The sequence below is a fragment of the Streptomyces sp. CNX435 genome, assembly GCF_059570575.1.
The window spans coordinates 113,384-169,576 of the sequence record NZ_JCANTA010000012.1 but is presented as its reverse complement, the minus strand read 5'-3'; the positions used below and the strand labels follow the sequence as shown (position 1 = coordinate 169,576).

Annotated in this window: 53 protein-coding genes and 1 tRNA gene (1 of these 54 running past the window's edge); 27 read left to right on the top strand and 27 right to left on the bottom strand. The window is 72.0% G+C overall.

All coding sequences use genetic code 11. The features are described from left to right. Positions 1-16: 16 nt before the first annotated feature. Together T328_RS21035 and T328_RS21030 are read right to left on the bottom strand one after the other, a co-directional pair. Positions 17-238, bottom strand: a complete 222-nt coding sequence (locus T328_RS21035; protein WP_496497660.1) for a hypothetical protein — start codon at positions 236-238, stop codon at positions 17-19. Positions 239-318: 80 nt separating this feature from the next. Then, complete coding sequence (locus T328_RS21030) at positions 319-3,756, bottom strand: S41 family peptidase (protein ID WP_496497659.1); 3,438 nt, start codon at positions 3,754-3,756, stop codon at positions 319-321. A 190-nt stretch (positions 3,757-3,946) separates the two neighbouring features. Here T328_RS21030 and T328_RS21025 point away from each other — a divergent pair, with 190 nt between their 5' ends. The 4 genes from T328_RS21025 to T328_RS21010 are packed head-to-tail and all read left to right on the top strand — an operon-like array spanning position 3,947 to position 8,200. Then, positions 3,947-5,857 carry an energy-coupling factor ABC transporter permease gene (locus T328_RS21025; protein WP_496497658.1) on the top strand — a complete coding sequence of 637 codons (1,911 nt, stop codon included), beginning with the start codon at positions 3,947-3,949 and terminating at the stop codon, positions 5,855-5,857. A gap of 3 nt (positions 5,858-5,860) precedes the next feature. Then, on the top strand, positions 5,861-6,625 hold the full coding sequence (gene cbiQ, locus T328_RS21020) for a cobalt ECF transporter T component CbiQ (RefSeq protein WP_496497657.1): 765 nt from the start codon (positions 5,861-5,863) through the stop codon (positions 6,623-6,625). Beyond that, on the top strand, positions 6,622-7,368 hold the full coding sequence (locus T328_RS21015; protein WP_496497656.1) for an energy-coupling factor ABC transporter ATP-binding protein: 747 nt from the start codon (positions 6,622-6,624) through the stop codon (positions 7,366-7,368). The genes cbiQ and T328_RS21015 overlap by 4 nt, the downstream gene beginning before the upstream one ends. 10 nt (positions 7,369-7,378) lie before the next feature. Continuing rightward, positions 7,379-8,200: an MOSC domain-containing protein gene (locus T328_RS21010; protein ID WP_496497655.1), complete on the top strand. Its 822-nt coding sequence runs from the start codon at positions 7,379-7,381 to the stop codon at positions 8,198-8,200. 92 nt (positions 8,201-8,292) lie between these two features. Here T328_RS21010 and T328_RS21005 read toward each other — a convergent pair whose 3' ends face one another. Beyond that, complete coding sequence (locus T328_RS21005) at positions 8,293-9,465, bottom strand: hypothetical protein (RefSeq protein WP_496497654.1); 1,173 nt, start codon at positions 9,463-9,465, stop codon at positions 8,293-8,295. Positions 9,466-9,811: 346 nt separating this feature from the next. Here T328_RS21005 and T328_RS21000 point away from each other — a divergent pair, with 346 nt between their 5' ends. Beyond that, positions 9,812-10,984 (top strand): PQQ-dependent sugar dehydrogenase, encoded by a 1,173-nt coding sequence (locus tag T328_RS21000; RefSeq protein ID WP_496497653.1) that lies wholly within the window; start codon positions 9,812-9,814, stop codon positions 10,982-10,984. 130 nt (positions 10,985-11,114) lie between these two features. On the opposite strand, the gene T328_RS20995 is transcribed toward T328_RS21000, so the two are convergent. From T328_RS20995 to T328_RS20970, 6 genes are all read right to left on the bottom strand, one after another. Further along, positions 11,115-11,966 (bottom strand): EamA family transporter, encoded by an 852-nt coding sequence (locus tag T328_RS20995; protein WP_496497652.1) that lies wholly within the window; start codon positions 11,964-11,966, stop codon positions 11,115-11,117. Next, entirely contained in the window at positions 11,963-12,466 is a 504-nt protein-coding gene (locus T328_RS20990) for a YbaK/EbsC family protein (RefSeq protein ID WP_496497651.1), read from the bottom strand. Before T328_RS20990 ends, T328_RS20995 begins: the two co-directional genes overlap by 4 nt. A 159-nt stretch (positions 12,467-12,625) precedes the next feature. Then, the gene (locus T328_RS20985; protein WP_496497650.1) at positions 12,626-14,359 is read right to left on the bottom strand and encodes a penicillin-binding transpeptidase domain-containing protein; all 1,734 of its coding nucleotides are present in this window, start codon (positions 14,357-14,359) and stop codon (positions 12,626-12,628) included. A gap of 98 nt (positions 14,360-14,457) precedes the next feature. Continuing rightward, entirely contained in the window at positions 14,458-16,227 is a 1,770-nt protein-coding gene (locus T328_RS20980) for a dolichyl-phosphate-mannose--protein mannosyltransferase (protein WP_496497649.1), read from the bottom strand. A 224-nt stretch (positions 16,228-16,451) separates the two neighbouring features. Next, entirely contained in the window at positions 16,452-17,255 is an 804-nt protein-coding gene (locus tag T328_RS20975; RefSeq protein WP_496497648.1) for a hypothetical protein, read from the bottom strand. Positions 17,256-17,452: 197 nt separating this feature from the next. Beyond that, the gene (locus tag T328_RS20970) at positions 17,453-18,103 is read right to left on the bottom strand and encodes a hypothetical protein (protein ID WP_496497647.1); all 651 of its coding nucleotides are present in this window, start codon (positions 18,101-18,103) and stop codon (positions 17,453-17,455) included. A 436-nt stretch (positions 18,104-18,539) separates the two neighbouring features. On the opposite strand from T328_RS20970, the gene T328_RS20965 reads away from it, so the two are divergent. From T328_RS20965 to T328_RS20930, 8 genes are all read left to right on the top strand, one after another. Next, positions 18,540-18,941: a hypothetical protein gene (locus T328_RS20965; protein ID WP_496497646.1), complete on the top strand. Its 402-nt coding sequence runs from the start codon at positions 18,540-18,542 to the stop codon at positions 18,939-18,941. After that, positions 18,938-19,801, top strand: a complete 864-nt coding sequence (rsmI, locus tag T328_RS20960; RefSeq protein WP_496497645.1) for a 16S rRNA (cytidine(1402)-2'-O)-methyltransferase — start codon at positions 18,938-18,940, stop codon at positions 19,799-19,801. Before T328_RS20965 ends, rsmI begins: the two co-directional genes overlap by 4 nt. A 120-nt stretch (positions 19,802-19,921) precedes the next feature. Beyond that, positions 19,922-20,185 carry a hypothetical protein gene (locus T328_RS20955; protein ID WP_496497644.1) on the top strand — a complete coding sequence of 88 codons (264 nt, stop codon included), beginning with the start codon at positions 19,922-19,924 and terminating at the stop codon, positions 20,183-20,185. Positions 20,186-20,251: 66 nt separating this feature from the next. Beyond that, positions 20,252-21,154, top strand: coding sequence for a TatD family hydrolase (locus T328_RS20950; protein WP_496497643.1), 903 nt, complete (start codon positions 20,252-20,254; stop codon positions 21,152-21,154). Beyond that, positions 21,151-22,044 carry a 16S rRNA (adenine(1518)-N(6)/adenine(1519)-N(6))-dimethyltransferase RsmA gene (rsmA, locus tag T328_RS20945; protein WP_496497642.1) on the top strand — a complete coding sequence of 298 codons (894 nt, stop codon included), beginning with the start codon at positions 21,151-21,153 and terminating at the stop codon, positions 22,042-22,044. Before T328_RS20950 ends, rsmA begins: the two co-directional genes overlap by 4 nt. Further along, a complete protein-coding gene (locus tag T328_RS20940) occupies positions 22,041-23,015 on the top strand; it encodes a 4-(cytidine 5'-diphospho)-2-C-methyl-D-erythritol kinase (RefSeq protein ID WP_496497641.1) in 975 nt (324 codons plus the stop codon). Before rsmA ends, T328_RS20940 begins: the two co-directional genes overlap by 4 nt. Before the next feature lie 281 nt (positions 23,016-23,296). Continuing rightward, positions 23,297-25,141 (top strand): ABC-F family ATP-binding cassette domain-containing protein, encoded by a 1,845-nt coding sequence (locus T328_RS20935; RefSeq protein ID WP_496497640.1) that lies wholly within the window; start codon positions 23,297-23,299, stop codon positions 25,139-25,141. Positions 25,142-25,258: 117 nt separating this feature from the next. Beyond that, a complete protein-coding gene (locus tag T328_RS20930) occupies positions 25,259-26,998 on the top strand; it encodes an outer membrane protein assembly factor BamB family protein (RefSeq protein ID WP_496497639.1) in 1,740 nt (579 codons plus the stop codon). A 57-nt stretch (positions 26,999-27,055) separates the two neighbouring features. On the opposite strand, the gene T328_RS20925 is transcribed toward T328_RS20930, so the two are convergent. After that, positions 27,056-27,664 (bottom strand): helix-turn-helix domain-containing protein, encoded by a 609-nt coding sequence (locus T328_RS20925; RefSeq protein WP_496497638.1) that lies wholly within the window; start codon positions 27,662-27,664, stop codon positions 27,056-27,058. A 115-nt stretch (positions 27,665-27,779) separates the two neighbouring features. Between T328_RS20925 and T328_RS20920 the strand changes: the two genes are divergently transcribed. Then, positions 27,780-28,598 carry an MBL fold metallo-hydrolase gene (locus tag T328_RS20920; protein ID WP_496497637.1) on the top strand — a complete coding sequence of 273 codons (819 nt, stop codon included), beginning with the start codon at positions 27,780-27,782 and terminating at the stop codon, positions 28,596-28,598. A gap of 553 nt (positions 28,599-29,151) precedes the next feature. On the opposite strand, the gene T328_RS20915 is transcribed toward T328_RS20920, so the two are convergent. Beyond that, positions 29,152-29,328, bottom strand: a complete 177-nt coding sequence (locus tag T328_RS20915; RefSeq protein ID WP_496497636.1) for a hypothetical protein — start codon at positions 29,326-29,328, stop codon at positions 29,152-29,154. 27 nt (positions 29,329-29,355) lie between these two features. Continuing rightward, the gene (locus T328_RS20910) at positions 29,356-29,562 is read right to left on the bottom strand and encodes a hypothetical protein (RefSeq protein WP_496497635.1); all 207 of its coding nucleotides are present in this window, start codon (positions 29,560-29,562) and stop codon (positions 29,356-29,358) included. A gap of 500 nt (positions 29,563-30,062) precedes the next feature. Here T328_RS20910 and T328_RS20905 point away from each other — a divergent pair, with 500 nt between their 5' ends. Beyond that, a complete protein-coding gene (locus T328_RS20905; protein WP_496497634.1) occupies positions 30,063-31,127 on the top strand; it encodes a hypothetical protein in 1,065 nt (354 codons plus the stop codon). A 9-nt stretch (positions 31,128-31,136) separates the two neighbouring features. Next, positions 31,137-31,580, top strand: a complete 444-nt coding sequence (locus tag T328_RS20900) for a hypothetical protein (protein WP_496497633.1) — start codon at positions 31,137-31,139, stop codon at positions 31,578-31,580. 44 nt (positions 31,581-31,624) lie between these two features. Here the strand turns inward: T328_RS20900 and T328_RS20895 are convergent, their stop codons facing one another. Continuing rightward, on the bottom strand, positions 31,625-31,774 hold the full coding sequence (locus T328_RS20895; RefSeq protein WP_496497632.1) for a hypothetical protein: 150 nt from the start codon (positions 31,772-31,774) through the stop codon (positions 31,625-31,627). Positions 31,775-32,038: 264 nt separating this feature from the next. Continuing rightward, positions 32,039-32,479 carry an ATP-binding protein gene (locus T328_RS20890; protein WP_496497631.1) on the bottom strand — a complete coding sequence of 147 codons (441 nt, stop codon included), beginning with the start codon at positions 32,477-32,479 and terminating at the stop codon, positions 32,039-32,041. 248 nt (positions 32,480-32,727) lie between these two features. Here T328_RS20890 and T328_RS20885 point away from each other — a divergent pair, with 248 nt between their 5' ends. The 3 genes from T328_RS20885 to T328_RS20875 are packed head-to-tail and all read left to right on the top strand — an operon-like array spanning position 32,728 to position 34,026. Beyond that, the gene (locus T328_RS20885) at positions 32,728-33,615 is read left to right on the top strand and encodes a helix-turn-helix domain-containing protein (RefSeq protein ID WP_496497630.1); all 888 of its coding nucleotides are present in this window, start codon (positions 32,728-32,730) and stop codon (positions 33,613-33,615) included. Beyond that, entirely contained in the window at positions 33,602-33,835 is a 234-nt protein-coding gene (locus tag T328_RS20880; RefSeq protein ID WP_496497629.1) for a DUF397 domain-containing protein, read from the top strand. Before T328_RS20885 ends, T328_RS20880 begins: the two co-directional genes overlap by 14 nt. Then, complete coding sequence (locus T328_RS20875; RefSeq protein ID WP_496497628.1) at positions 33,832-34,026, top strand: DUF397 domain-containing protein; 195 nt, start codon at positions 33,832-33,834, stop codon at positions 34,024-34,026. Before T328_RS20880 ends, T328_RS20875 begins: the two co-directional genes overlap by 4 nt. A 54-nt stretch (positions 34,027-34,080) precedes the next feature. Here T328_RS20875 and galK read toward each other — a convergent pair whose 3' ends face one another. Genes galK through galT form a run of 3 tightly spaced genes read right to left on the bottom strand, consistent with a single transcriptional unit; the run spans position 34,081 to position 37,477 of the window. After that, the gene (galK, locus tag T328_RS20870; protein WP_496497627.1) at positions 34,081-35,355 is read right to left on the bottom strand and encodes a galactokinase; all 1,275 of its coding nucleotides are present in this window, start codon (positions 35,353-35,355) and stop codon (positions 34,081-34,083) included. Then, complete coding sequence (gene galE / locus T328_RS20865; protein ID WP_496497626.1) at positions 35,352-36,392, bottom strand: UDP-glucose 4-epimerase GalE; 1,041 nt, start codon at positions 36,390-36,392, stop codon at positions 35,352-35,354. Before galE ends, galK begins: the two co-directional genes overlap by 4 nt. After that, entirely contained in the window at positions 36,389-37,477 is a 1,089-nt protein-coding gene (gene galT, locus T328_RS20860; protein ID WP_496497625.1) for a galactose-1-phosphate uridylyltransferase, read from the bottom strand. The genes galE and galT overlap by 4 nt, the downstream gene beginning before the upstream one ends. 265 nt (positions 37,478-37,742) lie before the next feature. On the opposite strand from galT, the gene T328_RS20855 reads away from it, so the two are divergent. Then, on the top strand, positions 37,743-39,413 hold the full coding sequence (locus tag T328_RS20855) for a sodium:solute symporter family protein (protein ID WP_496497624.1): 1,671 nt from the start codon (positions 37,743-37,745) through the stop codon (positions 39,411-39,413). A gap of 9 nt (positions 39,414-39,422) precedes the next feature. Continuing rightward, positions 39,423-39,764, top strand: coding sequence for a hypothetical protein (locus T328_RS20850; RefSeq protein WP_496497623.1), 342 nt, complete (start codon positions 39,423-39,425; stop codon positions 39,762-39,764). A 68-nt stretch (positions 39,765-39,832) separates the two neighbouring features. Here the strand turns inward: T328_RS20850 and T328_RS20845 are convergent, their stop codons facing one another. Next, entirely contained in the window at positions 39,833-40,528 is a 696-nt protein-coding gene (locus tag T328_RS20845; protein WP_496497622.1) for a response regulator transcription factor, read from the bottom strand. Between the two features lie 352 nt (positions 40,529-40,880). On the opposite strand from T328_RS20845, the gene T328_RS20840 reads away from it, so the two are divergent. Then, positions 40,881-41,678, top strand: a complete 798-nt coding sequence (locus T328_RS20840) for a response regulator transcription factor (protein ID WP_496497621.1) — start codon at positions 40,881-40,883, stop codon at positions 41,676-41,678. 498 nt (positions 41,679-42,176) lie between these two features. On the opposite strand, the gene T328_RS20835 is transcribed toward T328_RS20840, so the two are convergent. Further along, positions 42,177-42,671 (bottom strand): MarR family winged helix-turn-helix transcriptional regulator, encoded by a 495-nt coding sequence (locus T328_RS20835; protein WP_496497620.1) that lies wholly within the window; start codon positions 42,669-42,671, stop codon positions 42,177-42,179. Positions 42,672-42,742: 71 nt separating this feature from the next. Between T328_RS20835 and T328_RS20830 the strand changes: the two genes are divergently transcribed. From T328_RS20830 to T328_RS20820, 3 genes are all read left to right on the top strand, one after another. Next, complete coding sequence (locus T328_RS20830; RefSeq protein WP_496497619.1) at positions 42,743-43,540, top strand: trans-aconitate 2-methyltransferase; 798 nt, start codon at positions 42,743-42,745, stop codon at positions 43,538-43,540. Then, entirely contained in the window at positions 43,537-43,896 is a 360-nt protein-coding gene (locus T328_RS20825) for a VOC family protein (protein ID WP_496497618.1), read from the top strand. The genes T328_RS20830 and T328_RS20825 overlap by 4 nt, the downstream gene beginning before the upstream one ends. A 168-nt stretch (positions 43,897-44,064) precedes the next feature. Then, positions 44,065-44,697, top strand: a complete 633-nt coding sequence (locus T328_RS20820; protein WP_496497617.1) for a Uma2 family endonuclease — start codon at positions 44,065-44,067, stop codon at positions 44,695-44,697. A 39-nt stretch (positions 44,698-44,736) separates the two neighbouring features. Here the strand turns inward: T328_RS20820 and T328_RS20815 are convergent, their stop codons facing one another. Together T328_RS20815 and T328_RS20810 are read right to left on the bottom strand one after the other, a co-directional pair. Continuing rightward, entirely contained in the window at positions 44,737-45,339 is a 603-nt protein-coding gene (locus tag T328_RS20815) for a TetR family transcriptional regulator (RefSeq protein ID WP_496497701.1), read from the bottom strand. A gap of 88 nt (positions 45,340-45,427) precedes the next feature. Then, entirely contained in the window at positions 45,428-46,507 is a 1,080-nt protein-coding gene (locus T328_RS20810) for an acyl-CoA desaturase (protein ID WP_496497700.1), read from the bottom strand. 347 nt (positions 46,508-46,854) lie between these two features. On the opposite strand from T328_RS20810, the gene ppc reads away from it, so the two are divergent. Next, a complete protein-coding gene (ppc, locus tag T328_RS20805) occupies positions 46,855-49,647 on the top strand; it encodes a phosphoenolpyruvate carboxylase (RefSeq protein ID WP_496497616.1) in 2,793 nt (930 codons plus the stop codon). Between the two features lie 373 nt (positions 49,648-50,020). Here ppc and pth read toward each other — a convergent pair whose 3' ends face one another. The 6 genes from pth to T328_RS20775 form a co-directional block, all read right to left on the bottom strand. Beyond that, positions 50,021-50,611, bottom strand: coding sequence for an aminoacyl-tRNA hydrolase (pth, locus tag T328_RS20800; protein WP_496497615.1), 591 nt, complete (start codon positions 50,609-50,611; stop codon positions 50,021-50,023). A 186-nt stretch (positions 50,612-50,797) separates the two neighbouring features. Further along, a complete protein-coding gene (locus T328_RS20795) occupies positions 50,798-51,418 on the bottom strand; it encodes a 50S ribosomal protein L25/general stress protein Ctc (protein ID WP_496497614.1) in 621 nt (206 codons plus the stop codon). Positions 51,419-51,624: 206 nt separating this feature from the next. Beyond that, positions 51,625-52,602 (bottom strand): ribose-phosphate diphosphokinase, encoded by a 978-nt coding sequence (locus tag T328_RS20790; RefSeq protein ID WP_496497613.1) that lies wholly within the window; start codon positions 52,600-52,602, stop codon positions 51,625-51,627. A gap of 96 nt (positions 52,603-52,698) precedes the next feature. After that, complete coding sequence (gene glmU / locus T328_RS20785; RefSeq protein ID WP_496497612.1) at positions 52,699-54,204, bottom strand: bifunctional UDP-N-acetylglucosamine diphosphorylase/glucosamine-1-phosphate N-acetyltransferase GlmU; 1,506 nt, start codon at positions 54,202-54,204, stop codon at positions 52,699-52,701. 102 nt (positions 54,205-54,306) lie between these two features. Continuing rightward, positions 54,307-54,379: transfer RNA gene (locus T328_RS20780), tRNA-Gln, on the bottom strand. 9 nt (positions 54,380-54,388) lie between these two features. Beyond that, entirely contained in the window at positions 54,389-55,303 is a 915-nt protein-coding gene (locus T328_RS20775; RefSeq protein ID WP_496497611.1) for a hypothetical protein, read from the bottom strand. Between the two features lie 157 nt (positions 55,304-55,460). Between T328_RS20775 and T328_RS20770 the strand changes: the two genes are divergently transcribed. Beyond that, positions 55,461-56,193, top strand: the 5' portion of a protein-coding gene (locus T328_RS20770) for a sensor histidine kinase (RefSeq protein ID WP_496497610.1). Its footprint extends 710 nt past the window's final position; only the first 733 of its 1,443 coding nucleotides appear in the window; its start codon is at positions 55,461-55,463; the stop codon falls past the right edge of the window.

Sequence of the window (56,193 nt, the reverse complement as noted above, 5' to 3'; positions counted from 1 at the left end):
GTTCAACCGCGCCGTGTCAGGGCTGGTCCTGTATGTCCTCACGGTCCAGCCGCGTGCGCTCACGGTCCTGCTCGACGCCCTCCCGGGTGCGCTGCGAAGCGTCCTGGCCGGACTCCTGGCCGGGCTCCCGGCCGCGCTCACGGTCCTGCCGGGACTGCTTGCGCCCCTTCTGTGTGGCTTCCTTGGCCTTGTCGGCCGCGTCGCCGGCCATGTCCTTCGCCTTGTCGAAAGCGCCCATTCTGTTCATCACTCCTAGTGGGAGAGGGTGTTCGGGCCCTTCCTCAGGTTTACACATATGGCTCAATGCCGCATTTCGGGCTACGGCGAGCGCGGCGGCAGCGGCGGCCGGCTCCGGTCCGGCACGTCGCTGTAGTCCGGCGGCACCGCCGCCGGGTGCTCGCGCAGCAACTCCAGTGCGGTGGCGACCGCGACGTCCAGCTCAGAGGTCCGGCCCTCCGCCCAGTCCAGCGGGGTGCGCTCGGCGATGACGTCGGGCGGGACGCCGGCGTTCTCCACGCCCCAGCCGTACTCGTCGAACCAGGCCGCGTTCATCGGCACCGTGATCACCGTGCCGTCGCCCAGCCGGTGCCGGCCCGTCGTCCCGACCACCCCGCCCCACGTCCGCAGGCCCACCACCGGGCCGAGGCCCAGCAGTTTGAACGCCGCCGTGATCATGTCCCCGTCCGACGACGTGGCCTCGTCGGCCAGCGCCACCATCGGGCCGCGCGGCGCGGTCGAGGTGTACGAGACGGGCTGCGCGTTGCGCGTCAGGTCCCAGCCCATGATCGGGCGGGTCAGCTTCTCCAGCACCAGCTCGCTGATGTGCCCGCCCGCGTTGCCCCGTACGTCCACGATCAGCGACTCGCGGTTCATCTCCATCCGCACGTCCCGGTTGAACTGCGCCCAGCCGCTGGCGACCAGATCCGGGATGTGCAGGTAACCGCAGCGCCCCCCGCTCAGCTCGTGCACCACCGCGCGCCGCGCCGCCACCCAGTCCTGGTAGCGCAGCGGCCGGTCGTCCACCAGCGGCACCACGGCCACGCGGCGCAGCCGCCCCTGACTGCCCTCGATCGCGAACGTCAGCTCCACCGTCGTGCCCCCGGCCCCCGCCAGCAGCGGGTACGGGCCCGTGACCGGGTCGACGGCGCGGCCGTCGACGTGGGTGAGCACCGAGCCGTCCGGGATGCCGGTGCCGGCGAGCGGGGAGCGGGCGCGGGTGTCGGAGGAGTCGCCGGGCAGGATGCGGGCCAGCGCCCAGCCGAGGCCGTCGCGGGTGCGGACGAAGTTCACGCCGAGGAAGCCGATGGGCCGCTGGTAGTGCGGCGGGCCCTCGTTGCGGCGGGCGGCCGTGACGTACGCATGCGACGTGCCCAGCTCGCCCAGCACCTCGCGCAGCAGGTCCGCGAACTCGTCCGGCGAGGCCACCCGGTCCAGCAGCGGGCGGTACTGCGCCAGCACCGCGTCCCAGTCGACGCCGCACAGGTGCGGCTCCCAGAAGTACGCCCGGATGATCCGGCCGGCCTCGGCGTACGCCTGGTGCCACTCGGCGACCGGGTCCGCGGTGTGCAGCACGCGCCGCAGGTCGATGGAGACGGTGGAGTCCGGGTCCGCCCGGTCGCTCACCGGCATCGCGCGCAGCGAACCGCCGTCGTTGACCACCAGCCTGGTGCCGTCGCCGCTCACCGCGATCTCCGTCACCAGCGACGTCATCTCGGTGAGCCGGGCGGTGGAGATGTCGAAGTGCTCCAGCGTCGGCCTGCCCGAGGTGTCCGCCGGGTTGGCGAACGTCTCGCCCAGCGCGCCCGAGATCGGCCAGCGCAGCCACACCAGCCCGCCGCCCGCCACCGGCACCAGCGAGGAGTACTTCGACGCCGGCACCGGAAACGGCGTCACCCGGCTCTCCAGCCCCTCCGGCTCCACCAGCACCATGGAGGTCCCACCGGCCGGGTCCGGCGCCGGCGGCCCGGCCGGGTCCATCCCGCCGGCCGCCGGCCGGCCCTCGGCGGACAGCGCGAACGGCGAGGGCGTCGCGGGATGCAGCGGTACGAGGTACGGGCGGGAGCCCAGCGGGAACGACAGGTCGCCGGTGTGCACGTCGTACACCGGGTCGAAGCCGCGCCAGGAGAGGAACGCCAGGTAGCGCCCGTCGCGCGTGAACACCGGCTCCTCGTCCTCGAACCGGCCGTCCGTTACGTCCACGATCATCCGGTCCGCGATCCGGGCGATCTTGATCTGCCGCAGCGAGCGGCCGATGCCCGGGTGCGCCCAGGCCATCCACCGCGAGTCGGGCGAGAACGCCAGGTCGCGTACGGGCCCGTTGGCCGACCGGATCAGCTCGGTGACCTGGCAGTCGCCCGCCGCCTCCGCGGGCTCCAGCTCCTCCGCGGCCCGTACCGCCTCCGCGAACTGCTCCGCCACCTCCGCCGACATCGGCTCGTCCGCGTCCATCCGCTCCGGCACCCGTACCAGCAGCAGCCGCCCGTCGTGCGAGGCGATGGCGATGTGCCGGCCGTCCGGCGACGGCACCAGCGCCAGCACCCGGCCCAGCTTCCCGGCCGCGAGCCGCTGCGGCTCGCCGACGGCGCCGGTGCGCGGCAGGTCGGCGATCTCGACGGTGTCGTCGCCGTACGCGTCCGTGACGTACGCGACGCGGTTGGTGGCGCCCAGCATCTCCGGCAGCCTGATCCGCACCCCCGGGGTGTCGGTGATCGTGCGTGCCGGGCCGTCCCGGTGGGTCAGCCAGTACAGCGCGCCGCGCACCGCGACCGCGCTGGCCCGCCCGGTGGTGTCGACGGTCAGCGCCTGGACGTTGTTCTGCGCGGCCACCTGGTACGGCCGCCGCCCGGCCCGCGGGCTGCCGAGCCGGACGTCGAGGCGGCGCGGCTGCCCGGCGGGGCCGAAGTCCTCGGCGAGCCACAGCTCGCCGGCGCACTGGTAGACCACCCGCTGGCCGTCGGTGGCGGCGTTGCGGGCGTAGAACTCGGCGTGGTCGCTGTGCCGGCGCAGATCCGTGCCGTCGGGCAGGCAGGAGTAGAGGTTGCCGGTGCCCTCGTGGTCGGAGAGGAACGCGATCCGCGTGGCGGGGGGCGTACCGACGAACATCGCGCACTCCACGTGCCCGCCGATATCCGCGAGCAGCCGCTCGCCGTGCAGGTAGATGCGGCCGGTGGCGCCGCCGCGGTAGCGCTTCCAGGCGGCGGGCTCATGCGGCGGGCGGCCGGTCAGCAGCAGCGTCTTGCGGCAGCCGGACAGCTCGGCGACGGCGATGTCGTCGACCGGGCCCCAGGGCAGCCGGCGGCCCGGGGAGCCGTCGGTCGACACCAGGTAGGACCAGGTCTGGTACGAGAGCGGCTGGCCGTGCGAAGACACCGCGAGGATCTGCGGCGCCCCGTCCTCGCCGCCGCCCGGCGGCGTCCAGCCGCACACCCGGGTATCCGGGCTGCCCCAGTACGTCAGCCGGCGGGCCCCGCCGCCCTCCGCGGACACGACGTGGACCTCGGCGTCGAGGCTGTGCCAGCTGGTGAACGCGATGGACCTGCCGTCCGGCGAGAAGCGCGGGTGGCCGACGCGGGTGCGGTCGACGGTCAGCCGCCAGCCCCGCTCGGGCTTGGCGCCGGGGGCGGGCAGCGGGGCGAGCCACAGGTCGTCCTCGGCGGTGAAGCAGAGGAGGTCGCCGTGCAGGTGGGGGAAGCGGAGGTAGGGCAGGCCGGGGTCGGTCACGGCGGTGCTGTCGGAGCCGGCTGTCACAATCTCCATGTTTCGGGGCGTAAGGGGGTGCGGCAAGTCGGGCGAGAATTTTCGCGGGCCGGGTGCTGTTGCACTCTCTTTGCAATTGGTTTGTATGACCAGGTGCCTTCTTGTCGATACATATGGGCGAGCCGGGTATCGACGGGCTGGTATCGACGGGCTGGTATCGACGGGCTGGTTTCGACGGAGGGACGCCACCATGCATGTGCCCGACGGATTCATCGACGCCCCCGTGTCGATCGCCGCCGGTGCGGTCGCCGCGGGTGCCGTGGCCGTCGGCCTGCGCGGCGCGCGGCACGAACTGGCCGAGCGCACGGCACCCCTGGCGGGGCTCGTCGCGGCGTTCGTCTTCGCCGTGCAGATGCTGAACTTCCCGGTCGCGGCGGGCACGAGCGGGCACCTGCTGGGAGGCGCGCTGGCGGCGATACTCGTGGGGCCGTGGACGGCGGTGCTGTGTATATCCGTGGTGCTGCTGATGCAGGGGCTGCTGTTCGCGGACGGCGGGCTGACGGCGCTGGGCGTGAACATCACGCTGATGGGCGTGGTGACGGTGGTGGTGTCGTACGCCGTCTTCCGGGGGCTGCTCGGCGTGCTGCCGCGGGGCGGGGTCGGGAAGGGCGGAGTCGGGAAGGGCGGGGGCGGCCGGGGCGGACTGGGGGTGGCGACGTTCGTGGCGGCGGCGCTGTCGGTGCCGGCCTCCGCGCTCGCGTTCACGGGGCTGTACGCGCTGGGCGGCACGGCGGACGTGTCGCTGACGAAGGTGGCCACGGCGATGGTCGGCGTCCACCTCCTCATCGGCCTCGGCGAGGCGGCCATCACGACGGCGACGGTCGCGTCGGTGGCGGCGGTCCGGCCGGACCTGATCCACGGCGCACGGGGGCTGCGGCGCCCGCTGGAGCTGCGCACGGCGGTGGTGGCGCGGCCGGGCGCGGGTCCGGCTGCGCCGGGCACGGCGGGCGCGGATACGGCGGTACGGGGCACGGTGGCGTCCGCCGACGCAGGGAGCGGGAGCGGGGACGGTGGCGTGGGGGGCACGGGATCGGCGGCGGACTCGGCGGCGGGTGCGGGTGCGGCTGGGCCGGGTGCGGTAGCGGCGGAGGGTGTGGACGCGGCGGTACGGGGGGCGGCGGCTGCCGACGACGCGAGCCTGCCCGGCGAGGTGCCCGCGGCGTCGGCCGCGCGGACCGCGCCGGGCGCGACCGCCGACGGTGCTGCCGGCGGCCACGGCGGCCACGGCGGCCCGGAGGGCGCGCCGTCCGCCGCGGGCGCGCCCCGGGCGCGGTCGAATCGACGGGTCTGGGCCGGCGGTCTCGCCGCGTCGCTGATCCTCGCCGGGATCGTCAGCTTCTACGCCTCCGCCGACCCCGACGGACTGGAGAAGGTCGCGGGCGACGAGGGCATCGCCGAGGAGGAGAAGGAGCACGCGCTGTCCGACTCCCCGCTCGCCGACTACGGCGTCGAGGACGTCACCAATACCCGTGTCTCCGGCGGCCTCGCGGGCGTCATCGGCGTCACGGCGACGCTGGCGGTGGGCAGCGGGGTCTTCGTCGCGATCCGCCGCCGCGGCGGCTCCGCCGCGAGCCCACCCGCCGCCGGCGCAGCCGCCCCGGCGGAGGTGGCCGGCGGTGGGACACGTACGGCTACGCGCCCGGGGCGGGTGCCCGCCCCGGGAACCACCGAGGAATCCCTCGCCGCCGCGGCCACCACGACCAGGACGGCCACCGCCGGGACCACCGCGGGTGGATCCACCACCGCGGGCGGATCCACCACCGCCGGAACCACCGCTCGGCCCGAGGCCGGCGCTGGCGCGAGCGCGCGTCCGGGCCCGGCCGCCGCGCGCGGTGCCGTCGGCTCCACAGCGGCGGGGGCCGGTTCGTCCGGCGACCGGGGCCCCGGCCGGGGGCCGGACGCCGACCTGGGCCGTGGCCCGGACAGCGGCAGGGCTCCGGACGCTGGCGGGGCATCCGTCCGGCCCCCGGCCGGTTCGTCCGGCGACCGGGACCCCGGCCAGGGGCCGGACGCCGACCCGGGCCGTGGCCCGGACAGCGACGCGGACCCGGGTGCCGGCGGGACCGCCGACCAGTCCCCGGCCGCCCGCCGGGAGGGCTGACCGTTGTCAGCGGGGTACGCGCACAAGCTGTACCGGCACGGGGTCTCGCCCGTGCACCGGCTGCCCGCGCACGTGAAGCTCGTCGCCGCCTTCTGCTTCGTCCTCGTCGTCGTCGCCACCCCCCGCGAAGCCGTCTGGGCCTTCGGCGCGTACGCCCTGCTGCTCGCCGGCGTCGTCGCGGCCGCCCGCGTCCCGCCGGGGTTCGTGCTGGTGCGGCTCGCCTTCGAGGTGCCCTTCGTCGCCTTCGCCGTGCTCCTGCCCTTCGTCGCCGAGGGCCCGCACACCGACGTCCTCGGGCTCTCCCTCAGCGAGTCCGGCCTCTGGGGCGCGTGGAACATCCTCGCCAAGGGCACCCTCGGCGTCGCCGCCTCCGTGCTGCTCGCCGCCACCACCGAGCTGCGCGAACTGCTCCTCGGGCTGCAACGGCTGCGCATGCCCCCGCTGCTCGTGCAGATCGCGTCGTTCATGGTCCGCTACGGCGACGTGATCGCCGACGAGCTGCGCCGGATGCGCATCGCCCGCGAATCCCGCGGGTTCACCGCCCGCGGCCCCCGCCACTGGGGCGTGCTCGCCCGCACCGCCGGGGCCCTGTTCATCCGCTCCTACGAGCGCGGCGAGCGCGTCCACCTCGCCATGGTCAGCCGCGGCTACACCGGCACCATCCCCCTCACCGACCGGGCCGGGGCCACCCGCGCCCAGTGGTCGTCCGCCGCCGCGCTGCCCCTCGCCGCCCTCGCCGTGTGCCTGCTGGGATGGAGTCTCGTATGACACCACCGCCCCCCTCGCTGGAAGTCACCGGCCTCGCCTACGCCTACCCCGACGGCCACCAGGCCCTCTTCGGCATCGACCTCACCGTCGAACGCGGCGAGCGCGTCGCTGTCCTGGGCCCCAACGGCGCCGGCAAGACGACCCTCGTCCTCCACCTCAACGGCATCCTCGGCGGCGGCGCCGGCACCGTGCGCGTCGCCGGACTGCCCGTGGAGAAGCGGAACTTCGCCGAGATCCGCCGCCGCGTCGGCATCGTCTTCCAGGACCCCGACGACCAGCTGTTCATGCCCACCGTCCGCGACGACGTCGCCTTCGGCCCGGCCGCCGGCGGCATGCGCGGGCCGGAGCTGGAGGCGTGCGTCATGCGCGCGCTGGAGCGGGTCGGTATGGCGGAGTACGCCGACCGGCCGCCGCACCACCTGTCCTTCGGCCAGCGCCGCCGGGTGGCGGTCGCCACCGTGCTGGCCATGGAGCCGGAGGTGCTCGTGCTGGACGAGCCGTCCGCCAACCTCGACCCCGCGGCGCGCCGCGAACTGGCCGAGATCGTACGCTCCCTCGACGTCACCGTGCTGATGGTCACCCACGACCTCCCCTACGCCCTTGAGCTGTGCCCCCGCTCCGTCGTCCTCGGCGGCGGGCTGATCGTCGCGGACGGCGCGACCAAGGACCTCCTCCTCGACGAGGACCTGCTGGCAGCGCACCGCCTGGAAATACCCTTCGGCTTCGACCCGGGGCGGGCATAGGGTCCGGAGCATGCCCGAACTCCCGCCCGCGATACTGGCTCCGACGCCCTACCCCGTCCCGTCCGACGCCACCGTCGCCACGCTCCGACGCTTCCCGGTCAAGTCCATGCTCGGCGAACGGCTGCCGGAGCTCGTCATCGACGAGCGCGGCACGGTCGGCGACCGCCTCTGGGCCGTGACGTACGCCGACGGCAAGCTCGGCAGCGGCAAGAACTCCCGCCGCTTCCGCCGCACCGAGGGCCTGCTCCACTTCTCCGCGTCCTACGCCTTGCCCGCTTCCCCCGCTTCCCCCGCTTCCCCCGCTTCCCCCGCTTCCCCCGCTTCCCCCGCCTCCCCCGCTTCCTCCGCCGACGGCGCGGACCGTCCGCGCGTCGTCACCCCGGACGGCTCCGACCTGCGCGATGATGCCCACCTCGCCGAACTCCTCGGCGTGGACGTGCGGCTGGCCCGCGAGGACGCCGTCCCGCACTTCGACGCCTGCGGCGTGACGCTCATCGGCACCGCCTCCCTGCACGCGCTCGGCGACATCCTCGGCGACACCGAACCCGCCGACGCCCTCCGCTTCCGCAAGAACATCCTGCTGGACACCGACGAGCCCTGGATCGAGGAGGACTGGGTGGGCCGGGAGGTCGCCGTCGGCGACGGGGTGCGGCTGCGGGTCACCAAGCGCGTGAAGCGCTGCGTGATGACCACGATGGTGCAGCGCGACCTGCCGGAGGACCGCCGGGTGCTCAAGACGCTGACCGCGGACCGCGGGATGTGCATCGGCGTGGGCGCCGACGTCCTGGTCCCCGGCACCGTACGCCTCGGCGACCCGGTACGCCCGGTCTGAGACGGCTCCGCCCGGCCCCGTTCTGCCCCCTGCCCACCCCGGGCCTCAGCCCGGCCGCCTCCTCGCCCAGCCGTCTCCTCAGCCTGCCGTCCTCAGAACGCCGGCCCCGGGCCCGACGGCCCCATGCTCGTCGGCGGCGGCGGGTTCGCCGGGGGCGGCGGCATCTGCACGGCTATCGGCGACGGCGGCGCGTCGTGCCGCGGCGGCACGTAACCGCCCGGCGAAGGCGGCACGTACTCCCCGGCCTCCGCCTCCGGCGCGCGCAGCATCATCGCGATCACCGCGATTGATATCAGCGAGCCGCCGACGTAGGTGGCCAGGGCGAGCCAGCCCTCCAGGTCCTCGGTGTACGCGTCCCAGCCGAGAACGGGGATGGTCCGCTCGTCCGGGGCGACGTCCGGGTAGTCGGTGATCGTCATGCCGATCATGCGGCGGACGTTGATGTAGAGGTAGACCCCGAGGACCGTGATCGCCGCGCCGCGGACGACCGGCCGGCGCATCAGCGCCAGCGCGCCCACCACCATCAGCGACACCGCGAACACCGCTTCCCAGAACTCCGTGGAGCCGGCGAGCGCCGGGTAGTACGACTCGCCGGCGTTCACGAGCCCCTTGAAGTATGTACCGGCGTCGATCGAGTTCTCGCGGGTCAGCATGCGTACGATCCAGCCGACGAGCGCGAGGCCGAGCACCAGCATCAGCCCGCCGGAGATGACGTACAGCTGGGACCCGGGAGCCGGCACCCCCGCCGTCCCCGCGGCCGGCCGCTCGCCCGCCCGCAGCATCATCACGACCACCGTCGCCGAGAACAGCAGGGCGATCACCCAGCTGCTGATGATCGCGAACTCCAGGTCGTTGCCGCCGATGTACCACTGGCGGAATCGGTCGCTCGCCGCCAGTCCGATCAACTCGCGCGCGGCTGTGGCGAACATCGCGAACCCGCACATCAGCGCGGCCCCCCGCCCCGCCCGCCGGTTCAGCGCCGCGACCAGCCCCGTCACCAGCAGCGCCACCGTGAACGCCCACACATACGGGCTGAACAGCTCGGGCTCCAGCATGACGCGCGGGTCGTACAGCGCCTTGAGGAAGTCCTCGAACTCGGTGCTCACAGAGTCGAAGTCGTAGTAGATCCAGAAGATCACCGTGCGGCCCAGGGCCATGAGCAGCACCGCCGCGGTCAGATACGCGCCCAGGTGGCGCCGCGGCGCATGCCGGTCCGACGCCTGCGGCTCCGACTGCCATTTCGACCCTTGGTCGACTACTGCCATCGTGATCCCCCGTTGCCTCCCGTTGCGGAGATTCCATCCTGAAGGTGATCGCCCGCGGAAAACACCCCTGTGGATAAGTCCTGTTGCGTACTTGTCACGCCCCGGGGACCCCGTCGTGGAAGTCCGTGCGGGAGTCGTCGAGTTACCTGCTGTGCGGGGACACACGCCCGAGACGTACGGTGCTACCGTTTCCGTAGTGGGGCATTCCGCAGGCTTGGATCTTGCCTGCAGGGGCCTGGGTCCCGCGCCAGATCAAAGGATCTCGGTACGTGGTATGACCGCCCCCCCCACATGTGGAAGGAGGTTGGGGACGGGACCTCCCACGGGCACCCGCCCCCGGCTACCCATGAGTCGTGGAAAGTTATCGGCAATCGTCGCTCTGGGACTCGCGCTGACGACGTCCGCGGGCATTGCGCCGGCGACCGCCTCCGCGTCACCCGCCGCATCACAGCAGGTCCAGGTGGCGCTCACGCAGGTCGCCACCGCGTCCGCCCCCACCGCCGGCGCCGCCGGGCCGGACGGCACGGTCTGGATCGGCGAACGCGCCGGTGCCGTGCGGGTACTCGATGACCAGGGGCTGAGCGACCCGGTCATCGACATCACCGGCGAGACCACCACCGACGGTGAGCGCGGGATCGCGGACATCGAGTTCAACCCCGACTTCACCCGCTTCTACCTCTCCTACACCGACATCGACGGCCACAGCACGGTCGACGAGTTCGAGGTGGTCGACGGCGAGGTGCAGGCGGACACCCGGCGCACCGTCTTCTTCCAGGAACAGCCGGGCCCCGCGCACAACTCCGGTCACATCGCGTTCGGCCCGGACGGGATGTTCTACATCTCCCTCGGAGACGGCGACTACTCACCGGAAGGCGACCCGTACGACAATGCCCAGAACCTCGGCACCCTGCTGGGCAAGGTGCTGCGGATCGACCTGAGCGCCGGCGACCCGTACGGGATTCCGCCCGACAACCCGTTCGTCGACGTCCCGGGTGCCCGCGGTGAAATCTGGGCCTACGGCCTGCGCAACCCGTGGCACTTCTCCTTCGACGCCGAAAACGGCGACATGTGGATCGGCGACGTGGGCCACCTGGAGCGTGAAGAGATCAACCTCGCGCCCGCCGGAGCCGGCGGCCAGAACTACGGCTGGCCCCTCATGGAGGCCACCCGGCCGCACCGGGGCACAGAACCGCCCGATCACGCACCGCCGGTGCACGAGTGGCAGCACGGTCTCACCGGCTTCTGCGACTCGGTCACCGCCGGCTATGCCTACCGGGGCGAGGAGATCCCGGATCTGCAGGGCTCTTTCGTCTTCGCCGACTACTGCAGCGGTGATCTGCAGGCCCTCCAGGTGCAGAACGGCCAGGTGACCGAGGTGCTCGACCTCGGAGCCAACGCCGGCTGGGTGAGCACGTTCGTGCAGACGCGCGACAACGAGCTGTACGTGATCGACATGGGCGGCTTCGGCGGCGGCGGTGGCACTCCCACCGGTGCCGTCTACCGCATCGGTCCCGCCTAGCGGCACACGGGCGCCGCGGTCCGCCGTCGTCGGCGGCGTACCGCGGCGAACCGCGCCGCAACGCAGTGAACCGCGGCGTACCGCGTCGAACCGCGGCGCGAACCTGCGGCCCGGGCCGCCAGGCCCGGGTCTACGCCGGCAACAGCACCAGCGCGATCCCCGCCACCATCAGGCACGCCCCCACGATGCGCGGCCCGCCGAACCGCTCCTTGAAAAACACCGCCCCGATGGCCGCCCCGACCACGATGCTCGACTCCCGCAGCGCCGCTATCGGCGCCAGCGGTGCGCGCGTCTGCGCCCAGAGCACCAGCCCGTACGCCGAGATGGAGATCGCCCCGCCCAGCAGCCCGCGCAGCGCCACCGGCCGCAGCTCGCGTACCATCCCCGGCCCGCGCCGCACCAGCGCCGCCAGCGGGATCCACGGGCCCATCAGCAGCACCAGCCACGCCGTGTAGCCCATCGCGCTGCCGGACGCGCGGACACCGACGCCGTCGACGACCGTGTACGCCGCAATCGACAGCCCCGTCGCGAACGCCGCGGCCAGGGCCGGCCAGTGCGGGCGGGTGTCCGCCCCGCGCAGGCCCCACAGTGCGATGCCGCTCAGCCCGGCGCACGCCACCGCGACGCCCGCCGTCTGCCACAGGCCCAGCCGCTCGTCGAGGAAGAGGTGCGCGACGGCGGCGACGACCAGCGGGGCCGTGCCGCGGGCGATCGGGTAGACCTGCCCGAAGTCGCCCAGCCGGAACGACTGCATGAGCAACGTCATATAGAGGATGTGGATGGCGACCGAGGCCAGCAGCCACGGCCAGGCGCCGGCCGCCGGGAACGGCACGAAGAACACCGCGGTCCCCGCGATCAGCACGTCGCCGACGCCGATGAGCGCGAAGATGACCAACTGGTCCCTGACGCCGTGTGCGATGGCGTTCCACGAGGCGTGCATCACGGCCGCCGCGAGGACCGCCGCCGCTATGAGGGGCGTCACACCCCTTGCTCGCGCACCTCGCGCACCTCGGACACGTCGACGACTCTGCCGCCCGCGTGCGCGACGAGGTCCTTCGGCGCCATCGGGAAGACGGTGTGCGGGTCGCCCGCGGCGGCCCAGACCTCGCCGTGGTCGAGGAGCCCGCGGTCGGCGAGCACCGTCATCCGCGTCACGTGCCCGAAGGGCGGCACACCGCCGATGGCGTACCCGGTGGCCTCCCGTACGACGGCCGCGTCCGCCCGCCGGACGGCCCCGGCGCCCAACTCGGCCCGTACCCGCTCGGTGTCCACCCGCGAGGCGCCGTCCATCAGGACGAGCACCGGCGCGCCGTCCGCCGCGAAGACCAGGGACTTGACGATCTGGCTCAGCTCGCAGCCGATGGCCTCCGCCGCCTGCGCCGCGGTGCGGGTGGCGTCGGGGAAGCGGCGTACCGGCACGCTGAGGCCGAGTTCGGCGAGGGCGGCGGCGAAGAGCGGGTGGGCGGCGTCGGCTGTCGTCATGGGGGCGACGTTAACGTCAGATCTACGGGCCACGCGAACGCATTCCGGCCGCCGAGACGACCGTACGGCGACCCGCCCCGACCCGATTCGTACGGCGCCTGCCCGAGGGCGGAGAGCGCGGGACGCGTGCGCCGCGGTCCTCCGGTGCCGCCCCGGGGGCTATCCGTGCGCCGCCAGCACGTCCTTCACCAGCGGCCCCGCGAACTCCCCGCCGTGCCCGCTGTCCGGCACCATGGCCGCCGCCGCCAGGTCCCCGCGGTACCCGGTGAACCAGGCGTTCGTCTCCTCCTGCCCGTCCACCTCCGCCGAGCCCGTCTTCGCGCCCACGTCCCCGGTCAGCCCGCTCATCGCCTCCGCCGCCGTCCCGTACGACGCGGTCGCGGCCATCAGCTCCCGCAGCGACTGCGCGGTCTCCGGCTTCATGTTCTTCGGCGCGGTCGCGAACTGCCGCCCGTCCAGCTCCTGCGGCACCAGATAGGGCTGCTTGAACACGCCGGACTTCACGGTCGCCGACACCGACGCCATCGTCAGCGGGTTCATGCGCACGCCGCCCTGGCCGATCAGCGACGACGCCATCTGCGCGTCGGACTGCACCGGCACCGTGCCGTCGAAGGTGCTCGCGCCCGTCTGCCAGTTGAGCCCGATGCCGAAGACGTCCCGGGCGTGCTTCGTCAGGTCGTCGTCCTCCAGCTTCTCCGCCATCGAGATGAACGCGGTGTTGCAGGAGGCGGTGAACGACTCCGCGAAGGTGCCGCCCTTGATCGTGAACGACTTGTCGCCGACGTTCTCGAACTCCCAGCCGCCGTACGCCTTGTAGCGGGGGCACGGGTGCGGCTCGCTCGGCGCCGCCAGGCCCTTGTCCAAGAGCATCGCGGCCGTGATGACCTTCATCGTGGAGCCGGGCGCCAGCGAGCCCTGCAGCGCGGTGTTGAAGCCGTTGCCGGTCTGGTTGGCGACCGCGAGCACCTCGCCGGTGCTCGGCCTCAGCGCCACCAGCGACGCGCCGCCCTGCTCCGCGACGGCCTCCTCGGCGGTCTTCTGCACCTCGGCGTCCAGCGTCGTCTTCAGCGTGCCGGGCTTGCCCTCGGAGAGCACCAGCAGCGTCTCGGGCGCGCGCGCCTTCTCGTCGTCCTTCTTCCCGCCCTCGTCGTGCGCGCCGGCCGGCTCGGCGCTCTCCGTCCACACCTCGACGCCCGCGGTGCCGCCGGCCTTGGCGCCGTAACGTTCGCGCATGCCGTCGATGACAGGGCCGAGCGAGGGGTACTTCTCCGGGTCGAGCGCGGCGCCGTTGCGGTCCACGGCCTTGATCGGCGGGGCCTCGGCCGGGCCGGTGCGCAGCCGCTCGTCCCCGGCCAGCTTGGGGTGCATGACGGACGGTTCCCAGGCGATCTTCACCTCGCCCGTCTTCACGTCCCGTACGACCTCCAGGGCGGAGCTGTACGCCCAGGGCTTGACGACCTCCTTGAAGGACACCTCGGCGTCGACGCTGAACGGCACCTTCGTGCCTTCCGGCCGACCGGGCGTCAGCTTGACCTTCCCGACGCCCGCGTCCTCGCGGTACGAGGTGAGGCCGGCGAGCGCCGCCTTGCGGTCGTCCGTCATCCCGGCCGCGATCTCGGTCCTGCCGCCGGCCCAGGCGGTCAGGAAGTCGCCGGCCGCCTTGGTCGCCTCCTTGCGGCTAGGCGGCCCGGTCTTCACCGGATCGGGCGAGGCCGGCGCGGACAACGCGTTGCCGCTGTTCTGCGGTTCGTCGTCGCCGAGCAGGCTGTACGCGCCGAAGGCGGCGGCGCCGGCGACCGCGGCGCCCGCGCCGACGATCACCGCGATCCGGGTGCGCGCCGCTCTCGCCGACGCACTTGAGCCGGCATGTCTGCGCCGGTGGCTACCCGCCATCTGCCGTGCTCCCTTTTGCCCGCCCCATGACCATTACGACCCTGTGTCAAGCACACTAAGCCACCCGCCGCGCCCGCGCCCACCCGGCGTGGTCGCGGTCAGACCCAACTCCCCAGCCACATGCGCGCCTCCCACGCGTCGCGCGTGATGGTCCCGCCGGTGTAGATCGGCCAGAAGTAGATGAAGTTCCAGACCACGAGCAGGACGAGGACGCCCGCCGCGACCACGCCCGCCGCCCTGCGCCATTCGGTGGCCGGGGCGAGACCGGGAGCGGGGACCCCCGACGCACCGGACGCGCCTGACGCACCGGTGCCCGTGACGGCGGCGGTGCCGGCGCGCGCCATCGCGCCGAGCATCATCGTCACCGCCAGGCACAGGTACGGCAGGAAGACGACGGCGTAGAAGAGGAAGATCGTGCGCTCCTGGTAGAAGAGCCACGGCACCCAGCCGGCCGCCGCCCCGCACAGGATCGCGCCCGCGCGCCAGTCGCGGCGCAGCCCCCAGCGGTAGAGGGCGTAGACGACGGCCGCGATGCCCAGCCACCACAGCAGCGGGGTGCCCAGCGCGAGGACTTCGCGGGCGCAGTTCTCCGTCGCGTCGGCGGGGCAGCCGTCCTGGCCGGGCGGCGGGTCCTCCCAGAAGTACGACACGGGCCGGCCCACCACGGGCCAGCTCCACGCGTTGGAGTCGTAGGTGTGGCCGGAGTCGAGGTTGACGTGGAACCTGTAGACCACCGCGTGGTAGTGCCACAGGCTGCGCACCGCGTCGGGGATGAACGGGAACGCGGTGTCGCGGTCCTCGGCCCAGCCGCGGAAGTACCCGTTGTCGGAGGCGAACCAGCCGGTCCAGGAGGCGACGTAGACCGCCACGGCCACCGGCACCGTCGAGAAGAACGCCGGCACGACGTCGAGGCGCAGTGCGCGTGCGTACGGGCGACGGGATCCGGCCGTACGGCGGGCGCCCGCGTCCCACAACACGGTCAGCAGGCCGAACGCGGCGAGGATGAACAGCGCGTTCCACTTGGTGCCCAGCGCCAGCCCCATGCACACTCCCGCGGCCAGCCGCCACGGTCGCGCCCCCAGCCGCAGCCCGGAGGCCACCGCGTCGTCCGGCCGGCCTTCGGGCAGTGCCCCGGCCAGCCGTTCACGCGCGCGGTCCCGGTCGACGAGCAGGCAGCCGAATGCCGCCAGTACCCAGAACATCAGCACCAGGTCGAGCAGCGCCGTGCGGCTCATCACGAAGTGCAGCCCGTCCACGGCCATCAGCAGCCCCGCCAGACAGCCCAGCAGCGTGGAGCGGAACAGCCGGCGGCCGATGCGGCACAGCATCAGTACAGAGAGCGTGCCGAGCAGGGCGACGACGAAGCGCCAGCCGAAGGGGTCCAGGCCGAACGCCCACTCGCCGAGCCCGATCATCCACTTGCCGACGGGCGGGTGGACGACGTAGCCGGGGTCGTCGCTGAGCGGGATGACCTGCGGGTCGGCGAGGAGCTTGTCGTTCGCGTCCTTGGGCCAACTGCCCTCGTAGCCGAACTGCAGCAGCGACCAGGCGTCCTTCGCGTAGTACGTCTCGTCGAATATCACCGCGCGCGGGCTGCCCAGGTTCACGAACCGCAGCACGCCGGCGAAGAGCGCCACGAGCAGCGGCCCGCCCCACGCGCCCAGCCGCGCCACCCGCGCCGCCGTCGCCGCGGGCACGCCGGCCACCCGCAGCAGCCGCGCCCCGGAGCCCCGGTACGGCGGCACCAGGCGCTCCTTGACGCCGGGTTCGCGCCGGGGCACGTACCCGAACGCGCGGAGCCGCCGCTGCCACGCCGGGGCGGGCGCGGACCGGCTCTGCGCTTGCTGCGTCGCGGTGTCACTGCTCACGGGGGCCCATCCTAGGCGCGCCCGCCCGCGGCACAGACGGCCCGATCCGGACCGGGCCGCCTGTGGCGGGGCAGCCGCCACGGGCCCGCTCCCCGGCCCCGTCCGCACGGCCCGTACCGGCCATCCGCCAGGATGGGAGGCGTGAGCGGACTCCTCGTACGGCTCGGTGCACGAAGGCGTCGGCAAGGGCGGGTGCTCGGTCGGTCGGCCAGCGGCGGTGGGGCTCAGCGGACGACGGTCTGGATCTCTCGAACCTGGACCGGCTGATCGGAGCTCGAGTAACCGTCGGGCATCTCGTCCTCGACCGGGCCGTCCGGGGTGGCGGTCGCCGTCCAGTGGACCTTCCAGGTGATCTGGGCGGAGAGCTCGTAGGAGTCGTCGTCGGTGGCCTTGCGGTAGGTGACGTTGCAGTCGGCGGCGGAGGAGTCGACCTGGTAGCCGCCGTCCGACTGCGTGAACCCGTACTCACACTCCTGCGGATCGGCGTACTCGGTCCCCCCGTTGACGAGCAGGGAGTCGGGTTCAGCGACCACGGTGGCGGCGATGCCCGCCTCCGCCAACTCGGCGGTGACCCAAACCCGCTGCAGCGGGGCGTCGAAGGCGACGTGGGTTTCCAGGTTGACCACCTGCCGGTCGGGGTCCGGCTTCAGCTTCACGTCGCGCGTCGGCAGCTTCGTCGCGCCGTAGGCCACATCCGCGAGCATCTCGGGGGTGATGTACTCCCCGGTCTGGGGCGGATCCCCGGGCTCCACCCACTGCCAAGGCTCGATGTAGTCGCAGCCCGGCTCCGCGCCCGCCGGCAGGTACTCGTTCAGCACCAGCCCCCACCACTTGCCGTCGTCGCCCCTGTGCCAGTTGAGGGCGTTCATCTCGGACTGGACCTGGCTGAGGTAGTTCGTCTCGGTCATCGAACCCCGCTGCCCCGCGGAGTTGTACCTCCGCTCGATGTACGACTCGAGTTGCTGAGGGCTGTAGAACGGCTCGTACCAGCAGGGCGGGGCCACCCAGTCGGCATCAGACGATGCCATGGGCGAGACGTTGCCGGAACCGTCTGTGCTGCCCCTGACGCTCACCTGAGACCGTAATACGCCGTCGTCGTTCTGGACCTCGGTGCCGCTGTCCTCGACCCCATCGCTGCTGCCGGCTAGTGCCGGGGGAGCTACGAGGACACTCCCTGTGAGCAGCACCGCAAGAAGCGGGACCGTGGTCCGTAAGACTCGGCTTATCAGCGCTGGCACTCTTCTGCCCCCGCATCCGCCTCATAGCGCACCATCTGCCAGTCACCCTGGTCGTTTTTCGCCATGAACATCTCCCACTGGCGGTAGAACTCCGAGGAAGGGGCGTTCACGTTCACCTTCCCCGTTTCGGCATCCTTGTCGTATACCTTGTTCTGGTCCTCGCAGTAGGTGACATGCGCCTTGGTCTTGCTGGAGAGTTCGACCTCCGGGAGATAGAAGACGAACTTGCCGGTGTAGCGCTTGCCCGACTGTGTGTACTTGATGATGGTGTCTGTGAGTTCAGCTCCCTCAAGACCTGTGTGGTACCTCTTCATATTGGGCATCTGGGTCGAACTGTCGTTAGTTCCCTGCTCCACCCTTGCCTTGGTGGCGTACTGGAGATCCCGGAGGACTTCGTTCTTCACTGGATCGCTGTCCTCGAAGCCCTCGAAGTTGACCTTCACGTCCGACGGGAGGTCGAACGTGGGCGCCCCTTCCTCGGCCTCTTCGCTCGGCGAAGCCGACGCCGGCGGCTTGTCCTCGCTGTCCGCCCCCTGGATCTTGTCCTCCTTGGGTTCGTCGTCGCCCCCGCACGCCGTCAGCAGAAAGCTCGAGGCCAGTGCCGCTGCAGCCAGGGCCCGGGCGGTGCGCTTGGTCATCGTCGAACAGCTCCGATCGTCATCCAGCGAACAGCTGCCGGGCAACGCTATCGGAGCTGTCGGCGTACGAGCAGCCACAGCCGGTGAACTGACGCCGCACTGTTACTCTCCGGTCACAGAGCTCGCACGACAGCTCTAGTCCGGCCGTGTTCTGGTTCCGCCGCCGCGCTGCCGTGTGCAGGTGGGCGTGCAGCATGCCGGTGTCTGGTGCGTGGTCACTCGCAGCTGTGCAAGGGAGGTCGTCGGGGGTGGCGTCGTACGTGCTGAGTGTCTCTCGGATGGCGCGAGCATCTTCGGCCGCAGGATGTTCCGCATCTGGACGGTCCTGGAGGTGATGTCCTGATGCGGGTTCGCGGCGCCCTCGCCGTAGATCCACAGGAACTCGTCGAGGCAGCCGGGGCCGAAGGTGCGGACGAGTTGGCGGTGGCTTTCCGGGATGACGGGCACCGCTCCGTCCGGCTGCGGCCGGTCGGCCGAGATCGGTTGCCGTGGGGGCGGGCAGAGTGCCGTCATCCCGCCGAAGTCCGAGGGTGCCAAGGCGTGGCAGTATGAGGCGTCGCCGAAGGACGGCTTCCACGTGCTGCGGCACACGTACGCATCGCTTCAGTTGGAGGCCGGGGAATCAGTGGTCACCCTGGCGCAATGGCTCGGCCACGAATCGCCCGACATCACGTTGGAGCACTACGCCCACTTCATGCCGCAGGCCGGCGCGAAGGGGCGGGCTGCGGTGGACAAGCTGCTCGCGGAGCAGCCTGCCGCCGAGACTCCCCATAGACTCCCCAAGCGCCCGAAGCCGCGACGCAATAAGGTAAAGATGCAGGTGAGAAGGGCTCGATGACGGTGAGCGGACTCCTCGTACTGGCAGGCACCCCCATCGGCGACCCCGCGGACGCCCCGCCGCGGCTGGCGGCCGAGCTGGCCGCCGCCGACGTCATCGCCGCCGAGGACACCCGCCGGCTGCGCCGGCTGACGCAGGCGCTCGGCGTGCAGCCGACGGCCCGCGTCGTGTCGTACTTCGAGGGCAACGAGGCGGCCCGCACCCCCGACCTCGTCGAGGAACTGGCCGGCGGCGCCCGCGTGCTGCTGGTCACCGACGCCGGGATGCCCTCCGTCTCCGACCCCGGCTACCGCCTAGTCGCCGCCGCCGTGCGGCGCGGGATCACCGTCACCGCCGCGCCCGGCCCGTCCGCGGTGCTGGCGGCGCTCGCGGTCTCGGCGTTGCCGGTCGACCGGTTCTGCTTCGAGGGCTTCCTGCCGCGCAAGCCGGGGGAGCGGCTGGCGCGGCTGCGCGAGGCGGCGGGCGAGCGGCGCACCCTTGTGTACTTCGAGGCCCCGCACCGGCTCGCCGACAGCCTGGCGGCGATGGCCGGCGTCTTCGGCGAGGGCCGCAGGGCCGCTGTGTGCCGGGAGCTGACCAAGACGTACGAGGAGGTCAGGCGCGGTCCGCTGAAGGAGCTGGCGGACTGGGCGGCCGACGGCGTGCGCGGCGAGATCACTGTGGTGGTGGAGGGTGCGCCCGCGGCGGACGGCGAGCGGCCGGACGCCACGGAGCTGGCCCGCAGGGTCACCGTCCGTGAGGAGGCGGGGGAGGCGCGCAAGGAGGCCATCGCGGCGGTCGCCCGGACCGCCGGGGTACCCAAGCGCGAGGTATTCGATGCGGTGGTGACCGCGAAAAACTCGGCAAACAACTCAGAGTAGCCGCACCAAAACTCCTTCAATTGATGGTATTGGCGGCTGCATACTGCGCCGAATGGGTGTCCACTGGAATAGGGGATGCCTTCCGGCGACTTGTCCCTCCATGGACAAGAGGAGCTGCCCATGTCCGAGCCCGAGCCAGTGACCGAGTCCTACGCCTTCGCCTGCATGAGGTGCGGGCACGGCTGGGAGCAGAGCTACGAGATCCACCACCACGTCGACGCGAAGGGCCGGCCCTTCGTCACATACCACACCGGCGGGGAACGGGTGCCCTCGCCGCTCACCCGGCCGACGTGCCTGAACTGCGGCGAGCACGTCGTACGCATCATGCGCGCCGGCCAGGTCCGGTCCGTCGAGTCGGTGCGCCAGCGCTCGCGCCGGGACTGACGGGGCGGGTGCCCACGGGCGCCGCCCCGCACGGCGGTGTCGTACCGGGCCAGTAGAGTCCCCGGCATGGCTCAGCACACCACCGGCGGCGCGGACGCGAAGTCCGCGCCGCCGCCGCCCGAGCCCCTCGGGCACCCCGCGGCGGACTCGCACACCCACCTCGACATGCAGGACGGCACCGTCGCCGACGCCGTGGCGAAGGCCGCCCGGGTGGGCGTCACCACCCTCATCCAGGTGGGCTGCGACCTGGAGCGCTCCCGCTGGTCCGCGGAGACCGCCGCCGCGCACGACGCCGTGTGGGCCACGGTCGCCCTGCACCCCAACGAGGCCCCGCGGCTCGGCGCCGGCCTGGACGACGCCGTCGACGAGATCGACGCGCTCGCCGCGCTGCCGCAGGTCCTCGGCGTCGGCGAGACCGGCCTCGACTACTACCGGACCGGCCCCGGGGGCGTGGCCGCCCAGCAGCACTCCTTCCGCCGCCATATCGAGATCGCAAAACGCCGGCGAAAAGCCCTCGTCATTCACGACCGGGAGGCGCATGACGACGTGTTGCGCATTCTTGATGAGGAAGGGGCGCCGGAGCGCGTGGTTTTCCACTGCTATTCCGGGGACGCGGCGATGGCCGAAACCTGTGCAGAAAACGGTTACTTCATGTCCTTCGCAGGAAACGTGACCTTCAAGAACGCGGGGCGGTTGCGCGCGGCGGTCGCCGTCGCGCCGGCGGAGCTGCTGCTGGTCGAGACGGACGCGCCGTTCCTGACGCCGATGCCGTACCGGGGCCGCCCCAACGCGCCGTACCTGATCCCCGTCACCCTCCGCGCCATGGCCGAGACGCGCGGCACGGACCCCGACGAGCTGGCGGCGGCGATAGCGGCGAACACCGCGCGCGCCTTCGGCTACGCGCCGGCCACCGCCGTCCCCGCCTCGCCAGGAGCCCGCCAAGACCGAGGGCCTAACCTGGAGCGGTGAGCGCCACCACCGGCGAGCCGGACCCGCTGCTCGGCCCCGCGGACGTCCGCGAGCTGGCGGCGGCCCTCGGCGTACGCCCCACCAAGCAGCGCGGGCAGAACTTCGTCATCGACCCCAACACCGTCCGCCGCATCGTGCGCGCCGCGGGCGTGCGCCCGGACGACGTCGTCGTCGAGATCGGCCCCGGCCTCGGCTCGCTCACCCTCGCCCTGCTGCAGGCCGCCGCCCACGTCACGGCCGTCGAGGTCGACGACGCCCTCGCCGCCGCCCTCCCCGCGACCGTACGGGCCCGGCTGCCGCGGCGCGCGGACCACTTCGCGCTCGTGCACGCCGACGCGCTGCGCGTCACCGAGCTGCCGGGCCCCCCGCCGACGGCGCTGGTGGCCAACCTCCCGTACAACGTCGCCGTGCCCGTGCTGCTGCACATGCTGGCCACCTTCCCCGGCATCGAGCGCACCCTGGTCATGGTGCAGGCCGAGGTCGCCGACCGGCTCGCCGCCGCCCCGGGGTCGAAGGTCTACGGCGTGCCGTCGCTGAAGGCCGCCTGGTACGCGGACGTCCGGCGGGCCGGCGCCATCGGCCGCACCGTCTTCTGGCCCGCGCCGAACGTCGACTCCGGGCTCGTCTCCCTGACCCGCCGCGAGCCGCCCGCGACCGGTGCCACGCGGACCGAGGTATTCGCGGCCGTCGACGCCGCCTTCGCCCAGCGCCGCAAGACCCTGCGCGCCGCGCTCACCGGCTGGGCCGGCTCGGCGCCGGCCGCCGAGGCCGCGCTGCGCGCCGCGGGCGTGTCGCCGCAAGCCCGCGGCGAGTCGCTGACCATCGAGGACTTCGCGCGGATCGCGGAGTCCCGGCACCGGACCGCCACCACGAGGAGCAGCACGCCGTGACATCCGGATCGACCCCGCCCGCCCCCGGCGCCGCCGGCTCCGCCGGTTCCGCCGCCGCGCGGAGCGTCACCGTCCGCGTACCCGCGAAGGTCAACGTGCAGCTCGCCGTCGGCCCGCCGCGCCCCGACGGCTTCCACGACCTCGCCAACGTCTTCCTCGCCGTCGGCCTCTACGACGAGGTCACCGCCACCGAGGCCGACGACCTGCGCGTCACCGTCGCCGGCCGCGACGCCGCCGCCGTACCCACCGACACCTCGAACCTCGCCGCCCGCGCCGCGCAACTGCTCGCCGCGCGGCACGGGCGGGAGCCGCACGTACACCTGCACATCGCCAAGGACATCCCCGTCGCCGGCGGCATGGCCGGCGGCAGCGCGGACGGCGCCGGGGCACTGCTGGCCTGCGACGAGCTGTGGGGCACCCGGACCGGGACCGACGAGTTGCTCCGCATCTGCGCGGAGCTGGGCAGCGACGTGCCGTTCAGCCTGGTCGGCGGGGCGGCGCTGGGGCGCGGACGCGGCGAGCGGCTGACGACGCTGTCGGCGAAGGGCCCGCTGTACTGGGTCTTCGCCGTGGCCGACGGCGGGCTGTCGACGCCGGAGGTCTACGGGGAGTTCGACCGCCTGGCGGCGGACCGGACCGTACCGGAGCCGGACCCGTCCCCCGCGGTGCTGGACGCCCTCGGCTCCGGCGACCCGGCCGCCCTGGCCGCCGCCTTGGCGGCCATCTCCGGCGGCAACGACCTCCAGCCTGCGGCGCTCTCCCTGCGCCCGTCCCTGGCCGACACCCTCAAGGCCGGCACCGCGGCCGGCGCCCTGGCGGCCCTGGTCTCGGGCTCGGGCCCGACGTGCGCGTTCCTGGCGGCAGACGAGACGGCGGCGACGGAGATCGCCGCGGCCCTGGAGACGTCGGGCACGTGCCGCCAGGCCCGCGTAGCCCAGGCCCCGGCCCCGGGCGCGGCGGTGGTGGGCTGACGGACGCCTTGCGCGCGTAGCGCGGCGGGCAGTGCTCCCCGTGCCAGGGGGCGGGCAGGGGCCAGTTTCGTGTTCCGGTGTGGCGGCCGGTGGCTGCTGCGCGGCGTCGGCGCCGGCCAGGCGTCCGCGCGCAAGCGCGGCGGGGGTCCGGGGCGGAGCCCCCGGTTTCGGGGAGGGGCGGGGTGGGGGAAAGCCGCCGCCCACCCGCACCGTGGCGCGAACTACCCTGGAAGCCGCCCGCCGAGGCCCCACCCCGACCCCCCGAGGAGCACCGCACCGCCATGGCCGCCGCCAACCTGGTCAACCTGGAAGCCGTCGACAAGGTCTACGGCACCCGCGCCCTCCTCGACGGCATCTCCCTCGGCGTCGCCGAAGGCGACCGCGTCGGCGTCGTCGGCCGCAACGGCGACGGCAAGACCACCCTCGTCCGCCTCCTCGCCAAGCTGGAGGACCCCGACGCCGGCCGCGTCACCCACACCGGCGGCCTCCGCCTCGGCGTCCTCACCCAGGGCGACACCCTCGACCCCGCCGCCACCGTCCGGCACGAGGTCGTCGGCGACATGGCCGACCACGAGTGGGCCGGCGACGCGCGCGTCCGCGACGTGCTCACCGGCCTCTTCGGCGGCCTCGACCTGCCCGGCTTCGACCACGGCCTGGACACCGTCATCGGCCCGCTCTCCGGCGGCGAGCGCCGCCGCATCGCGCTGGCCAAGCTGCTCATCGGCATCCCCGACCTCCTCATCCTGGACGAGCCGACCAACCACCTCGACGTCGAGGGCATCGCCTGGCTCGCCGAGCACCTGCGCACCCGCCGCGCCGCGCTCGTCGTCGTCACCCACGACCGCTGGTTCCTCGACCAGGTCTGCACCCGCATGTGGGACGTGCAGCGCGGCGCCGTCCACGAGTACGACGGCGGCTACTCCGACTACGTCTTCGCCCGCGCCGAGCGCGCGCGTATCGCCGCCACCGAGGAGGCCAAGCGGCAGAACCTCGTGCGCAAGGAACTGGCCTGGCTGCGCCGCGGGGCCCCGGCCCGTACCAGCAAGCCCCGCTTCCGCATCGAGGCCGCCAACGCGCTCATCGCCGACGTGCCGCCGCCCCGCGACTCCGCCGAGCTGATGAAGTTCGCGAACTCCCGCCTCGGCAAGACGGTGTTCGACCTGGAGGACGTCACCGTACGGGCCGGGGGCGGCCCCGACGGCAGGGTGCTGCTGAAGGGGCTGACCTGGCAACTCGGCCCCGGCGACCGCGTGGGGCTCCTCGGCGTCAACGGCGCCGGCAAGACCTCCCTGCTGCGTACCCTCGCCGACGCCGCCCGCTCGGGCGGCGAGCGGCAGCCGGCCGCCGGGCGGATCGTCGCCGGGCGGACCGTGCGGCTCGCGTACCTCTCGCAGGAGGTCACGGAACTCGACCCGGCGTGGCGGCTGCTGGAGGCGGTCGAGCGGGTGCGGCAGCGCGTCGACCTCGGCAAGGGGCGGGAGATGACCGCCTCGCAGCTGTGCGAGCAGTTCGGCTTCGGGCGGGAGAAGCAGTGGACGCCGGTGGGCGACCTGTCCGGCGGCGAGCGGCGGCGGCTGCAGCTGCTGCGGCTGCTGATGGACGAGCCGAACGTGCTGTTCCTCGACGAGCCCACCAACGACCTGGACATCGAGACCCTCACCCAGCTGGAAGACGTGCTGGACGGCTGGCCGGGGACGCTGGTGGTCATCAGCCACGACCGGTACTTCGTCGAGCGGACGACGGACACGGTGCACGCGCTGCTGGGCGACGGGGCGCTGCGGATGCTGCCGGGCGGGATCGAGGAGTACCTGCGCCGGCGGGCACGTATCCGCGAGACACAGGCGCCGCAGACGCCGCAGGCGACACCGGCGCCACAGGCGACGCAGACCCTGTCGGCGGCGGACGCGCGGGCGGCGAAGAAGGAGCTGCAGCGCATCGAGCGGCAGTTGGACCGGATCGGCGGCAAGGAGAGCGAGCTGCACGCCGCGATCGCCGAGCGCGCGACGGACTTCGAGCGGGTGGCGGAGCTGGACGCGCGGCTGCGTGAGCTGGTGGCCGAGCGCGAGGAGCTGGAGCTGCGCTGGCTGGAGCTGGCGGAGTCGGCGGAGTCGGCGGAGTCGGGCTGAGCGCACGGCGGGCGGCGGGTCACGGTCGTACGACGCCGGCGGCGGCTGTCACCCGCGGGTGGTAGAAATGAGCGACGACCGCAGCTCGTACGCACATCCATCCGGGGGGACAGGGACATGTCGCAGCCGCCACCGCCGCCGGGCCAGCCGCCGTCCGGCGGCTTCGGGCCGCCGCCGTCCGAGGACCCGCAGCAGCCCGGGTACGGATATCCGCAGACCCCGCCGCCGCCCGCACCCGGCGGCGGCTTCGGCGCGCCGCCGGAGCCCGCGCAGCAGCCCCAGTACGGCTACCCGCAGCAGCAGCAGCCGCAGCCCCAGGCCCAGCCCGAACAACCACCGCAGCCGTACGGCCAGCAGCAGTCGCAGCAGCAGTCGCAGTACAGCTACGCGCAGCCGGTCCCGCCGGACTCCGGCGGTTACCCCCAGGCGCAGGTCCCGGGCATGCCCGCCGGGCCCGCGGCGCAGAAGCTCGTCCCGGTGTGGGCGGTCGTCGCGGCCGTGCTGGCGATTCTCGTAGTCGCCAGCGGTACGGGCTGGTTCCTCACCAGCGGCGACGACGACACGCAGGCCGGCGGGGGCGGCGGTGGCGGCGGTGCCAAGAAGTCCGTCAGCGACAGCAAGCCCGCCAGCGCCGACGGCGAGTTGCTGTTCGGCGTCCCGTACCCGGAGGTCGAGGAGGGCGCGACGTGGCCCGCCGCCGGCCAGTGGGCGACGGAGAAGATCTACGCCAAGGGCGAGCTGAACTCGGTGAAGGGCTACAGCACCAAGACCGGCAAGGAGGCGTGGGAAATCCCCACCGACGGCCTGATCTGCGGCGGCTCCCGGGCCGTCACCGACGACGGCAAGGCCGCCATGCTGGTGCAGGACGGCAAGGTCTCCGACCCCGACGACTCGTACGCGCCGTGCTCCGAGGTCGTGGTCTTCGACGTCAACACCGGCGACGAGTTGTGGCAGCAGCACGTGCCGAGCGCCGACGAGAACGTGAAGTTCGACCACATCACCATCGCCGGTGACACGGTCATCGCCTCCGGCCTCTCCGGCTCCGCGGCGTTCCCCCTGTCCGGCGGCGACCCGGTCTGGAAGACCAAGCCCACCACCGAGTGCAAGGACCACGACTACGCCAGCGACGGGACGAACCTCCTCGGCCTGGTCTTCTGCGGCTCGCTCAACGAGGACATGAAGGTCCAGAAGGTCGACCCGGCCACCGGCGGCATCTACTGGTCGTACGACGTGCCGGACGGCGTGCAGAGCGTGCAGGTGCTCTCCGTCGAGCCGCCGATAATCACGATCGGCGCGGGCAAGACCACCGAGACCGACATCTTCGCCATCGACGGGGGTGAGCTGCGCTCGAAGATCTCCCTGGGCACGGAGACGGAGGGCCCGCGCTACAAGCCCGGCTGTGACTACTCCGGCGGCGCCGAGTCCTGCACGACGGTGGCGGTGGACGGCGACACGATGTACCTGCCGTCGCGTGAACACCAGGGCAAGAGCGACTACGGCGACACGAACGAGATCGTCGCCTTCGACCTCGACACGGGTAAGCCGACGAAGAAGTACGACGCCGGCGAGAAGCGGACGATGGTCCCGCTGCGGATGGAGGGCGGCAAGCTCATCGCGTACCGCAAGGGGACGTACGACGCCGGCGGCGAGATCGTCGCGATAGACCCGCGCTCCGCCAAGGAAGAGGTCTGGCTGGAGCTGCCGAACGACACGGCGGAGTCGGAGACGACGATGACCTACAGCGACCAGTTGCCGTACATATTCGAGCACGGCCGGTTCTACCTGGCGCAGGACCTCATCAGCGACCGCGACGACGTGGAGTACTTCGCCCTCGCCTTCGGCAGCAAGGACGAGTAACGACTCTCTCTCCCCCCGGGCGTGCATAGCGTGCATAGGCCCGCAAGCTGCGGCCGATCAGGTTCTGCGCGAGATGACCATGATGTATTCGCAGGGAGCGTTCGTCCGGTTGGCGAAGCCGTGGTCCGCGTCGGCCTGGAAGAACAGGGAGTCGCCTGTGTTCAGGGTCTCGCTGATCCCGCCGATCGCGACGGTGAGGGTGCCTTCGAGCACCACGAGTTGCTTCTCCGTGCCCGGGGGATACGCGGGCAGCAGCCTCGTAGAGACCTGCGCGGGGAGGTAGTGGGCGACCATCTCGGCTCCTCCCGCGCCCGGGGCCGCTGACACCATGTGCCGCTCGAAGCCGGTTTCCGGGTCACGGAAAACGGGGCGCTCGTTCTTGCGCATGACAACGGCCACACCGGACGCGGCAGCAGCCGGCGCACCGATCAGGTCCGAGAGCGACGCGTCGAGCGCGTGGGCGATCCTGGATGCGACGCCGATCGTCGGGCTCTTCTCACCGCGTTCGACCTTGGACAGCATCGCCCGGCTGACCGACGACTGTGTGGACAACTGCTCCAGCGTCAGGCCCGCCTCCTCACGGCGCCGCCGCACGTTACCGCCGAACGCGCCGGCCAGGTCGTCACCGTGCGGTGGTTCGGCCGCGTTTCCGTCTTGCTCGACCACCGTGCTCCTCGATCGATGGGTACCTCGCTGCCCACAGTGTAGGGTTTCTCCTAAAGAAGATTGAGTCTTCTATCGGAGACGCGCGCGGGTGCGTGTCCAACACGACGGAGGTTTCATGCGTTTGATCTCGGGTGGCCAGCACCACGCCACGTTCGAATTCGGCGATCTGCAGGTGATCTCGTTGCGAGACGGGTACATCGACATGCCGCCGACACGGCTCCGCGACGAGGATGGGCGAACGCTCGATGAGCTGCCGGCCGCCGTCCCGCTGACCGGCGACAACTTGCGTCTGTCGGTCAACGCCTTCTTCGTCACCGACGGCACGCGGTCGGTTCTCATCGACACCGGCGCGTCCAACGCCTGGCACGACCCCACCATGGGAGTGATCTACGACGCGCTCGACGAAGCGAGAATCGACCGCGCACATGTCACCGATGTGGCCATCACCCACAAGCACGTAGACCACGTGAGCGGCCTGATCGCGCCGGACGGTTCAGAGGCGTTCACCAATCTTGAGCGCGTGTGGATCGGCGCGGGCGACACCTCGGTGTTCACGGGGCGGCTTGAGCCGATCCGCGACCGGGTCGTACCCGTGTCGGAGAACGTCGCGATCAACGACTGGACCACCGCGATCCCGACACCGGGCCACACACCCGGTCACACCGTCTATGATGTCAGGAGCAGCACCGGCCACCTTCTCGCCTGGGGCGACACCGTTCACGTTCCCACGCTCCAATTCGATCAGCCGAACGTGTCCTGGGAGCTCGACGGCAACCAGTCCCAGGCCCGCGCCGCGCGAGCGGCCCTCCTGGAACAACTGGCCCAACCACACCACTTCGTAGCCGGCGCCCACCTCGACTCACCCGGCATCGCCCGCGTAACCCCCTCCGGCGACGGTTATGCGCTGGAATACCTCGCACCACCGATCGGCTGAGCGAGCCTGCCGGCTCCGGGCCTGGCTCGCGATGGGGCCAAGGAGGACAAGCTCGTCTGGCCCGGCCGGTCCGCCACGAACTCGACCATCCGGACGGCCGCCTCTACACCAGCCGCAAGCGCGACAGCCGTCCGCCACCCGAGCACGCCGAGAACGGGCCGCCGATGTCCTCGCCCCCTCGCGCCATACGAGGGTCCTCCCACCTGGACCGTCTGGGGCGGGCCGGGGGATGACGAGCGGACCCTATATCGGGTTATCGGGTACGCAAACGGGCCCGGGTTGCGCCCAGCCGGGCCTTCGCGGTGGCGATAGCGGTCAACCATGCCTCGTCGCTGGCCCGTTCTGTGATCGAACGGTTGCTTGTGGTGATCTCCTGTACCCCTCTAGCCTCGTGTGTCACTGCGCGGTCGCGCGCAGTGATGCTTGGGGGGTTGTTCGTGACGTTCCTCATGGTGGCCGCGGCGTTGTACGGCGTCCTCCAACTCGGGCTAATCTCCTGGCCGTTGCGGTCGGCCGGCTGGGCCGTCATCCTGGCGTCGTTCGTGGTGGGGATCTACGGCAGTGGGGTTGCGGCGATCGCTGCGGAGTACGCGGCGGTGCGCGGGTACACGGCGGCCTCTGGGGAGCGGACGCTGGACCCGGCGGTGGATGCGCTGTCGTACACGCTGGTGCCGGTGGTGGAGGAGGTGGCGAAGATCGGGCCGCTGCTGATCGCCGGGATCAGTGTCAAGGTCCGCCGCCAGCTCGGCTTGTCCGATTACGTCGTCCTGGGCGCCGGGGCGGGGGCGGGGTTCGGGCTGCTGGAGGTGCTGCTGGCGCGGGTCACCGACGCGCAGAAGGCGGAGGTCTTCCCCGGCGGCGGGTGGATGATCCCCGGCGGCGTCAGCCTGGACCTCACGTACGTGCCCGACTTCAGCGAGGTGTTGACCACCTGGCTGCCCGCCTCGATCGGCACGGTGAGCATCGGTGCTCTCAGTCCGGAACTCGGCGCCTCGCTGCATCTGGTGTGGGGCGCGCTGGCGGGCCTGGGCGCGGGGCTGCTGCTGCGCGGGCCGGGTGCGGGGCTTCGCCTGGCCGGGCTGATACCGCTGGGCCTGGCGGTCGGGCACCACGCGCTGTTCAACTACTCCGGCTACGCCGCTCGCCGCGACGGCGATCCGCCGGGCTGGGCGGCGGAGGTGCTTCAGTGGCTGGGCGATGTGCTGGGGTGGCTGCCGGTGGCCGCGCTGGCGGTGGCGATGACGCTGGACTACCGGCAGGTCCGCCGCGGGCGACGGGCGTTGCCGTACACCCTGCTGACCGCCGAACGCCAAGGCCGTACGGGTGTCATGGCGCTGGCGGGCTTCGCGGCCTGCTGCCCTGCCGTGGACCGGGACGATAGCTGTCCGCTTCGCCCGCGCCCGCCGCGCCCTGTATTACGCCCAACCCCGCGCGACCGACCCGCTGCACCGGGCGGTGGCGGAGGTGGCCCAGCGCATCGACGAGGCAAACCGCGACGAGGCGTGGGACGCCAAGCGCCTCCGCGCCCACTTCAAGGCCGACCCCACGGGCCGGACCGCGCGCCGCCGCCGGTGGCTCTACCTGATCCCCCTGCTCCTCGCCACTCCCGCGGTCCTGGCCCTCGGCGCCGGCTCGTACCCCCAGACCACCGACCTCCAGAACTGGTTCACCTCCGGCACCGGCCACACCCTCCTGCTGTCCTGCGCCACCGCCGGACTGGCCTGGCTCATCCTCCAGATGGTCCTGATGTTGCGTGCTCGCCGCGCGATCGGCGAATTGCCGCAGGGTGAGCCCCTGACGCTGCTGCGCCTGCGGCTGTACGGCACCGGCGGCGCCCTCGTCGTCAGCGCGCTGCTGCTTGCCCTGCGCCTGAAGGGATACGAGGCCGACGACAGAGTCGTCGACCCGTACGTGGCGGCCACCCTGTTCGCGGCGCTGATGGAAGCCCTGATGTGGGCCGGCATCGCCCTCGCCCTCGCTTCGGTGTTCCTCTTCCCACCTGCGGGCGGCGCCCTCGCCTTCGTCACCGTCGGCGGCGCCATGCGCATCGGCACCCTCGCCCTGTCGCCGGGCGCCCGTGCCCTCCTCGGCAGCAGCGCCATCGCCCTCGCCAGCACCACCGGCGGGGGCTCCGCCTCGGACGGCTTGCCGGAAGCGAACCGCGGCGGCTCCGAGGCGCAACCGTCAAAGGGCCGTTTGGCAGAGCAGCGAGGTAAGCAGTACGAGCGGTACCTGCATGAGAAGCTCGGCGGGTCGAGCAACTTCACGCGGGGCGGGCGGGAGTTCGACGGTAGCTATTTTCGGGCGAATGGACGAGAGGTGTGGTACGACGGGAAGGCCGGGGAGTTCTGGCAGAAGCTCAATGCCGACCCAAAACGGCTGGCGAAGTTCAAGGCGACTGCCGGACAGTGCAGGCAGATCGCCACTCAGCACGGAAAAGAATACGAAATAGTCTCACAGAATCCCATACCCAGGAACATCACCCAGTGGCTCGATGGAAAAGGGATTCCGTGGCGAGTGGTTCCATGAGGCGGAAGCATGTCACGCAGCGTCAGTATCGACTTCTCTTTTCGCGGAGCGACGCGGGTCACGGTGCAGGGAATCCTGCGGGTGCTCGAACCCGGCGGGTGGGGCACTATTGAGCCCTTGGGTCTGTCCTTCGCGGTCGAGGACGCCATGGGCGATCTGGACTGGACCGCCACGGTGCCGGAGCAGTTGAACTCCGTGGTCGCCGCGCTCGACGACCCCGGCAGGGTCCACCAGCACGTCGGCATCTGCGTCTACCATCAGGCTGCCGGCACCGGTGGCCAGCTCCTCTTCTTCCCGGGCCGCGAGCAGATCTCGTTTCTGCCGACCATCAACAGGCGAGCACACGTCGTCGGGCCGGAGTTCACCGATATCCCCTGGTACTTGGAGCAGATGCTTCCGGCCTTCTACGAAGCCGGGATGACGGGTTACGAGACGGAGGACGTCGCCGACTGACCCAGTGTGGTTTCAAAGTCTGATTGTTGGCGTGTCTGTGCTGGTCAACGGAGTCCGAGGAGGGGAAGGGGGAGGGGGCGGGTGAACGGCTCGTAGGGCATCTTGCGGAGTCCGGCGGTGGTGTTGTGGCGTACGGTGGTGCGGAGGCGGTTGATCGCGAAGCTGTGCAGGGTGGCCATGTTCTCCCGGGCCATGCGCGGTGCGGATGGTGGAAGCGTCCTCGCGGAAGCCGGTGTCCCGCACGAAGTGGAGCCGGTTCAGGGGAATCGACCGTCACGGTCCCTCCGGTCAGGTCGAACTGGGCCAGCAGGCCGGCGAAGCAGGTGATCTCGTTCGTCCTGTCCGGGACAGGCAGCTGCGTGACGGTGAGCCCACCTCTGGTCATGGCGGCGAGCAGGTGCGCGGCCGGGGTGTCGCCGTGGCGGGAATCACGGGCGCTCTTCGTGCTCCCGTCCCGCTCAGCGGGTCGGGAAGTCGAACTCGGCGTAGACGAGCTTGCCGATTCCGTCGCGTGAACGCATGCCCCAGCGGTCGGAGAGAGCGGCGACGACGAGCAGGCCGCGGCCGGACTCGTCGCCTTCCGCGGCGTTGCGGGGCTGGGGCGCGGCGGAGCCGGCGTCGTGGACCTCGACGACCAGGGCGGTCTCGGACAGCGACAGGCGCAGCAGGAAGAGGTGCCCCGGCCGGCCGCCGTGCAGCAGGGCGTTGGTGCACATTTCGGAGACGCAGGTGCGCACGTCGTCGGCATCGACGGGCACGGACCAGTCTGTGAGGACCCGGGTGGCGAACAGGCGGGCCCGTCCGACCGAGGTCCTGCTGTGCCTGAACGTGGCGGAACGGACGAGCGTGCTGAGTGGGGGGCGGGGCGGCGCCGGGACGGTGTACTTCTTCGAGGGCATGCGTGGGCCCCTTCCGTGGTCGCGAGCTTGGGGGGTGATGGCCAGGAGTCACTGGTGCGCCTCAGCCCTGCTACGCACAGCGACGGACCTTCAGCGTGCTGTGGCGGTGTCGGGGACTGCAAGACTTCACGAAGGAACCCACTCGCGTGAGTCGTCGAACATGTGACTTGTCTTGTGTGGCGGGGACGGCGTTGCTTTCATCGCGGGTATGAGAGCCCGTCAAACAGGGCTCGGAACTGGGGGAGACGATGAGGGAGAAGGTCAACGGCTCGACGGTGCCGCGCCGCCAACTCGGCCGTTACCTACGGGACTTACGGAACCAGGCGCGGCTGACCGTGCGCGCCGCCGCGCGCGAGATGGAGTGGTCAGAGGCGAAGATGTGGCGCATCGAAACAGGGCAAGGTCCGATGCGCAGTCTGGACGTCAAGGCGATGTGCACGGTCTACGGCGCTTCGCAGGAGATGACCGACGCCCTGATGGGCCTGGCCAAGGAGACCAAGGCGCGCGGGTGGTGGCACGCATACGGCGACGTGATCCCGGACGGGTTCGACGTGTACGTAGGCTTGGAGGATGCGGCGTCGAGGGCGTCCACGTACGAGAGTGACCTTGTGCCGGGGCTGCTCCAGACTGCGGAGTACGCGAGTGCCATTATGCGCGCGGATCAGCCGGACATCAGCGAGGAGGACCTCGACGGCCGGGTGCGGCTGCGCATCGACCGGCAGGCGCTGCTGACCCGGGCCACGAGGCCGCTGGAGTTCGAGGTGGCGCTGAGTGAGGCGGTCCTGCGCCGGCCGGTAGGCGGGCGCGAGGTGATGGCGGAGCAACTCGCGCATCTGGTCTATGTCGCCGAGCGGCCGAACGTCGCCATCCGGGTCGTGCCGTTCGCCGCGGGGATGCACCCCGGCGTTCTCACCGGCGCGTTCGTACTGCTGCGCTTTCCGCTCAACGGCGACGGAAGTGAGTCGGAGCCGCCCACGGTCTACGCTGACGGCTACACGGGGGGCCTGTACCTCGACAAGCCGCACGAGATCGAACAGTACGACCGGGCGTTCCGGGGCATCTGGGAAGTAGCACACGATGAGCAGGCGTCGCTGCGTCTGCTGGCTGAAGTGGCAGGGAGTTATGAGAAAGGGTGAGCTGCACAGCGCAGCGTGGTTCAAGTCCAGTTACAGCAACCAGAACGGCAACTGCGTCGAGGTGGCGTTCCGCCCCGGCGCGGTCGCCCTGCGGGACAGTAAGCAGCGCGGCTCTGGTCCGGTTCTGACCGCGACCCCTGAGGCGTGGCGGGCGTTCGTCGCGGGCGTGGCCCGCGGGGAGTTCGACGAGCCGGGGAACGCGGGAAGCGGCACACGATGAGCAGCGCAGCGTGGTTCAAGTCCAGTTACAGCAACGGGAACGGCAACTGCGTCGAGGTGGCGTTCCGCCCCGGCGCGGTCGCCCTGCGGGACAGTAAGCAGGGCGGCACGGGTCCCGTCCTGACCGCCACCCCCGAGGCGTGGCGGGCGTTCGTCGCGGGCGTGGCCCGCGGGGAGTTCGGCGAGCCGTAAGGGCTGTACACCCTGTCCCCGCCCGCCGTGCGCCGACGGGCGGGGACAGCCGTGTTACCGCAGCCGGCGTGCGCCCGCGCCGGGCACGGCGGCGAAGACCCGCGGGGGGCGGTAGTCCGCCGTGGCGAAGGCCGACTCGACGGCCTTGGCGACCGCGTCGGCCGCGTCCGTGTCGACCAGCACGATCGCCGAGCCGCCGAAGCCGCCGCCGGTCATGCGCGCGCCGAGCGCGCCCGCGGCGGCCGACGACTCGACGACCACGTCGAGTTCGGGGCAGGAGACGCGGAAGTCGTCGCGCAGCGAGGCGTGCCCGGCTAGCAGTACGGGACCGATGTCGCGGGTGCGGCCGGCGTCGAGCAGCGTGATGCACTCCTCGACGCGCCGGTCCTCGGTGACGACGTGCCGTACGAGCGGACGCACCGCCGGGTCCGTCAGCCGGGCCAGCGCGGCGTCCAGCTCCGCGTACGGCACGTCCCGCAGGGCAGGTACGCCCAGCTCCCGCGCCGCCGCCTCGCAGCCGGCGCGCCGCTCGGCGTACTCGCCGTCGCCCAGAGCGTGTTTGACCTGCGTGTCGACGACGAGCAGCGTCAGCCCCTCGGCGGCCAGGTCGAAGGGCACGGCGCGCTGCGTGAGGTCGCGGGTGTCGAGGTAGAGCACGTGGCCCGCGGTGCAGCACGCGGACGCCATCTGGTCCATGATCCCGCTGGGCACGCCGACGAAGTCGTTCTCGGCGTGCTGGCTGACCTGCGCCAGCCGTACGGGGTCGAGGCCGAGGCCGTACAGGTCGCTGAGCGCCAGCGCCGTGGAGACCTCCAGGGCCGCCGACGAGGACAGCCCGGCGCCCGTGGGGACCGTGCTCTCGTAGTGGAGGTCGGCGCCGCCGAAGTCCGCGAAGCCGGCGACGGTGCGGCGCAGCGCCCACACCACGCCTGCCGGGTACGCGGCCCAGCCGCCGCGGTCGCCGCCCACGGACACGGGGTCGATGCGGTCGACTTCCAGTTCCACCAGGCGGGAGCCGGCGTCGCCCGAGTGCAGCCGCAGCACGCCGTCGTCGCGGCGTCGGGCGGCGGCGAGGGTGGTGTGCGGGAGGGCGAGCGGCATGACGAAGCCGGCGTTGTAGTCGGTGTGCTCGCCGATGAGGTTGACGCGGCCGGGCGCGGCCCAGATCCCGGCGGGCCGCTCCCCGTACAACTCGGCGAAGGCCGCGGCGGTCGCCTCCACGGCCGTCGCCTCCGCGGCCGGAGCATCAGTGGCCGTCGCCTCCGAGCCCCGGCCGTCCGAGCCCCGGCCGTCCTTCCCCGCCGCCGTCGCCGTCTCTCCAGCCGTCATCGGTCCCCTCCGTCTTTCCCCGCGCCCGCGACCCGCCGTGCGAAGTCCCAGGCGTCCGACACGATTCCCGCCAGCTCCGTACGCGACGGCCGCCAGCCCAACTGCTCCTTCGCCGCCTCCGCCGACGCCACCAGCACCGCCGGGTCTCCCGCCCGCCGCGGCGCGACCACCTCGGGCACGGGGTGCCCCGTCACCCGGCGCACCGTCTCGACGACCTCGCGCACGGAGAAGCCCGCGCCGTTGCCGAGGTTGCAGATGCGGTGCTCGCCGGGGCGCACGGCGTCGAGCGCGAGCAGATGCGCCTCGGCGAGGTCGGCGACGTGGATGTAGTCGCGGACGCAGGTGCCGTCCGGGGTGGGGTAGTCGTCGCCGAAGACGGAGATCGACTCGCGCCGCCCCAGGGCGACCTGGAGCACCAGCGGGATGAGGTGCGACTCGGGGTCGTGGCGCTCGCCGTACGGGCCGCCGCCCTCCGGCGGGAAGTAGGCGCCCGCGACGTTGAAGTAGCGCAGCGACGCGGCGGCCAGCCCGTGGGCGTGGCACTCGCCGCCGATCATCTGGTCGACGGCGAGCTTGGAGGCCCCGTACGGGTTGGTCGGCGCGGTGACGGCGTCCTCGGTGATCGGCACGGACTCCGGCTCGCCGTAGGTGGCGGCGGTGGAGGAGAACACCAGCCGGCGCACGCCCGCGTCGCGCATCGCGGCCAGCAGCTCCAGCGTGCCGCCGACGTTGTTGCGCCAGTACTTCTCGGGGTGCGCGACGGACTCTCCGACCTGCGACGAGGCGGCGAAGTGCAGCACGCCGTCGTACGAGGAGTCCAGCCACTTCGCGGCGTGCTGGATCCGGTCCTCGACGAACTCGGCGCCCTCCGGCACCCCGTCGCGGAACCCGGTCGTCAGGTCGTCGACCACCGTCACCCGGTGCCCGGCGGCCAGCAGATGCGCCGCGACGACGCTCCCCACGTACCCGGCCCCGCCGGTCACCAGATACTTCCGGCCACCCCCGGCACCGTCGCCCCCGCCTGCGTTCCCACTCACGTGCTGGCTACCTCTCGCAGTCGTTCCGCCGCCCGCTCCGGCGGCACATCGGTGACAAAGGCGTCCATCGCGGACTCCGAGCCCGCCAGGTACTTCAATTTGCCCGGGCTGCGCCGGATCGTGAACAGCTCCAGGTGCAGAGCGTAGTCATCGCGCCCCGCCGCCCGCACCGGTGCCTGGTGCCAGGCCGAGATGTACGGCGTCGGCGGCTCGTCCGGGCCGAAGATGCGGTCGAATCTGCGCAGGAGTTCGAGGTAGACCTCCGGGAACTCCGCCCGCGCCGCGTCGCCCAGCGCCGGCAGGTCCGGCACACGCCGCCGCGGGTAGAGGTGCACCTCGTACGGCCAGTGCGCGGCGTACGGCACGAACGCCACCCAGTGCGCCGCCTGCAGCACCACCCGCGTTCCGGCCGCGCTCTCGGCGTCGACGACGGCGTCGAAGAGGTTCTCGCCCGTCTCCGCCCGGTGCCGGGAGACGCACCGCATCATCTGCGCGGTACGCGGCGTGGCGTACGGGTACGCGTAGATCTGGCCGTGCGGGTGGCCGAGGGTGACGCCGATCTCCTCGCCGCGGTTCTCGAAGCAGAAGACCTGCTCGACGCCGGGGAGTTCGGCCAGGTCGGCGGAGCGGTCGGTCCATGCCTCCAGCACCAGCGCGGCCTGGCCGGGGGAGAGGTCGGCGAAGGAGGCGTCGTGGTCGGAGGTGAAGCAGACGACCTCGCAGCGCCCGGCGCCCGGTGCGCTGACGAACGGCGGCTCGCCGGTCACCGGTCCGGGCCCCCCGGTCAGCGAGGGGAAGCGGTTCTCGAAGACGGCGACCTCGTAGTCGTCGGCGGGGATCTCGCTCAACCGCCCGTTTCTGGAGGGGCACAGCGGGCACTCGTCGGCCGGCGGGCGGTACGTACGGCCCTGGCGGTGTGAGGCGATGACCACCCACTCGCCGCGCAGCGGGTCGAAGCGCGCCTCCGAGGCGGTGCGCGTCCGCTCCAGGGGGCGGCGGTCCGCCGCGTCCCGGACGGCGTCGTCACGCGCGTCGAAGTAGATCAGCTCGCGCCCGTCCGCGAGCCGCGTGTGCGTCTTCTTCACTGGAGCCTCTTCCTCGGCCCTGGCCTGCCCTGCCTGCCGGTCGTCACGGTCCGGTTGTTGCTCAAACACAATCGAACACAATGAACCACAAGCCAACAGGCGAGTCAACGCCGGAGCGTCGCTTACTCCGAATTGTCCCTTATCGGACATTCTGGGTGCGAGACCCAACAGGCAAGCAAACAGTCCCCACAGAAGCATTCGGAAACCAACGTCACCGTCTTGCTTCGCCTTCCGAAGGCATCACGCAACGAAGCGGACCTGAACCATGCACCCACAAGCGGCAGAACTGCGGCTGGAGACCAACGCCCTCGACTACGTGATCATGGCCATGTACTTCGCCGTCGTGCTCGGCATCGGGTTCCTGGCCCGGCGAAGCGTCAGGACCAGCCTCGACTTCTTCCTCTCCGGGCGCTCCATGCCCGCCTGGATCACCGGACTGGCGTTCATCTCCGCCAACCTCGGCGCCACCGAGATCCTCGGCATAGCCGCCAACAGCGCCCAGTACGGCGTCTACACCACCCACTGGTACTGGATCGGCGCCATCCCGGCCATGGTCTTCCTCGGCCTGGTGATGATGCCCTTCTACTACGGCTCGAAGGTCCGGTCGGTGCCGGAGTTCCTGCTGTACCGCTACGACCGCGGCGCACACCTGCTCAGCTCGGTGCTCTTCTCGTTCGCCGCCGTGCTCATCGCCGGCGTCAACCTCTACGCCATGGCCATCGTCGTCGAGGCGCTGCTCGGCTGGCCGGAGTGGGTCGCGATCGCCGTCTCCGCCGCCGTCGTGCTCGTCTACATCACCCTCGGCGGACTCTCCTCGGCGGTCTACAACGAGGTACTGCAGTTCTTCGTCATCATCGCGGCCCTGCTGCCGCTGACGATCCTCGCGCTCAAGCGCGTCGGCGGCTGGGACGGCCTCAGCGACACCCTGACCGAGTTCCGCGGCGGCGACTTCGTGACCGCCTGGGGCGGCACCGGCATCGGCAGCGACAACCCGCTCGGCGCCAACTGGCTGACCATCGTCCTCGGCCTCGGCTTCGTCCTCAGCTTCGGCTACTGGACGACCAACTTCGCCGAGGTGCAGCGCGCGCTGTCGGCCAGGAACCTCTCCGCCGCGCAGCGCACGCCGCTCATCGGCGCGTACCCGAAGATCTTCGTCGTCTTTCTGGTGATGATCCCCGGCCTGGTAGCGGCGGCCCTGGTGCCGGAGATCGGCACGTCCGGCTCGGACCTGACGTACAACGACTCGATCCCGTACCTCATGGAGCAACTGCTGCCCAACGGCGTCCTGGGCATCGCCGTCACCGGCCTGCTGGCGGCGTTCATGGCGGGCATGGCGGCGAACGTCTCCTCGTTCAACACCGTGTTCACCACGGACATCTGGGAGCCGTACGTCAGACCGGGCCGGACGGACGCGTACTACCTGCGGTTCGGGCGGATCATCACCGTGATCGGGGTGGCGGCCAGCGTCGGCACGGCGTTCATCGCGTCCAGCTTCAGCAACATCATGAGCTATCTGCAGACGCTGTTCTCCTTCTTCAACGTGCCGATGTTCGTCGTCTTCATCATCGGCATGTTCTGGAAGCGCACGTCCGAGAAGGCCGGCTTCTGGGGGCTGCTCGTCGGCACGGTCGCCGCGATGCTCAACTACTTCTGGATCTACAAGCAGGACGTCATCAGCATCCCCAGCGACCAGGGCGCCAACTTCGTCTCGGCGATCGTCGGCTTCGTCGCCGGCGCGGTCGCGATGCTGATCGTCACCTCGTTCACCCGGCCCAAGTCCCCCGAGCAGCTCGCGGGCCTGGTCTACGGCACCCGCTCCCCGGGCATGTCCGAACCCCCCGCCGAGGGGGACGACGCCTGGTACCGCAGCCCGGCCCTGCTGGGCTGGGGCGCGATCGTCCTGGCCGCCCTGTGCTACGTCCCCTTCTCCTTCTAGGAGCGCACCATGAGCGACCCCCACGAGCCCCCGGACACCGGTGAGCTGGCGCACACGGTCGAGGAGCTGGAGCGGAAGTCGGCGACGGCCAGCAGGCTGTTCGACGTACGGCGGCTCATCGGCGGGCTGTTCGTCGTGTACGGCGTGATCCTCGTGATCGTCGGCGCGTTCGACTCCGCCGCGGAGATCGCGAAGGCGGAGGACGTGCGCATCAACCTGTGGACGGGGCTGGGGATGCTGGCGCTGGGGCTGTTCTTCCTGGCGTGGCAGCTGATGCGGCCGATGCGGCCGCCGTCGGCGGAGGAACTGGCGGAGGCGATGGAGGGAGGGGACCGGCCGGAGGGCCACTGACCCGTACGAGACCGTCGTACGAACGCGCCGTACGAACGCGAACGCGTCGTACGAGTACGCCCCCGCCTCTACGAGCCCCCGCCGCCGTCCACCGCCGGGCGGGCGGCGGCGCGGTCCAGCAGCCCCGTACGGGCCGCCAGCGCCGCCGCTTCAAGCCGTGAACCCACCCCGAGCTTCATCAGCACCCGCTGCACGTGCGTACGGGCCGTGCTCGCCGCGATCCGCATCCCCTCGGCGATCAGCCGCGTGTCCTCGCCCTCCGCCACCCGGACCAGCACCTCGACCTCCCGCGGGGTCAGCAGCTGCAGCAGCCTGGCGCCCTCGTCGTCCGGCTCCGCCGCCGGGTTGAGCAGCTCCGTGAACGCGCTCTGCAGCAGCTGCGGCGCCACCGCCGCCTCCCCGGCCCGCGCCTTGACCAGCGCCCGCTCCACGCCCTCGATGCGCTCGTCGTGCCGTACGTAACCGGAGGCGCCCGCGGCGAACGCGGCCGCTATACCCCGCGGGTTCGGCACCGGGCCGAGCACCACCACCGCTATCTGCGGCCGTTCCCGCTTGATCCGCAGCACCGGGTCGAACGCCCCGGGCGCGGCCGGGGCCGCCGTGCCCAGCAGGCACACCTCAGGTCCTCTGCTCACCACCAGCTCCGCGGCGCCCGCCGTGGGTGCGGCCGCGGCCAGCACTCGGTGCCCGCGCAGCTTGAGCGCGGACGCGAGAGCCTCGGCGAGCAGGCGGTGCTCGTCGACCACGATCAGCCGAACGGCCATCTCGCCCTCCCCCCGGGTCCATTGCCCCGGCAACGTACAGCCTTACCGCCCCCGTGCCCGCCGGAACACCGGAATCCATCCCCAACGGGGCCGTATCCGGCCGGTTTCTACGCCGCGTGGCGAACTCGCCACGGAAAGTTGGCCGTTGGGCTTCCCCTGTCGGTCCCGCGCCCTACGCTGTGGGGGGGGCAGCACCGGTGGGGGCCGGTGCCGTTCAGGGGTCGAGACCGTGGGTACGGCGCCTGGGGCGGGGTAGCTATGGGACGCGGCGGCGGCCGCAGCTCGTGCAGGTGCTCCACGCTCCGTGCGCCGTATCCCGCGAGTTCTGGTTGTCCGCGACATGGGGGTGTCCGTGGTTCGAATCCGGGTCCTGGTGGCCGATGGCCACCGCGTGTTCGCCGAGTCGCTGGCCGCGGCGCTGGCAGCCGAGCCGGATGTCGACGTGCTGCCGGCCGGCAGCGGTCAGGCGGCGCTGCGCTCGCTGGAGCGGGCCGCCGCGGAGGGCCGCCGGTTCGACGTGTTCCTGGTCGACGCCGACCTCGACCGGGACGTGCCCGCGGCGGCCCCGGTGCCCGCACCCGCGCAGGCGGTCGCGGGGAACGGCTCGTCGGCCGGTGCGACCGGTGCGACCGGTGGCGCCGGTGCACCGGGCGGCATATCGCTCACGGCGCGCGTCCGCGCGGCGCACCCGCAGACGCGCACGGTGATGCTCGCGGCCCGCGACGACCCGGCGCGGGCGGCGGCGGCGCTGCAGGCCGGGGCGTTCGGCTGGGTCGCCAAGGACAGCTCGCTGTCCCGGCTGCTGGCAGTGATCCGGGGCGTGCTGCGCGGTGAGACGCATCTGCCGCCCGCGCTGCTCACCGGCGTGCTGCGGGAGCTGACGGCGGCCCGGGAGCACCGTACGGAGAGCGAGCAGCTGGTCGAGTCGCTGACCCCGCGGGAGCACGAGGTGCTGCGCTGCATGGTCGCCGGCCTGGGCCGCAAGGCGGTCGCCGAGCGGCTGTACCTGTCGCCGCACACGGTCCGTACGCACATGCAGAACGTGCTCGGCAAGCTGGGGGTGCACTCGACGCTGGCCGCGGTCGCACTGGCCCGCCGCGCGGGCGTGGGCCCGGTGGACCTGGGCGAACCGGCCCGGGTGGGCGGCTAGCGGGGCGGCACCGGGGGCGGCTGCCGCCGCGGCACCGGGTGGCGGCCACGGGCGTACGGGGCAGCCCGGGGGAACCGAGCCGCACGGGGCGACCCGGGCCCGCGGTGCCGGGGCCGTGCTGCCGCAAGCGCGTGCGGAGCCCACGTCGGGTGGTCGCGTGCGGGAGAGTGCGGACGATTCCGGCTGAGCCGCCCGCGGGGGTTGCCCGCGTGCGGCGTCGGTCTCGGCTGGCGTCGGTGGCGTACGGGGCGGCCCGGGGGACCTGGCCGCACGGGGCGACCCGGGCCCGCGGTGCCGGGCCCACGGTGCCCGAGCGCATGCGGGCGCGTGCGGACGATCCCGGCCGGGTCGCCCGCGGGGCTGCCGCGGGCCGTCAGTCCTGCGCCGGGTCATGGGTCCATCCGGCTGAGCCGCTCGCAGGGCTGTCGCGTGCTCAGCGCTGGTGCCGTGACCGGCCGGCGATTCCGGCCGCGCCGCCCGCAGGGCAACCTGCAGGGCTTACGGCACGTTGTCGAACGGCGCCGTCAGCTGACGCAGCAGTCCCGCCAGCTCCCGGCGCCGCTCTGGCGGCAGCTCCGCGAGGATCGCCCGCTCCTGGGCCAGCAGCGCCGCCAGCGCCGCGTCCGCGCGCTCCCGGCCCTCCGCGGTGAGCCGCACCAGCACCCCGCGCCGGTCGCTGGGGTCCGGCAGCCGCTCGACGAGGTCCTTCTTCGCCAGCCGGTCGATGCGGTTGGTCATGGTCCCGGAGGTCACCAGGGTCTGGGTGAGGAGCTGGCCGGGGGAGAGCTGGTACGGGTCGCCGGCCCGGCGCAGCGCGGTCAGGACGTCGAACTCCCATCCCTCCAGGCCGTGTTCCGCGAACGCCAGCCGTCGCGCCCGGTCCAGGTGGCGGGCCAGCCGGCTCACCCGGCTCAGCACCTCCAGCGGCTCCACGTCGAGGTCGGGGCGCTCCCGGCGCCACGCCGCGACCAGCCGGTCCACCTCGTCCCGCATGCGATCAGTGTAGTCGGTCTGTCGACATGAAGTCTCTTGACATCGAGATACATCGGCGGAACCCTGGTCCCATGACCTCACCCTCCTGGGACCCGCAGCAGTACCTGCGCCACGAGGGGCCCCGCACCCGCCCCCTCGCGGACCTCCTCGCCCGCGTCGGCGAACTACCGCACCGCCCCGCCCGCATCGCCGACATCGGCTGCGGCACCGGCAACGGCACCGCGCTGCTCGCCGCCCGCTGGCCCACCGCCCACCTCACCGGGTACGACAGCTCGCCCAGCATGCTCCGCACCGCCGCCGCGCACGCCGGCCCCACCCCCGGCGGGGGCCGGATCGACTTCGCCCACGCCGACCTCGCCGACTGGACGCCGGAGCCCGGGACGTACGACCTGATCCTCGGCAACGCCGTGCTGCAGTGGGTGCCCGACCACTGGGAGCACTTCCCCCGCTGGCTCGCCGGCCTCACGCCCGGCGGCACCTTCGCCTTCCAGGTCCCCGGCAACTTCGACGCCCCCAGCCACGCCCTGATGCGCCAGCTCACCCGCGACCCGCGCTGGCGCGAGCGGCTGCACGGCGTCCTGCGCGACCAGCCGGTGCTGCAGCCCGTCGCGTATCTGGAGCTGCTCTACGACCTCGGCTGCGCCGCCGACGCCTGGGAGACCACGTACACCCACCTCCTGCCCGGCACCGACCCGGTGCTGGACTGGGTGACCGGCACCGGCCTGCGCCCCGTCCTCGACGCCCTCGGCGACGAGGCCGACGCCTTCGTCACCGCCTACGCCGCCCTCCTGCGCACCGCCTACCCCCCGGGCCCGCACGGCACCCCGTTCCCGTTCCGCCGCATCTTCGCGCTGGGAGTCACCTCATGATCATCGGACTCGACCACGTCCAGCTCGCCGTCCCCGCCGGCGCCGAGGAACTGCTGCGCATCTTCTACGGCGACGTGCTCGGCATGACCGAGGTGCCCAAGCCGCCGGTGCTGGCCGCCCGCGGCGGCTGCTGGTTCACCTCCGGCGACGTCGTGCTGCACCTGGGCGTCGAGCAGGACTTCCGCCCGGCCCGCAAGGCGCACCCCGCGCTCGTCGTGGACGACCTCGACGCGCTGGCCCGCCGGCTGGCCGTCCGCGGCCACGACGTGACCTGGGCCGACGGCGAGATCCCGGGCGTACGGCGCTTCCACACCGCCGACCCGTTCGGCAACCGGCTGGAGTTCCAGGCCGGCTGAGTCGCCCTGCCCCTGCCCGGTGGCTCCCGCGGGAGGTGGGGAAGAAATCGCCCGGTCGGGTGATGATCTGATGAACCGCAGGCCGGTCGCGAGATCGCCGATAGCGTCGCGTAGTCGCTTGTGCCACTGCGACGCCCGTGCCCACACTGGGGAAGGAGGTGCTTCACGATGACTGCTCTCGCCCATGAGCCCTTGCCCGTCGCTCCCGAGGAGGAGCCCGAGCCGGGTCCCGGCCTCGACGAGGTCCTGTGGGACGCGTGGAAGGCCATGGAGCTCCCGGAGGGCTACAGGGCGGAGATCATCGAGGGGTCCATCGAGGTGTCACCCACAGGCCGCCGCCGTCACGCGGTCGTCATCAACCGCCTCCGCCGTGCGCTTGACGCGTACCTCGCCGATGGTGACCACGCCGCCTACCAGGACGGCAACGTCATCCACGGCCGCACGGTCCTTATCCCGGACCTCTTCGTCGCCCCGGACGACCTCGACGAGATCCCCGACGAGGAAGACCTCGGCGTCGACGCCGCCGGCGTCGCCCTCGTCGTGGAGATGACCTCCCCCGGCCGGCGGAACCTCGACCGGGACCGCTTGCGCAAGCGCCGCGCCTACGCCCGGGCGGGCATCCCCGTCTACGTCGTCGTCGATGACTTCGACGGCGAGGGCACCGTGGTCGTGCTCAGCGCACCCAAGCCGGGCAAGGGCGCCTACGCGGAGGAGCACCGGGTGTCGTACGGCACGGACGCCGTCATCCCGGAGGGCCCGGCCAAGGGCCTTGTCATCGGCGACGACATCACCCGGCGCTGAACACGCCTCCCCGGCCCGTCCGCCGCAGGTCGCCCCCGGCTACGCCCGCCGGTGGCCTATCAGCCGGGGCTTGGCCTCCATGTTGCCCAGGCCGTGCCAGGCCAGGTTCACCAGATGCGCCGCGACCTCCGCCTTCTTCGGCTTGCGCACGTCCAGCCACCACTGCCCGGTCAGCGCCACCATCCCCACCAGCGCCTGCGCGTACAGCGGCGCCAGCTTCGGATCGAACCCCCGCGACTTGAACTCCAGCCCCAGGATGTCCTCCACCTGAGTGGCGATGTCGCTGATCAGCGAGGCGAACGAACCGTGCGACTGGGCCACCGGAGAGTCCCGGACCATGATGCGGAAGCCGTCGGTGTACTCGTCGATGTAGTCCAGCAGCGCGAACGCCGCCTGCTCCAGCAGCTCCCGCGGATGCCCCGCGGTCAGCGCGCTCGCCACCATGTCGAGGAGTTGCCGCACCTCCCGGTCGACGACGACCGCGTACAGCCCCTCCTTGCCCCCGAAGTGCTCGTACACCACCGGCTTGGACACGCCCGCCTTCGACGCGATCTCCTCCACCGACGTCGCCTCGAAGCCGCGCGCCGCGAACAGCGTGCGCCCCACGTCGACGAGCTGCTCGCGGCGCTCCTTGCCCGTCATCCGCCGCCGGGTACGGCGCGGCGGCTTCCCTTCGCCGCCGTCGCCGCTGTTGCCCGTGCTGCTCTTACCGCCGGTAGCCACGGCTCCATCATGCCGCGTCGGCGGCGGCCTCCTCACGCCGGGCCGCCCCGGCGGCCGTGCCCTGGCCGGCGCCCCGGCCGGCGCCCTCGTCCGCGCCTTCGCCCGCGCTCTTGCCGGGGTCGTCGTCCTTCGCCCGCTTCGCGTCGATACGGGACTGGGTCGGCCAGCGCACGTCGTACGCCCAGCCCAGCTTCTCGAACCAGCGGATGATCCGGGCACTGGAGTCGATCTGGCCCTTCATCACACCGTGCCGGGCGCAGGTCGGGTCCGCGTGGTGCAGGTTGTGCCACGACTCGCCGCCGGACAGGACCGCCAGCCACCACACGTTCCCCGAGCGGTCCCGGGACTTGAACGGACGCTTGCCGACCGCGTGGCAGATCGAGTTGATCGACCACGTGACGTGGTGCAGCAGCGCCACCCGTACCAGCGACGCCCAGAAGAACGCCGACAGCGCGCCCTGCCACGACCAGGTGACCAGCCCGCCGACCAGCGGCGGGAAGAGCAGCGACACCGTCGTCCACAGCACGAACTGACGCGACACCCGGCGGATCGCCGTGTCCTTGATCAGGTCGGGCGCGTACTTGTTCTGCGGCGTCTGCTCCTCGTCGAACAGCCAGCCGATGTGCGCCCACCACAGGCCCTTCATCAGCGCCGGGACGGTCTCGCCGAACCGCCAGGGGGAGTGCGGGTCGCCCTCGGCGTCGGAGAACTTGTGGTGCCTGCGGTGGTCCGCGACCCAGCGCACGACCGGGCCCTCGACCGCCATCGACCCGGCGATCGCCAGCGCCACCCGCAGCGGCTTCTTCGCCTTGAACGAGCCGTGTGTGAAGTGCCGGTGGAACCCGACGGTCACCCCGTGCAGGCTGAGGAAGTACATGAACGTCATCAGCCCGAGGTCGAGCCAGTCCACCCCCCAGCCCCAGACCAGCGGGATCGCCGCGACCAGCGCGACGAACGGCACGACGATGAAGGCCAGCAGCGTGATCTGCTCGATCGACCTCTTGTTCTCACTGCCGAGTGTCGCGGACTCGGCGGGGACCGCGGCCGAGCGTGGCTGCTCGTCGATCACATCGGGCGTGGACGGCATGGGCATCCCTCGGAGGCTGGGGGGACATGGACTGGGGACTATCGGCCAGAGGCTACGGTCCCGTAACCTACGTTGGCGTAAGTATGGCATGCCTCAGTTACGGGCTGAAAGAGGCACGGTTCCAACGGGCGTACATACGCGCCCGTGTGGAAGGAACATTTCTTGAGTGCCCGCAGACGCCGCTTCCCATGCCGCGACCCCGCGGGCTTCGCCCACCCGGGCGCCAAGCCCGGCCGATAGTCTGGGGGCGTCGGACAGCGCGGTCCGCGCCCCTGCCCGTCGCGCACCGCCGCGCACCGCCGCGCACGGGCGGAACCACCAGCGCCGCACGTCAAGGAGCCGCATCAGTGACCAGTGCCGACACCCACGCGCACCGCCCCGCCGGAGCCGCAGGCCCCGACCCGGGCGCCGCGGCCGCCGGCAACGCCGAGCTGCGCGCCGACATCCGGCGCCTCGGCGACCTGCTCGGCGAGACCCTCGTCCGCCAGGACGGACCCGAACTGCTGGACCTCGTCGAGCGCGTCCGCGCCCTCACCCGCACCGACGGCGACGCCGCCGCCGAGCTGCTGCGCGACGTCGACCTGGAGACCGCCGCCCGGCTCGTGCGCGCCTTCTCCACCTACTTCCACCTCGCGAACGTCACCGAGCAGGTGCACCGCGGCCGCGAGTTCCGCGCCCGCCGCGCCGCGGAGGGCGGCAACCTCGCCCGTACCGCCGACATGCTCAAGGACGCCGACCCCGCGCACCTGCGCGAGACCATCGCCAGCCTCGGCGTACGCCCCGTCTTCACCGCCCACCCCACCGAGGCCGCCCGCCGCTCCGTCCTCACCAAGCTGCGCGACGTCGCCCGGCTGCTGGACGCCGACGAGGGCAAGTCCGCCGCCGACCGCCGCCGCTGCGACCGCCGCCTCGCCGAGGACATCGACCTCATCTGGCAGACCGACGAACTGCGCGTCGTCCGCCCCGAGCCCGCCGACGAAGCCCGCAACGCCATCTACTACCTCGACGAACTCAACCGCGGCGCCGTCGGCGACGTCCTCGAAGACCTCGCCGCCGAACTGGAACGCGCCGGCGTCGACCAGTCCGCCGTCCTCCCGCCCGGCACCCGGCCGCTGACCTTCGGCACCTGGATCGGCGGCGACCGCGACGGCAACCCCAACGTCACCCCCCAGGTCACCTGGGACGTGCTCCTGCTGCAGCACGAACACGGCATCACCGAGGCCATCGGCCACGTCGACGGCCTACGCTCCGCCCTGTCCAACTCCATCCGCAACGGCGGCGCCACCGACGAACTCCTGGAGTCCGTCCAGCACGACCTGGAGCTGCTCCCCGAGATCAGCCCCCGCTACAAGCGGCTCAACGCCGAGGAGCCCTACCGGCTCAAGGCCACCTGCATCCGGCAGAAGCTCCTCAACACCCGCCGCCGCCTCGCCGACGGCAGCGCCCACGTGCCCGGCCGCGACTACCTCGGCACCCAGCAGCTCATCGACGAACTCACCCTCGTACAGACCTCACTGCGCGCCCACCGCGGCTCCCTCGTCGCCGACGGCCGTCTGGAGCGCACCATCCGCACCGTCGCCGCCTTCGGCCTGCAGCTCGCCACCATGGACGTACGCGAACACGCCGACGCCCACCACCACGCCCTCGGCCAGCTCTTCGACCGGCTCGGCGAGGAGTCCTGGCGCTACCTCGACATGCCCCGCGACTACCGCCGCGGCCTGCTCGCCAAGGAGCTGCGCTCCCGCCGCCCCCTCGCGCCCACCCCCGCACCGCTCGACGCCGCCGGGGCCCGGACCCTCGGCGTCTTCGAGACCGTCAAGAAGGCCATCGACGTCTTCGGGCCCGAGGTCATCGAGTCGTACATCATCTCCATGTGCCAGGGCGCCGACGACGTGTTCGCCGCCGCCGTCCTCGCCCGCGAGGCCGGGCTCGTCGACCTGCACGCCGGCTGGGCGAAGATCGGCATCGTGCCGCTGCTGGAGACCACCGACGAGCTGAAGATCGCCGACGACCTGCTCGACGCCATGCTCTCCGACCCCTCCTACCGGCGGCTCGTCTCCCTCCGCGGCGACGTGCAGGAGGTCATGCTCGGCTACTCCGACTCCTCCAAGTTCGGCGGCATCACCACCTCCCAGTGGGAGATCCACCGCGCCCAGCGCCGGCTGCGCGACGTCGCCCACCGGCACGGCGTACGACTCCGCCTCTTCCACGGCCGCGGCGGCACCGTCGGCCGCGGCGGCGGCCCCACCCACGACGCGATCCTCGCCCAGCCCTGGGGCACCCTCGAAGGCGAGATCAAGGTCACCGAACAGGGCGAGGTCATCTCCGACAAGTACCTCGTGCCGTCCCTGGCCCGGGAGAACCTGGAACTCACCGTCGCCGCCACCCTCCAGGCATCCGCCCTGCACACCGCGCCCCGGCAGTCCGTCGAGGCGCTCACCCGCTGGGACGCCGCCATGGACGTCGTCTCCGACGCCGCCCACGCCGCCTACCGCGGGCTCGTCAACGACCCCGACCTGCCCGCCTACTTCTTCGCCTCCACCCCCGTCGACCAACTCGCCGAGCTGCACCTCGGCTCCCGGCCCTCCCGCCGCCCCGACACCGGCGCCGGACTCGACGGGCTGCGCGCCATCCCCTGGGTCTTCGGCTGGACCCAGTCCCGGCAGATCGTGCCCGGCTGGTTCGGCGTCGGCTCCGGGCTGCGCGCCGCACGGGAGGCCGGGCTCGACGCCGTCGTGGAGGAGGCGTACGAACACTGGCACTTCTTCCGCAACTTCCTCGCCAACGTCGAGATGACGCTCGCCAAGACCGACCTGCGGATCGCCCGGCACTACGTCGACACGCTCGTGCCCGACGAGCTGAAGCACATCTTCGCCGTCATCGAGGCCGAGCACGAGCTGACGGTCAGCGAGGTGCTGCGCGTCACCGGCGAAGCGGAGCTGCTGGAGGCCAACCCGGTGCTGCAGCAGACGTTCCGCATCCGCGACGCCTACCTCGACCCCATCTCGTACCTACAGGTCACGCTCCTCGGCCGGCAGCGCGAAGCCGCGGAGCGCGGCGAGGAGCCGGACCCGCTGCTGAGCCGGGCGCTGCTGCTGACGGTCAACGGGGTGGCGGCGGGGCTGCGCAACACGGGGTGACCTCCGGTCCGGGCGGCGGGGGAGGCCGGTGGTGGGGCGGGGGCTGAGCGGCTTCCGCCGTGGCCGGGTGCCGGAAAAACTCCACGGGGCTCCGCCCCCCGGCCCGCGGGACCTGCCCGGTCGCGGCGCGGTGCGGGCGGCCGGATCGGTACCGGACTTCGTCGATTCCGCCGGGCCGCGCGGCCCGGCGGAGAGGAACCGCACGACGACGTGCCCGCCCTGCCGGCCGGGGCTCCTCGCGTGCGCGGGCGCTCAGCGGAGCCGCGCTCAGCGCGGCGGGTTCAGTGCCGGCAGCTCACGCCGCGGCGGCCGGGCACCAGGTAGCGGCCAGGCCCACAACGGCTCTGCCACAGTCTCCTGACAGAGTGGCGGATCAGCCGTTGTACGTGTTCTGGGCCCGCGCCAGACCCTCCGTGACCAGCGCCTCCACCGCGTCGGCCGCACGGTCCACGAAGTAGTCGAGATCCTTGCGCTCCGTGGCGGAGAAGTCCTTCAGTACGTAGTCCGCCACGTCCATCCGCCCCGGCGGCCGGCCCACGCCGAACCGGACCCGCAGATACTCCCGGCCCAGCGCCTTCGACAGCGACCTCAGCCCGTTGTGGCCGTTGTCCCCGCCACCCAGCTTCAGCCGCAGCGTGCCGTACTCCAGATCCAGCTCGTCGTGGACGACGACCAGCCGGTCGAGCGGAATCTTGTAGAAGCCCGCGAGCGCGGAGACCGGCCCGCCGGACAGGTTCATGTACGACATCGGCTTCGCCAGCACGATCCGCCGGCTCAGCGGCCCCGGCGGACCCAGCCGCGCCTCCACCACGTGCGCACGCGACTTGTGCACCTTGAACCGGCCCCCGGCGCGCTCCGCAAGCAGGTCGGCGACCATGAACCCCACGTTGTGCCGGTTGCCCGCATACCCCGGGCCCGGATTGCCCAGGCCCACGACGAGCCACGGCTGCGCTGCGTCCGACATCTGCTGGCTCTCCCGGAGTGCGTGCTGCTCGTACGGGGACGGGGTGGGCGGCGTACGCGACGGGGGGACGGCGTACGTACGCGGCGGGTCACGGCGTACGCGACCCGGGCGGCGGCAGCGCCGCCGGGCCGGGGCCGGCGCGGCCGGGACACCCCCGGCCGGCCGTCGGGCCCCGGCCCGCCGCCCTCACTCCTCGGACTTGCCCTCGGCGACCCCGGCTGCCTCGCCCTCGGCGACCTCGCCCTCCGCCGCCACCGGCTCCTCCGCCTGCGGCGCGACCACGTGCAGCACCGGGTCCTCCCCGTCCACCGCGAGCGTCACCCCGGCCGGCAGCCTGACGTCCCTGGCCGCCACCGTCGCACCCGCCTCCAGGCCCTCGACGCTGACCGTCACCGACTCCGGGATGTTCGTCGCCTCGGCCTCCACCGGCAGCGCGTGCAGCGTGTGCTCCAGCAGGTTCCCGCCCGGCGCCAGGTCGCCCTCCACCTGGATCGGGACCTCGACCGTGACCTTCTCGCCGCGCTTCACCACCAGCAGGTCGACGTGCTTCAGCACACCGTTCCGCAGCGCGTCGCGCTGCACGTCCTTCGGGATGACCAGCTCGGACTTGCCGTCGACCTCAAGGCTGATCAGCACGTTCGACGTCTTCAGCGCCATCAGCAGGTCGTAGCTCGGCAGCGACACGTGCCGCGGGTCGGCGCCGTGGCCGTAGACGACACCGGGAACCTTGTCCTGGCGACGCAGCCGGCGGGCCGCACCCTTGCCGGTCTCGGTCCGCGGCTCCGCGGCGATCTTGTACTCGGCCATGACTGCACTCCTCGCAGTAGGTGAAGCTGACGGGACGGTCACCCGGCCGCAATCGGCCTGCCACGAAGAGCGCGTCGATAACGGAGCACCGGGACCGGACCCATACGGAACACGCCGTACGAACCGGAGCGGCCTCCCTCGCCGAGCAACTCCCCGAGTCTACCCGGCGGCAGGAGGCCGCCCCAAGTCGATCTTCTCCGCGCAGGCTAAGCGTGCTCCTCGAAAAGGCTGGTCACCGACCCGTCCTCGAACACCTCGCGCACCGCCCGCGCAATCACCGGCGCCATCGACAACACCGTGATCTTGTCCAGCTCCAACTCACCCGGCGTCGGCAGCGTATTCGTGAAAATGAACTCGCTGACCTGCGACCCCTTCAGCCGGTCACCCGCCGGCCCCGACAACACCCCGTGCGTCGCCGCCACGATCACATCCTCCGCGCCGTTCGCGAACAACGCATCCGCCGCCGCACAGATCGTGCCACCGGTGTCCACCATGTCGTCCACCAGCACACACACCCGGCCCTCCACATGCCCGACGACCTCGTGCACCGTCACCCGGTGCGCCACATCCGGATCACGGCGCTTGTGCACGATCGCCAGCGGCGCACCCAACCGGTCACCCCAACGGTCCGCCACCCGCACCCGCCCCGCGTCCGGCGACACCACCGTCAGCTTCGAGCGGTCCGTCTTCGACGCCACATAGTCCGCCAACACCGGCAGCGCGAACAGATGGTCCACCGGGCCATCGAAGAAACCCTGAATCTGGTCCGTGTGCAGATCCACCGTCAGAATGCGGTCCGCGCCCGCCGTCTTCAGCAGATCGGCGATCAACCGCGCCGAAATCGGCTCCCGGCCACGGTGCTTCTTGTCCTGCCGCGCATAGCCGTAGAACGGGACGATCGCGGTGATACTGCGCGCAGACGCGCGCTTCAGCGCGTCCACCATGATCATCTGTTCCATGATCCACTGATTGATGGGCGTCGTGTGGCTCTGCACCACAAAACAGTCAGCACCCCGCGCCGACTCCTCGAAACGGACATAGATCTCACCGTTCGCGAAATCGAACGCCTTCGTCGGAACGAGGCCCACACCAAGCTCGTGCGCAACCTCCTCGGCAAGCTGAGGGTAGCCACGGCCGGTGAAAAGCATCAGCTTCTTCTGGCCGGTCGTCTTGATCCCGGTCACAGCACGTTCTCCTCGATATCGGGGCAGGCGGCCGGGCGGGCGGCCGGTCGGATGTCCTACTCACCGTACGCCCCGCGCGCCCCCACCCCCACGCCGTCACCCCGCCTGACCGGCCCCCTCGTCCCCCTCGCCCCCCTCTGGCCCTTCCGTACGCGCCGCCTCCGCCGCCCGCGCCGCCGCACTCCCCGGCCGCTTCCGGGCCACCCAGCCCTCGATATTGCGCTGCTGCCCCCGCGCCACCGCCAGCGAACCCGGCGGCACATCCTTCGTGATCACCGACCCCGCCGCCGTATACGAACCGTCCCCGATTGTGACCGGCGCAACAAGCATGTTGTCCGCCCCCGTACGGCAATGACTCCCGATCGTCGTGTGATGCTTCGCCACCCCGTCGTAGTTGACGAAGACACTCGCGGCACCGATGTTCGTGAACTCACCGATCGTCGCGTCCCCCACATACGACAAATGCGGCACCTTCGTCCCCGCCCCCACATCCGCGTTCTTCATCTCCACATACGTGCCGGCCTTCGCCCCCGCACCCAGCCGCGTCCCCGCCCGCAGATACGCATACGGACCCACACTCGCCTCCGGCCCGATCTCCGCCCCCACCGCAACCGCGTTCACCACCCGCGCACCCGCACCCACCGCCGTGTCCGTCAACGTGCACCCCGGCCCCACCTCGGCCCCGGTGGCGAGGTGGGTGGTGCCCTGGAGCTGCGTCTGCGGATGCACCACCGCATCCGCCTCGTACGACACCCCCACGTCGAACCACGTCGACGCCGGATCCACCACCGTCACCCCCGCCAGCATCGCGTCACGCAACAGCCGATCGTTCAGCAACCGGCGCGCCTCCGCCAACTGCACCCGGTTGTTGATCCCCAGGATCTCCCGATGATCGGCGGCCAGCGAAGCACCCACCCGGTGACCCGCGGCGCGCAGAATCCCCAGCACGTCCGTCAGATACTCCTCACCCTGGCTGTTGTCCCGCCGCACCTGCGTCAACGCCGACGCCAACAACTTCGCGTCGAACGCGAACACCCCGGAGTTGATCTCCCGGATCTCCCGCTGCGCGGCGGAGGCGTCCTTGTGCTCCACGATCCCGGTCACGGCACCGGTCCCCGCGCCGGTCCCCGCGCCACCCTCGCGGACGATGCGGCCGTACCCGGTCGCGTCTGGCACCTCCGCGGTCAGCACGGTCACGGCGTTCCCGCCGGCGGCATGTACCCCCGCCAGCCGCGCCAGCGTCTCCCCGGCCAGCAACGGCGTATCCCCGCACACCACCACCACGGTCCCGTCCAGCTCCACCCCGCCCCCGGCCAGCTCCTCCAACGCGATCCGCACGGCGTGCCCGGTGCCGTTCTGCTCCCGCTGCACGACGGCACGGGCGCGGGGGGCGACCTCGCCGAGATGCGCGGAGACGGCCTCGCGGCCGTGCCCGACGACCACGACGAGATGCTCGGGGTCCAGCTCACCGGCGGCGGCGACGACGTGCCCGACGAGGGAGCGACCACAGATGCGGTGCAGGACCTTGGGGGTCGCGGACTTCATTCGGGTGCCTTCGCCCGCGGCGAGTACGACGACGGCTGCGGGGCGGTTCGCGGTCACGTGAGGTCCTTACGCAGGCGGAATCTGGGATACCGGCAGGATACCGAGGGGGTACGCGGGGGTAACGCAAACGGGCCCCGGCGCATGCCGGGGCCGTAGGTGCTCCGCGAGCAGGATTTGAACCTGCACCAAAGGATTCAAAGTCCCCTATGCTGCCCGATTACACCATCGCGGATTAAACGGCTTAAACGGACATCTCTCGCGAGTTGTCCCGCCGCGCGCCCACCACTATGCCGTACCACCACCCCTCAATGCGACGGTAGAGATCCGCGCCTTGGAGGACGCGAACCACCAGGCAGCCCCGATAGCTCTCCCCTACGTTCTTGCGCACCGTTACCGGATTGTGCTTCTTGATAGTCGTCTTGTCGAAGCGCGACAGATCGCTGCCCACGTGGTCGGCCCAGAACCGCTCGACCGCGGCCACGTCCGCGGACTCGTGGATCAGCAGGCGGAAGCGCAGCCGTTCGGGTTCGACGCCGAGCAGGCGTAGCCAGGCGAGGTAGAGCTCGATCATGTCGGGGTCACTGTTGACGAAGATCGTCGACTCGTTGCGCCGGTAAGGCTTGCTCTTGGAGCCCTCGGACCAGTAGAGGCCCACCCCGACGAGGAACAGCTCCCGATCTGTGAGCCGCCCGATCTCGCGGGCCGCGTCGAGCTTCGTCTGCTGCCGTTCGGCCTCTCTCCTTCGGAGAGTCGCTTCCCATCCCCGTTTCGCAATGGCTGACGCTTCCTCCCGGGTCCGGGTCCGGGGCGGTGGCTTCGGCAGGTCTCGTACCCAGAGCGAGATCGAGCCCTTCGAGCAGCCCAGCTCCAGCTGGATCTGGTCGTACGTCTTGCCCTGCTTGCGTAACTCGCGGGCCCTTGCCCGCAGGTCGTCCTTCGCTCGGGGGCGCTTCGTCCACTCCGGGGGCGGTTCGCCTTCCAGGAGGCGGTTGAGTAAGTCGTTGTTGCCGACTTTCAGGCGGTCGCGGATCTGTCTGCGGCTCAGGCCCTCTCTGCGGAGGGCGACCGCCTGGTCGCGGAGTTCCTCGAAGGTGGTCGTGCCGGTGAGCAGGCCGCCCGTGCCGTCGCCCGGGCGGCGTTGTCTTGCGTGGTTCATGGCGACCAGCCTGGCCGGGATCCGGGCCTGGGGATGCGAATATACGGTCGATTCACCAGTTCGGGGCTTACCTGTTGGTTTCGTGTGCGTTCGAATGCGTTGCGTGCTGTTGAACCCGGAGCCTGCCACTGCGCGATCGGCCTTTACGCTGGTTGGTATGACCACGTCGGGGGAAGCCGTGAGCGAGGTCTCCGGGGGGCGGAGGCCGCTCTGGTGGTGGGCGCGGCGCCGGTCGATGGTGCTGGATGTGGGGCTGGCGTTGGTGTCGGCCGTGGAGTGTGCGGTGCAGGGGGTGCCGTTCGCGGGGGACGCCGGGTTGCCGGTGGGGTTCGCGATCGTGCTGGGGGTTGTCGCGGGCAGCGCGCTGGTGCTGCGGCGGCGGTGGCCGTGCGTGCCCGTGCTGGTGGCCATCGCGGTCACGCCTGCGGAGATGGGCTTCCTGCTGAGCATCGTCGGCCTCTACACCCTGGCCGCCTCCGATATCCCCCGCCGCATCACCGCGGCGCTGGCCGGGATGTCGGTGTCCGCCGTGATCATCGTCACGTTCGTGCGGATGTACCAGACCTTCGAGGAGCACGGCCGGGACTCCCCGTTCGTCCTGGCCGCGCTCGTCGCTCTGCTGATGTCGGTCGGCGTGACGGTGCCGCCGCTGTTGCTCGGGCTGTATGTGGGTGCGCGGCGTCGGCTTGTGGAGAGCTTGCGGGAGCGGGCGGACGGGCTGGAGCGGGAGTTGTCGTTGCTCGCGGAGCGGGCGGAGGAGCGGGCGGTGTGGGCGCGGCGTGAGGAGCGCACGCGGATCGCGCGTGACATGCATGACGTGGTGGCGCACCGGGTGAGTTTGATGGTGGTGCATGCGGCGGCGCTGGAGCGGGTGGTGCTCAACGATCCGG

What these genes read in the sequence shown, in the direction of transcription:
- T328_RS21035 (WP_496497660.1), bottom strand. Translation starts at nt 238, where the DNA reads ATGGGCGCTTTCGACAAGGCGAAGGACATGGCCGGCGACGCGGCCGAC.
- T328_RS21030 (WP_496497659.1), bottom strand. Translation starts at nt 3,756, where the DNA reads ATGGAGATTGTGACAGCCGGCTCCGACAGCACCGCCGTGACCGACCCC.
- T328_RS21025 (WP_496497658.1), top strand. Translation starts at nt 3,947, where the DNA reads ATGCATGTGCCCGACGGATTCATCGACGCCCCCGTGTCGATCGCCGCC.
- T328_RS21015 (WP_496497656.1), top strand. Translation starts at nt 6,622, where the DNA reads ATGACACCACCGCCCCCCTCGCTGGAAGTCACCGGCCTCGCCTACGCC.
- T328_RS21010 (WP_496497655.1), top strand. Translation starts at nt 7,379, where the DNA reads ATGCCCGAACTCCCGCCCGCGATACTGGCTCCGACGCCCTACCCCGTC.
- T328_RS21005 (WP_496497654.1), bottom strand. Translation starts at nt 9,465, where the DNA reads ATGGCAGTAGTCGACCAAGGGTCGAAATGGCAGTCGGAGCCGCAGGCG.
- T328_RS21000 (WP_496497653.1), top strand. Translation starts at nt 9,812, where the DNA reads ATGAGTCGTGGAAAGTTATCGGCAATCGTCGCTCTGGGACTCGCGCTG.
- T328_RS20990 (WP_496497651.1), bottom strand. Translation starts at nt 12,466, where the DNA reads ATGACGACAGCCGACGCCGCCCACCCGCTCTTCGCCGCCGCCCTCGCC.
- T328_RS20985 (WP_496497650.1), bottom strand. Translation starts at nt 14,359, where the DNA reads ATGGCGGGTAGCCACCGGCGCAGACATGCCGGCTCAAGTGCGTCGGCG.
- T328_RS20975 (WP_496497648.1), bottom strand. Translation starts at nt 17,255, where the DNA reads ATGGCATCGTCTGATGCCGACTGGGTGGCCCCGCCCTGCTGGTACGAG.
- T328_RS20970 (WP_496497647.1), bottom strand. Translation starts at nt 18,103, where the DNA reads ATGACCAAGCGCACCGCCCGGGCCCTGGCTGCAGCGGCACTGGCCTCG.
- T328_RS20965 (WP_496497646.1), top strand. Translation starts at nt 18,540, where the DNA reads ATGACGGGCACCGCTCCGTCCGGCTGCGGCCGGTCGGCCGAGATCGGT.
- rsmI (WP_496497645.1), top strand. Translation starts at nt 18,938, where the DNA reads ATGACGGTGAGCGGACTCCTCGTACTGGCAGGCACCCCCATCGGCGAC.
- T328_RS20955 (WP_496497644.1), top strand. Translation starts at nt 19,922, where the DNA reads ATGTCCGAGCCCGAGCCAGTGACCGAGTCCTACGCCTTCGCCTGCATG.
- T328_RS20950 (WP_496497643.1), top strand. Translation starts at nt 20,252, where the DNA reads ATGGCTCAGCACACCACCGGCGGCGCGGACGCGAAGTCCGCGCCGCCG.
- T328_RS20935 (WP_496497640.1), top strand. Translation starts at nt 23,297, where the DNA reads ATGGCCGCCGCCAACCTGGTCAACCTGGAAGCCGTCGACAAGGTCTAC.
- T328_RS20930 (WP_496497639.1), top strand. Translation starts at nt 25,259, where the DNA reads ATGTCGCAGCCGCCACCGCCGCCGGGCCAGCCGCCGTCCGGCGGCTTC.
- T328_RS20920 (WP_496497637.1), top strand. Translation starts at nt 27,780, where the DNA reads ATGCGTTTGATCTCGGGTGGCCAGCACCACGCCACGTTCGAATTCGGC.
- T328_RS20910 (WP_496497635.1), bottom strand. Translation starts at nt 29,562, where the DNA reads ATGCTCACCGTGCCGATCGAGGCGGGCAGCCAGGTGGTCAACACCTCG.
- T328_RS20900 (WP_496497633.1), top strand. Translation starts at nt 31,137, where the DNA reads ATGTCACGCAGCGTCAGTATCGACTTCTCTTTTCGCGGAGCGACGCGG.
- T328_RS20895 (WP_496497632.1), bottom strand. Translation starts at nt 31,774, where the DNA reads ATGGCCCGGGAGAACATGGCCACCCTGCACAGCTTCGCGATCAACCGC.
- T328_RS20890 (WP_496497631.1), bottom strand. Translation starts at nt 32,479, where the DNA reads ATGCCCTCGAAGAAGTACACCGTCCCGGCGCCGCCCCGCCCCCCACTC.
- T328_RS20885 (WP_496497630.1), top strand. Translation starts at nt 32,728, where the DNA reads ATGAGGGAGAAGGTCAACGGCTCGACGGTGCCGCGCCGCCAACTCGGC.
- T328_RS20880 (WP_496497629.1), top strand. Translation starts at nt 33,602, where the DNA reads ATGAGAAAGGGTGAGCTGCACAGCGCAGCGTGGTTCAAGTCCAGTTAC.
- T328_RS20875 (WP_496497628.1), top strand. Translation starts at nt 33,832, where the DNA reads ATGAGCAGCGCAGCGTGGTTCAAGTCCAGTTACAGCAACGGGAACGGC.
- galK (WP_496497627.1), bottom strand. Translation starts at nt 35,355, where the DNA reads ATGACGGCTGGAGAGACGGCGACGGCGGCGGGGAAGGACGGCCGGGGC.
- T328_RS20855 (WP_496497624.1), top strand. Translation starts at nt 37,743, where the DNA reads ATGCACCCACAAGCGGCAGAACTGCGGCTGGAGACCAACGCCCTCGAC.
- T328_RS20850 (WP_496497623.1), top strand. Translation starts at nt 39,423, where the DNA reads ATGAGCGACCCCCACGAGCCCCCGGACACCGGTGAGCTGGCGCACACG.
- T328_RS20845 (WP_496497622.1), bottom strand. Translation starts at nt 40,528, where the DNA reads ATGGCCGTTCGGCTGATCGTGGTCGACGAGCACCGCCTGCTCGCCGAG.
- T328_RS20835 (WP_496497620.1), bottom strand. Translation starts at nt 42,671, where the DNA reads ATGCGGGACGAGGTGGACCGGCTGGTCGCGGCGTGGCGCCGGGAGCGC.
- T328_RS20830 (WP_496497619.1), top strand. Translation starts at nt 42,743, where the DNA reads ATGACCTCACCCTCCTGGGACCCGCAGCAGTACCTGCGCCACGAGGGG.
- T328_RS20825 (WP_496497618.1), top strand. Translation starts at nt 43,537, where the DNA reads ATGATCATCGGACTCGACCACGTCCAGCTCGCCGTCCCCGCCGGCGCC.
- T328_RS20820 (WP_496497617.1), top strand. Translation starts at nt 44,065, where the DNA reads ATGACTGCTCTCGCCCATGAGCCCTTGCCCGTCGCTCCCGAGGAGGAG.
- T328_RS20815 (WP_496497701.1), bottom strand. Translation starts at nt 45,339, where the DNA reads ATGACGGGCAAGGAGCGCCGCGAGCAGCTCGTCGACGTGGGGCGCACG.
- T328_RS20810 (WP_496497700.1), bottom strand. Translation starts at nt 46,507, where the DNA reads ATGCCGTCCACGCCCGATGTGATCGACGAGCAGCCACGCTCGGCCGCG.
- pth (WP_496497615.1), bottom strand. Translation starts at nt 50,611, where the DNA reads ATGTCGGACGCAGCGCAGCCGTGGCTCGTCGTGGGCCTGGGCAATCCG.
- T328_RS20795 (WP_496497614.1), bottom strand. Translation starts at nt 51,418, where the DNA reads ATGGCCGAGTACAAGATCGCCGCGGAGCCGCGGACCGAGACCGGCAAG.
- T328_RS20775 (WP_496497611.1), bottom strand. Translation starts at nt 55,303, where the DNA reads ATGAACCACGCAAGACAACGCCGCCCGGGCGACGGCACGGGCGGCCTG.